General features: G+C 36.9%; 54 protein-coding genes and 1 other annotated feature (1 of these 55 running past the window's edge). Of the genes, 14 read left to right on the plus strand and 40 right to left on the minus strand.

Translation table 11 applies throughout. From position 1 onward, the window contains the following. Positions 1-55 precede the first annotated feature (55 nt). The 4 genes from accA to dnaE all read right to left on the minus strand — a co-directional run bounded on the left by accA (position 56) and on the right by dnaE (position 7,115). Positions 56-1,033, minus strand: a complete 978-nt coding sequence (gene accA / locus MOC86_RS20215; protein WP_268585807.1) for an acetyl-CoA carboxylase carboxyl transferase subunit alpha — start codon at positions 1,031-1,033, stop codon at positions 56-58. Continuing rightward, on the minus strand, positions 1,024-1,890 hold the full coding sequence (accD, locus tag MOC86_RS20220) for an acetyl-CoA carboxylase, carboxyltransferase subunit beta (protein WP_019391211.1): 867 nt from the start codon (positions 1,888-1,890) through the stop codon (positions 1,024-1,026). The genes accA and accD overlap by 10 nt, the downstream gene beginning before the upstream one ends. Before the next feature lie 602 nt (positions 1,891-2,492). Beyond that, on the minus strand, positions 2,493-3,722 hold the full coding sequence (locus MOC86_RS20225) for an NAD(P)-dependent malic enzyme (protein WP_268585808.1): 1,230 nt from the start codon (positions 3,720-3,722) through the stop codon (positions 2,493-2,495). Between the two features lie 123 nt (positions 3,723-3,845). Beyond that, positions 3,846-7,115, minus strand: coding sequence for a DNA polymerase III subunit alpha (gene dnaE, locus MOC86_RS20230; protein ID WP_268585810.1), 3,270 nt, complete (start codon positions 7,113-7,115; stop codon positions 3,846-3,848). A gap of 94 nt (positions 7,116-7,209) precedes the next feature. On the opposite strand from dnaE, the gene MOC86_RS20235 reads away from it, so the two are divergent. Further along, positions 7,210-7,545, plus strand: coding sequence for a YtrH family sporulation protein (locus MOC86_RS20235; RefSeq protein ID WP_061802207.1), 336 nt, complete (start codon positions 7,210-7,212; stop codon positions 7,543-7,545). Then, a complete protein-coding gene (ytrI, locus tag MOC86_RS20240; RefSeq protein ID WP_142673106.1) occupies positions 7,515-8,066 on the plus strand; it encodes a sporulation membrane protein YtrI in 552 nt (183 codons plus the stop codon). The genes MOC86_RS20235 and ytrI overlap by 31 nt, the downstream gene beginning before the upstream one ends. Before the next feature lie 48 nt (positions 8,067-8,114). On the opposite strand, the gene MOC86_RS20245 is transcribed toward ytrI, so the two are convergent. Then, positions 8,115-9,050, minus strand: a complete 936-nt coding sequence (locus MOC86_RS20245; RefSeq protein ID WP_268585812.1) for a DHH family phosphoesterase — start codon at positions 9,048-9,050, stop codon at positions 8,115-8,117. Between the two features lie 227 nt (positions 9,051-9,277). Between MOC86_RS20245 and MOC86_RS20250 the strand changes: the two genes are divergently transcribed. Beyond that, complete coding sequence (locus MOC86_RS20250; protein ID WP_268585813.1) at positions 9,278-9,568, plus strand: YtpI family protein; 291 nt, start codon at positions 9,278-9,280, stop codon at positions 9,566-9,568. Between the two features lie 44 nt (positions 9,569-9,612). Here MOC86_RS20250 and MOC86_RS20255 read toward each other — a convergent pair whose 3' ends face one another. From MOC86_RS20255 to MOC86_RS20285, 7 genes are all read right to left on the minus strand, one after another. Continuing rightward, positions 9,613-10,929, minus strand: a complete 1,317-nt coding sequence (locus tag MOC86_RS20255) for a DRTGG domain-containing protein (protein ID WP_268585814.1) — start codon at positions 10,927-10,929, stop codon at positions 9,613-9,615. A gap of 197 nt (positions 10,930-11,126) precedes the next feature. After that, positions 11,127-11,363, minus strand: coding sequence for a hypothetical protein (locus tag MOC86_RS20260; RefSeq protein ID WP_268585815.1), 237 nt, complete (start codon positions 11,361-11,363; stop codon positions 11,127-11,129). Positions 11,364-11,423: 60 nt separating this feature from the next. Then, positions 11,424-11,573 carry a hypothetical protein gene (locus tag MOC86_RS20265; RefSeq protein WP_019391201.1) on the minus strand — a complete coding sequence of 50 codons (150 nt, stop codon included), beginning with the start codon at positions 11,571-11,573 and terminating at the stop codon, positions 11,424-11,426. A 99-nt stretch (positions 11,574-11,672) separates the two neighbouring features. Continuing rightward, positions 11,673-13,049, minus strand: coding sequence for an argininosuccinate lyase (gene argH / locus MOC86_RS20270; RefSeq protein ID WP_268585817.1), 1,377 nt, complete (start codon positions 13,047-13,049; stop codon positions 11,673-11,675). Next, entirely contained in the window at positions 13,046-14,254 is a 1,209-nt protein-coding gene (locus MOC86_RS20275) for an argininosuccinate synthase (protein ID WP_019391199.1), read from the minus strand. The genes argH and MOC86_RS20275 overlap by 4 nt, the downstream gene beginning before the upstream one ends. Positions 14,255-14,741: 487 nt before the next feature. Continuing rightward, positions 14,742-15,245 (minus strand): MogA/MoaB family molybdenum cofactor biosynthesis protein, encoded by a 504-nt coding sequence (locus MOC86_RS20280; RefSeq protein WP_243517212.1) that lies wholly within the window; start codon positions 15,243-15,245, stop codon positions 14,742-14,744. Continuing rightward, a complete protein-coding gene (locus MOC86_RS20285; RefSeq protein ID WP_268585818.1) occupies positions 15,235-16,086 on the minus strand; it encodes an EcsC family protein in 852 nt (283 codons plus the stop codon). Before MOC86_RS20285 ends, MOC86_RS20280 begins: the two co-directional genes overlap by 11 nt. 135 nt (positions 16,087-16,221) lie before the next feature. On the opposite strand from MOC86_RS20285, the gene MOC86_RS20290 reads away from it, so the two are divergent. Then, the gene (locus MOC86_RS20290; protein ID WP_268585819.1) at positions 16,222-16,959 is read left to right on the plus strand and encodes a Cof-type HAD-IIB family hydrolase; all 738 of its coding nucleotides are present in this window, start codon (positions 16,222-16,224) and stop codon (positions 16,957-16,959) included. A gap of 32 nt (positions 16,960-16,991) precedes the next feature. On the opposite strand, the gene namA is transcribed toward MOC86_RS20290, so the two are convergent. From namA to MOC86_RS20320, 6 genes are all read right to left on the minus strand, one after another. Further along, the gene (gene namA / locus MOC86_RS20295; RefSeq protein ID WP_268585820.1) at positions 16,992-18,005 is read right to left on the minus strand and encodes an NADPH dehydrogenase NamA; all 1,014 of its coding nucleotides are present in this window, start codon (positions 18,003-18,005) and stop codon (positions 16,992-16,994) included. 143 nt (positions 18,006-18,148) lie between these two features. Further along, positions 18,149-19,339, minus strand: a complete 1,191-nt coding sequence (locus MOC86_RS20300) for an acetate kinase (protein WP_019391194.1) — start codon at positions 19,337-19,339, stop codon at positions 18,149-18,151. Between the two features lie 306 nt (positions 19,340-19,645). Beyond that, positions 19,646-20,632: a class I SAM-dependent methyltransferase gene (locus MOC86_RS20305; RefSeq protein WP_268585821.1), complete on the minus strand. Its 987-nt coding sequence runs from the start codon at positions 20,630-20,632 to the stop codon at positions 19,646-19,648. Positions 20,633-20,745: 113 nt separating this feature from the next. Then, on the minus strand, positions 20,746-21,246 hold the full coding sequence (tpx, locus tag MOC86_RS20310) for a thiol peroxidase (RefSeq protein ID WP_111922039.1): 501 nt from the start codon (positions 21,244-21,246) through the stop codon (positions 20,746-20,748). Positions 21,247-21,347: 101 nt separating this feature from the next. Then, positions 21,348-21,824, minus strand: a complete 477-nt coding sequence (gene ytfJ / locus MOC86_RS20315) for a GerW family sporulation protein (protein WP_019391191.1) — start codon at positions 21,822-21,824, stop codon at positions 21,348-21,350. Further along, a complete protein-coding gene (locus MOC86_RS20320) occupies positions 21,821-22,504 on the minus strand; it encodes a DUF2953 domain-containing protein (protein WP_268585822.1) in 684 nt (227 codons plus the stop codon). The genes ytfJ and MOC86_RS20320 overlap by 4 nt, the downstream gene beginning before the upstream one ends. 203 nt (positions 22,505-22,707) lie before the next feature. Here MOC86_RS20320 and MOC86_RS20325 point away from each other — a divergent pair, with 203 nt between their 5' ends. Further along, positions 22,708-23,511 carry an NAD kinase gene (locus MOC86_RS20325; RefSeq protein ID WP_019391189.1) on the plus strand — a complete coding sequence of 268 codons (804 nt, stop codon included), beginning with the start codon at positions 22,708-22,710 and terminating at the stop codon, positions 23,509-23,511. Between the two features lie 88 nt (positions 23,512-23,599). Here MOC86_RS20325 and MOC86_RS20330 read toward each other — a convergent pair whose 3' ends face one another. The 4 genes from MOC86_RS20330 to ezrA form a co-directional block, all read right to left on the minus strand. After that, a complete protein-coding gene (locus MOC86_RS20330) occupies positions 23,600-25,213 on the minus strand; it encodes an amidohydrolase (RefSeq protein ID WP_268585823.1) in 1,614 nt (537 codons plus the stop codon). Positions 25,214-25,314: 101 nt separating this feature from the next. Next, positions 25,315-26,520, minus strand: coding sequence for a tRNA uracil 4-sulfurtransferase ThiI (thiI, locus tag MOC86_RS20335; protein ID WP_268585824.1), 1,206 nt, complete (start codon positions 26,518-26,520; stop codon positions 25,315-25,317). A 3-nt stretch (positions 26,521-26,523) separates the two neighbouring features. Beyond that, entirely contained in the window at positions 26,524-27,657 is a 1,134-nt protein-coding gene (locus tag MOC86_RS20340; RefSeq protein ID WP_268585825.1) for a cysteine desulfurase family protein, read from the minus strand. Between the two features lie 132 nt (positions 27,658-27,789). Beyond that, on the minus strand, positions 27,790-29,490 hold the full coding sequence (gene ezrA / locus MOC86_RS20345) for a septation ring formation regulator EzrA (protein ID WP_268585826.1): 1,701 nt from the start codon (positions 29,488-29,490) through the stop codon (positions 27,790-27,792). 231 nt (positions 29,491-29,721) lie between these two features. On the opposite strand from ezrA, the gene hisJ reads away from it, so the two are divergent. Beyond that, positions 29,722-30,516, plus strand: coding sequence for a histidinol-phosphatase HisJ (hisJ, locus tag MOC86_RS20350; RefSeq protein WP_268585827.1), 795 nt, complete (start codon positions 29,722-29,724; stop codon positions 30,514-30,516). A gap of 3 nt (positions 30,517-30,519) precedes the next feature. Here hisJ and refZ read toward each other — a convergent pair whose 3' ends face one another. After that, positions 30,520-31,161 carry a forespore capture DNA-binding protein RefZ gene (refZ, locus tag MOC86_RS20355; protein ID WP_185183392.1) on the minus strand — a complete coding sequence of 214 codons (642 nt, stop codon included), beginning with the start codon at positions 31,159-31,161 and terminating at the stop codon, positions 30,520-30,522. Positions 31,162-31,441: 280 nt separating this feature from the next. Between refZ and MOC86_RS20360 the strand changes: the two genes are divergently transcribed. Next, a complete protein-coding gene (locus tag MOC86_RS20360; protein WP_268585828.1) occupies positions 31,442-31,927 on the plus strand; it encodes a GAF domain-containing protein in 486 nt (161 codons plus the stop codon). Between the two features lie 48 nt (positions 31,928-31,975). Here the strand turns inward: MOC86_RS20360 and MOC86_RS20365 are convergent, their stop codons facing one another. After that, on the minus strand, positions 31,976-33,796 hold the full coding sequence (locus MOC86_RS20365) for a sensor domain-containing diguanylate cyclase (RefSeq protein WP_268585829.1): 1,821 nt from the start codon (positions 33,794-33,796) through the stop codon (positions 31,976-31,978). A 398-nt stretch (positions 33,797-34,194) separates the two neighbouring features. Here MOC86_RS20365 and rpsD point away from each other — a divergent pair, with 398 nt between their 5' ends. Beyond that, positions 34,195-34,797, plus strand: coding sequence for a 30S ribosomal protein S4 (gene rpsD, locus MOC86_RS20370; RefSeq protein ID WP_019391177.1), 603 nt, complete (start codon positions 34,195-34,197; stop codon positions 34,795-34,797). A gap of 87 nt (positions 34,798-34,884) precedes the next feature. Here the strand turns inward: rpsD and tyrS are convergent, their stop codons facing one another. After that, positions 34,885-36,147, minus strand: coding sequence for a tyrosine--tRNA ligase (gene tyrS, locus MOC86_RS20375; protein ID WP_268585830.1), 1,263 nt, complete (start codon positions 36,145-36,147; stop codon positions 34,885-34,887). Between the two features lie 50 nt (positions 36,148-36,197). After that, positions 36,198-36,432, minus strand: a binding site (T-box leader). Between the two features lie 168 nt (positions 36,433-36,600). Here tyrS and MOC86_RS20380 point away from each other — a divergent pair. Continuing rightward, positions 36,601-38,676, plus strand: coding sequence for a transglycosylase domain-containing protein (locus tag MOC86_RS20380; RefSeq protein WP_268585831.1), 2,076 nt, complete (start codon positions 36,601-36,603; stop codon positions 38,674-38,676). A 38-nt stretch (positions 38,677-38,714) separates the two neighbouring features. Here MOC86_RS20380 and acsA read toward each other — a convergent pair whose 3' ends face one another. After that, positions 38,715-40,433, minus strand: a complete 1,719-nt coding sequence (gene acsA / locus MOC86_RS20385; protein ID WP_268585832.1) for an acetate--CoA ligase — start codon at positions 40,431-40,433, stop codon at positions 38,715-38,717. A gap of 172 nt (positions 40,434-40,605) precedes the next feature. On the opposite strand from acsA, the gene MOC86_RS20390 reads away from it, so the two are divergent. The 3 genes from MOC86_RS20390 to MOC86_RS20400 are packed head-to-tail and all read left to right on the plus strand — an operon-like array spanning position 40,606 to position 43,080. Next, positions 40,606-41,238 carry a GNAT family N-acetyltransferase gene (locus MOC86_RS20390; RefSeq protein ID WP_268585833.1) on the plus strand — a complete coding sequence of 211 codons (633 nt, stop codon included), beginning with the start codon at positions 40,606-40,608 and terminating at the stop codon, positions 41,236-41,238. A gap of 22 nt (positions 41,239-41,260) precedes the next feature. Further along, positions 41,261-41,908 carry a CBS and ACT domain-containing protein gene (locus tag MOC86_RS20395; RefSeq protein WP_268585834.1) on the plus strand — a complete coding sequence of 216 codons (648 nt, stop codon included), beginning with the start codon at positions 41,261-41,263 and terminating at the stop codon, positions 41,906-41,908. Next, positions 41,905-43,080, plus strand: coding sequence for an acetoin utilization protein AcuC (locus MOC86_RS20400; protein ID WP_268585835.1), 1,176 nt, complete (start codon positions 41,905-41,907; stop codon positions 43,078-43,080). Before MOC86_RS20395 ends, MOC86_RS20400 begins: the two co-directional genes overlap by 4 nt. Before the next feature lie 40 nt (positions 43,081-43,120). On the opposite strand, the gene MOC86_RS20405 is transcribed toward MOC86_RS20400, so the two are convergent. From MOC86_RS20405 to MOC86_RS20430, 6 genes are all read right to left on the minus strand, one after another. Next, positions 43,121-43,822 (minus strand): OmpA family protein, encoded by a 702-nt coding sequence (locus MOC86_RS20405; RefSeq protein WP_268585836.1) that lies wholly within the window; start codon positions 43,820-43,822, stop codon positions 43,121-43,123. Next, on the minus strand, positions 43,812-44,639 hold the full coding sequence (locus MOC86_RS20410; protein WP_268585837.1) for a MotA/TolQ/ExbB proton channel family protein: 828 nt from the start codon (positions 44,637-44,639) through the stop codon (positions 43,812-43,814). The genes MOC86_RS20405 and MOC86_RS20410 overlap by 11 nt, the downstream gene beginning before the upstream one ends. A 107-nt stretch (positions 44,640-44,746) precedes the next feature. Beyond that, entirely contained in the window at positions 44,747-45,745 is a 999-nt protein-coding gene (ccpA, locus tag MOC86_RS20415; protein ID WP_243517116.1) for a catabolite control protein A, read from the minus strand. Between the two features lie 237 nt (positions 45,746-45,982). After that, positions 45,983-46,303 (minus strand): bacillithiol system redox-active protein YtxJ, encoded by a 321-nt coding sequence (ytxJ, locus tag MOC86_RS20420; RefSeq protein WP_268585838.1) that lies wholly within the window; start codon positions 46,301-46,303, stop codon positions 45,983-45,985. A 66-nt stretch (positions 46,304-46,369) separates the two neighbouring features. Then, a complete protein-coding gene (locus MOC86_RS20425) occupies positions 46,370-46,786 on the minus strand; it encodes a YtxH domain-containing protein (protein ID WP_268585839.1) in 417 nt (138 codons plus the stop codon). 25 nt (positions 46,787-46,811) lie between these two features. Continuing rightward, positions 46,812-47,291 (minus strand): DUF948 domain-containing protein, encoded by a 480-nt coding sequence (locus MOC86_RS20430; protein ID WP_019391165.1) that lies wholly within the window; start codon positions 47,289-47,291, stop codon positions 46,812-46,814. 249 nt (positions 47,292-47,540) lie between these two features. On the opposite strand from MOC86_RS20430, the gene MOC86_RS20435 reads away from it, so the two are divergent. Beyond that, on the plus strand, positions 47,541-48,656 hold the full coding sequence (locus tag MOC86_RS20435) for an aminopeptidase (protein ID WP_040056934.1): 1,116 nt from the start codon (positions 47,541-47,543) through the stop codon (positions 48,654-48,656). Positions 48,657-48,682: 26 nt separating this feature from the next. On the opposite strand, the gene murC is transcribed toward MOC86_RS20435, so the two are convergent. The 7 genes from murC to MOC86_RS20470 all read right to left on the minus strand — a co-directional run bounded on the left by murC (position 48,683) and on the right by MOC86_RS20470 (position 57,068). Then, positions 48,683-49,981 carry a UDP-N-acetylmuramate--L-alanine ligase gene (gene murC / locus MOC86_RS20440; RefSeq protein WP_243517104.1) on the minus strand — a complete coding sequence of 433 codons (1,299 nt, stop codon included), beginning with the start codon at positions 49,979-49,981 and terminating at the stop codon, positions 48,683-48,685. A gap of 530 nt (positions 49,982-50,511) precedes the next feature. Further along, the gene (locus MOC86_RS20445) at positions 50,512-53,310 is read right to left on the minus strand and encodes a DNA translocase FtsK (protein WP_268585841.1); all 2,799 of its coding nucleotides are present in this window, start codon (positions 53,308-53,310) and stop codon (positions 50,512-50,514) included. 270 nt (positions 53,311-53,580) lie between these two features. Beyond that, positions 53,581-54,186: a YtpR family tRNA-binding protein gene (gene ytpR / locus MOC86_RS20450; RefSeq protein ID WP_268585842.1), complete on the minus strand. Its 606-nt coding sequence runs from the start codon at positions 54,184-54,186 to the stop codon at positions 53,581-53,583. Then, on the minus strand, positions 54,183-54,992 hold the full coding sequence (locus MOC86_RS20455) for a DUF1444 domain-containing protein (RefSeq protein WP_026009469.1): 810 nt from the start codon (positions 54,990-54,992) through the stop codon (positions 54,183-54,185). The genes ytpR and MOC86_RS20455 overlap by 4 nt, the downstream gene beginning before the upstream one ends. Positions 54,993-55,011: 19 nt before the next feature. Beyond that, positions 55,012-55,335 carry a thioredoxin family protein gene (locus MOC86_RS20460; protein ID WP_268585843.1) on the minus strand — a complete coding sequence of 108 codons (324 nt, stop codon included), beginning with the start codon at positions 55,333-55,335 and terminating at the stop codon, positions 55,012-55,014. Positions 55,336-55,429: 94 nt separating this feature from the next. Further along, positions 55,430-55,936, minus strand: a complete 507-nt coding sequence (locus MOC86_RS20465; RefSeq protein WP_268585844.1) for a DUF84 family protein — start codon at positions 55,934-55,936, stop codon at positions 55,430-55,432. A 64-nt stretch (positions 55,937-56,000) separates the two neighbouring features. Beyond that, positions 56,001-57,068 carry a M42 family metallopeptidase gene (locus MOC86_RS20470; protein ID WP_268585845.1) on the minus strand — a complete coding sequence of 356 codons (1,068 nt, stop codon included), beginning with the start codon at positions 57,066-57,068 and terminating at the stop codon, positions 56,001-56,003. 161 nt (positions 57,069-57,229) lie between these two features. Here MOC86_RS20470 and MOC86_RS20475 point away from each other — a divergent pair, with 161 nt between their 5' ends. Next, entirely contained in the window at positions 57,230-57,538 is a 309-nt protein-coding gene (locus MOC86_RS20475; protein ID WP_019391156.1) for a hypothetical protein, read from the plus strand. Here MOC86_RS20475 and MOC86_RS20480 read toward each other — a convergent pair. Then, positions 57,535-57,671, minus strand: the 3' portion of a protein-coding gene (locus MOC86_RS20480; protein WP_268585847.1) for a YtnP family quorum-quenching lactonase. The gene runs 709 nt beyond the window's last position; 137 of the gene's 846 nt are visible here — the last part of the coding sequence; its start codon lies off the right edge, out of view; the stop codon is at positions 57,535-57,537. The genes MOC86_RS20475 and MOC86_RS20480 overlap by 4 nt on opposite strands.

Consider the following 57,671-nt stretch of genomic DNA (forward strand, 5'->3'; position numbering starts at 1 on the left):
TGGACTTTGTCTACAAGCTGAGATGCCTTTAAAAAAGGCATCTTTTTTCTGGTATCTATTTTGTAACTTTTTGTTTTTGTTCTTCTAGGAATTCGCCAATTTCGCGATATTTCTCATAGCGCTGGTTAACAAGCTCTGCTTTTGAAAGTTTTCTTAAAGATAAAAGAGATGATTTAATTGTCGCGTCAATAAACTGTGCCTGTTTCACAACATCTCGATGAGCTCCGCCGCGAATTTCTTCAATTACATCATCAATAACCCCTAATTCTTTCAAATCTGGAGCCGTGATTCTCATTGTTTCAGCTGCTTTTTTAGCAAGCGTCGAATCTTTCCAAAGAAGCGCTGCTGCTCCCTCTGGAGAAATGACAGAATAAGTGGAATTCTCAAGCATATGAAGATGATTGCTAAGACCTAATCCAATAGCACCACCACTCCCACCTTCTCCAATAACAACAGAGATAATCGGAACCGTAAATCCAGCCATTTCCATTAAGTTTTTGGCAATTGCTTCACTTTGTCCACGTTCTTCAGCTGCTTTTCCTGGATAAGCTCCTTTTGTATCGACAAAAGTAATAATCGGACGGTTAAACTTCTCAGCTTGCTTCATAAGACGAAGAGCTTTTCTATATCCTTCAGGATGTGGCATTCCGAAGTTACGACGAAGATTTTCTTTCGTGTCTTTTCCACGCTGATGGCCGATAACTGTAACAGGAAGACCATGGAATTTAGCGATACCACCAATAATAGCTTCATCTTCACCAAAAAGACGATCGCCATGACACTCAAAAAAGTTCGTAAACAACTGCTCAATATAGTCTAATGTTGTAGGACGTTCAGCATGTCTAGCAATCTGCACACGGTCCCATGGAGCGAGATGGTCATAAATTTCATGTTCCACACGTTTCAAGCGTTCTTCAAGCTTGCTTACTTCTCCAGATAAGTCAACGTCAGAGCTCTTAGCAAAGTTTTTAAGCTCTTGAATTTTATTACGAAGCTCCACGACAGGGCGTTCGAATTCAAGCTCTACTGCCATTCTTCTCCACCTCCTGACTTATGCATATCAAGAATATTTCCAAGCGTTTCTTTCATATCATGCCTTTTAATGACAGCATCAAGCTGACCATGTTTTAATAAAAATTCAGCTGTTTGAAAGTCCTCTGGAAGTTCTTCACGAATCGTTTGTTCAATAATTCGACGTCCAGCAAATCCAATAAGTGCACCAGGCTCAGCAAAATTGTAGTCACCAAGCGAAGCAAAACTTGCAGAAACTCCTCCTGTTGTTGGATGCGTCATTACTGAAATAAACAGCTCTCCTGCTTCACCAAGACGGTTTAAAGCAACGCTTGTTTTAGCCATCTGCATAAGGCTTAATACACCCTCTTGCATACGAGCACCGCCAGAAGCTGTGAAAATCAAAAACGGCACGCGTTTTTCTACTGCTTTTTCTACCGCGCGCGTAATTTTTTCGCCAACTACAGATCCCATACTTCCCATTCTAAAATGAGAATCCATTACCGCTATAACAACAGCTACACCATTGATCGTTCCTTCACCCGTTACAATTGCTTCATTCATTCCTGTTTTCTGTTGATCTTGTTGGATTTTTTCAAGGTAAGACGGAAAGTCTAACGGATTTGCAGACGTCATACCTTTGTCATATTCAACAAAACTTTCTTCATCAAGTAAACTTGAAATACGTTCATATCCTGTCATTTGATGATGATATCCACAGTTTAAACAAACTTTTAAATTCTTTTTCAATTCTTTTGTATACATGATTTTTTTACATTTCTTACACTTTGTCATAATTCCTTCTGGTACTTCTTGTCTTATATGTTCTGAAGGAATTGAAGCATATTTTTTCTTTTTAACAAACCAGTCTCTTAACAAAGTTTGCCCTCCCTTACATTTCATTAGTGTCATTGGAGTGAAAAGGCAAGCGTAAAATGCCTAAGAAGATCACACTTGTACATATCTGCTTACGTTCAAGGTGCTTGTATTTTAGAATTAGAATAGCGGAACTTTCTAAAAGATGCTGTCAGTTTGTGACGCATGTCCTTCGACATTTTCACTTAAAATAAGCATTTATACAGTGCGAACGAAAGGTAAAAAGTGCTTCACCCATTCTATTATACAGGACTAAAGGATGAGGAGCTCCCTACTAGACGAACAAATGATAAGTTATTCCATAATAAGAATAATATAGTTATTATTACATACTTAAAAATGTTGACACATCTGCTCGAATAATAAGTCATGTTTGCTTAAAAAGCAAGGAGATTTTTGTAAAAGTTGCTTTTTCATCGCTCGAAAAGCTTTCTTTTCAAACTTCTTGTAAGCACTTAAAACGCGAGGAAAAAATCCGGAAAATCGAGTTTAAAGACCAGAAGTATGCGTTTCTTACGATGCCTCATTTTTCTTTCATTGGAAGAGCGCCTTTTTTAATAGGCGCTCTTTCAATGAATATAAAAATAGAAAGCAGGAAAACAATTTTACTCAATGATTGTTAACTTACGCGTTTTCTCCGCTACTTCTTCTGGATTTACTTCAATACGAGCTACTCCTGTTTCCATAGCTGCTTTTGCAACAGCAGCTGCCACAGCCGGAGCTACTTCTGGGTTAAATGGAGCTGGGATTACATAATCTGCATTTAACTCTTCTTCAGAAATTAAATCAGCAATAGCCTCAACAGCTGCCATTTTCATTTTTTCATTAATATGTGTAGCACGCACATCAAGTGCACCACGGAAAATCCCTGGGAATGCAAGCACGTTGTTAACTTGGTTCGGGAAGTCTGAACGTCCTGTTCCAATAACTCTGGCACCTGCTTCTTTTGCATCTTCAGGCATGATTTCTGGCGTTGGGTTTGCCATTGCAAAAATGATTGGATCTGTATTCATTGTTCGTACCATTTCTTTTGTAAGTGCTCCTTCAACAGAAACACCAATGAATACGTCTGCTTCACGAATTACGTCAGCTAAATCTCCTTCAACTCTGTCACGGTTTGTATATGAAGCAACTTCTTTCTTCACATCGTTCATACCATATGAACGACCTTCAAAAATTGCGCCTTTCGAATCACACATCACAATATCACGCACACCATAACGGTATAAAAGTTTGATAATAGCAATTCCAGCTGCACCTGCTCCATTTGCTACAACTTTGATTTCAGACATTGATTTACCAACAAGTTTTAATGCATTCAGAAGACCTGCTACTGTTACAATTGCTGTTCCATGTTGATCATCATGAAACACAGGAATGTTTGTTTCTTTTTTCAAACGTTCTTCAATCTCAAAGCAGTTAGGTGCTGCAATATCTTCTAAATTTACGCCGCCGAATGTTGGCTCAAGCAGTTTTACAGTTTCAACAATTTTATCTACATCCGTTGTATTTAAGCAAATTGGAAACGCATCCACTCCAGCGAAACTTTTGAACAATACAGCTTTTCCTTCCATAACTGGTAAAGATGCTTCTGGGCCAATATTCCCAAGTCCAAGTACCGCTGTTCCATCTGAAACTACTGCTACCATGTTGCCCTTCATTGTGTATTCATATACCTTATTAACATCATCATAGATGGCTTTACAAGGCTCTGCTACTCCTGGTGAATAAGCAAGACTTAAGTCTTTCGCATTTTTTACGGGAATTTTTGCTTTTGATTCTAATTTACCCTGATTCATACGGTGAATATGTAAAGCTTCCTCTTTCAATGACATAAAACTCTCTCCTTTGTCCAAAAACTACTCAATTGTATAGAATAGTTAATAAATTTGAAGTTTTCTAATGTAAGACATTAACTCTTTTACAATATACCAAATGGGGACAGAATGTAAAGCATATTACTCACGAAGAATCACGTTTCCATCCCCTAGTATTTTCTTTAAATATTGCAAGCATTCATTACTTGGATTCACATTAAAAGAAGGTGCTAAACGAATGGTTTTATCTTCAGCAGCATAGTAAATCATGACTGCTGTATCGCCTTTAAATCGCTTAAAAGTCTCTTCTAACTCTATGAAAACTTCTTCTTGCTTTTGCTGTGAATCTACTCTTAAATAGAGCGCTTTTAAGAAGCTTTGTTTCATATCTTCAAGTGAAATAACCTCATTAATAAGCAGCTGAAACTTATGGTTTCGTTCCTCTATTTTCCCAACTATTAATATTTTACCATCAATACTTAATTTTTCTTGAAACTTTCTAAATGCATTTGGAAATACAATTCCTTCTATTTCTCCTGTTTCATCCTGCAAGTTCAGAAAAGCCATTCTCTCTCCTCGTTTCGTAAGGATTTCTCGTCGTTCTGTTACAAGAGCTCCTACTTTTACGTTTCCTCTTTTTTGCTGTCCTAAAGTGAAAAGAGGGTGTGCCCCTTCTTTTTGAAGAAAGGGTCTATAAGAAGACAAAGGATGACTAGATAAGTAAAGTCCAAGTGCTTGCTTTTCGTAACCAAGCTTTTCTTCCTCTGTTAAAGGCTCTGCTTTTGCATACTTTGGTTCAAACCCAAAATCCTCCATAAGACTTGCATGTTCGAAAGCAACGTCAATGGATTTGATCAATGTTGCTCTATCTTCCCTAAACTCATCAAATCCTCCCGCATAAATAAGAGAAATAAGAGCATTCCGCCCAACAGCTTGTTCTGAAATGCGCATGCAAAAATCAAATAAGCTAGCGAACCTTTTCTCTTTTCTTTTTTCAATAATTTCGCGAAGAGCTGTTTGCCCAATATATTTGATTGGCGCTAAACTGTAGCGAATAGCACTTTCTCCTTCCACAGTAAATGGGTAAATACTTTTATTAATAGAAGGAGGCAGAATTTCAAGGCCTTTTAATTTTGCTTCATGAACATATTGTTTAACTCTTTCCTCATTTCCAATTGCGCTCGTTAGCAAAGCAGCTGTAAAGTGAGCTTTGTAGTGCGCTTTAAAGTAAGCAAGATAATAGGCTATAAGGCTATATGCAACAGCATGACTTCTATTAAACCCATAATTTGCAAACTGCACAATTAACCCATAGAGATTTGAAGCAACTTCTGTGCTATACCCTTTTTGCAAACATCCTTTGATAAAGTGCTGACGTTCTTCTTCAAGTACACTTCGGTTCTTTTTGCTTACTGCTCGTCTTAACAAGTCAGCTTCACCAAGCGTAAAACCTGCCAATCGTGAGGCAATTTGCATAATTTGCTCTTGATAAACGATAACTCCATATGTTTTCTCTAAAATTGGTTTTAAATCTTCATGGAAATAGTGAATTTCTTCTTTTCCATGTTTCCTTTTTATATAATGAGGAATCTGCTCCATTGGTCCTGGCCGATATAAAGCATTAACAGCGACTAAATCTTCAAACTCACTTGGCTTTAACGTTTTTAATACCTCTGTAATACCTGACGATTCAAATTGAAAGATTCCCGCTGTATCTCCATTGCTTAGTAGACGAAAAGCTTCTGAATCATTTAAAGGAATGGTTTGAAGCGTTAGGGTTCTGTTGAACTTTTGAACAGATTTCAAGATTCTTTCTAAGATCGTTAAGTTCCTCAGTCCAAGAAAATCAATTTTCAATAGTCCTGCAGCAGCTGTTTCATTCATGGCGTATTGTGTTAAAGGTACGTCTCCGTGCCCTTCCTGTAGCGGTACGTAATGTGTTAATGGCTGTTCGCTAATTACAATGCCTGCTGCATGAATTGAAGAGTGACGAGGCAAGCCTTCAACTAGAAGAGCTACTGAAAATACGGTCTGCAAAAGAGCGGAAGATTGAAGAATGGAGCGAAACTCTTCTGATGTGTTGTACACTTCTTTTAATGTTACTCCTTGCTTAGCAGGAATAAGTTTTGACAACTTGTTCATTTCCGCTCCGTCTACTCCAAATACTTTTGCAATATCACGCAAAGCTGCTTTTGCTGCTAATGTTCCGAACGTAATGATTTGGGCAACATGCTCTTTTCCATATCTTTTCATCACGTACTGGATCACTTCATCACGGCGATGATCCGGAAAATCAATATCAATATCAGGCATGCTTATTCGCTCTGGATTTAAAAAGCGTTCAAATAATAAATCATATTGAATAGGATCAACAGTTGTAATATCAAGAGCATAAGCAACAAGTGATCCTGCAGCAGATCCCCTTCCAGGACCTGTTATAATTCCTTTTTGATGAGCAAAATGCATAAAATCTGCAACTATTAAAAAGTAATCGCTAAAGCTCATTTTCTCAATGATATGAAGCTCATACTGAAGGCGACGTTGATAATGTGTATCTTCAGAAAGCCCCTTTTGCTCCATCCCTCTCTCACAAAGCTTTTTTAAAAGAACATGAGCACTTTTTCCTTCTTCTACAGGATATTTTGGTAGAAAAGAAGAACCAAGACTCAACGAGACGCTGCAGTTGTTTGCAATGTGTACGGTTTCTTCTAATAGAGAGGGAAAGTGCGCAAAAACTTCTTTCATTTCTTCTTCTTTTTTTAAATAACGTTCCTGTTCATAGATTTCAATTTCTTCTCTTTTAACACCTTTTCTTACCGCTTCTAAACATTGATAAGCAAGCTGATGCTCTTTTTCTAAATAACGAACATCGTTCGTACCTACCGCTTTCATTCCACAAGAGCGAAACATATTTATCGTTTCCTCTGAAACGTCTTTCTCTGTTACAGCTATGTAGAAATTGTGGCGGAATAGTGAGGAGAATGGTAATAGCACGTTTTTTACGTGTTCTTCATTAAAGAACATCCCTTGAAGTTGGGAATAAGGGAACAGCGCAAACAGATGCTCACTGTACGCTGTCAACGTTTCAAGCGATACTCCTTCTTTCTCATTGATTTGAACAGCTGTCGCAAGTTTTAAGAGATGTTGATATCCCTGATTATTTCTAGCAAGCAAAATAAGATCATAGATGTTTTCTTCCACTTGTACTGTAAGTGTTATTCCTAGAATTGGCTTAATACCTTCTTTTTTGCATTCTTTATAAAAAGGAAGAATAGCGTGCATGACATTGTGGTCTGTTAAAGCAATTGCCTTTTGGCCATCTTCCTTTGCTTTTTGAACAAGTTCTTTTATTTTCACTGTACTCTGAAGCAAAGTATATCCACTTTTTACTTGCAAGTGAACAAATGACATTGCATTTCACCTTCCTTTGTAACATAACGTTTTCTTTTCCTCTTTCATACATGCCTCCTTCACACATATACATATAGAAAAGGAGGAGAAAGAGATGAAAGATACATTTGTAACCCTTTTTATTACGAGTTATTTTATTGCACTTGGTGTTATTATTGGCGGCTCTTTTATCGGCTCTTTTGGTGCCTTTTTAATGGGCAAGCCCCCTTTAACATATATGAACACTCTTTCCGACAACTTAAAAATCTGGGCCCTTATTGCGGCTATTGGCGGAACTTTTGACACTTTTTTCAGCATTGAAAAAGGCTTTTTTCAAGGCGCAACAAAAGAAGCGTTCAAACAGATTCTTTATATTCTTTCTGCTCTAGGCGGTGCTCAAACAGGTGCACTTCTTATCAAATGGCTTATCCAGGACTATCTCTCATCATGAGAATTCCACCGTTACATGAACGTCCTTCTTTTCGCTTTCTACTTGTCGGAGCATTTTTCGGGGCATTAATTAGCTGGGGCGTGTTTCTGTTTATGTACGGAACACTGCAAGAAAGACAAACCATTACTATTATTAAACAAAAAAGAGAAATTGAACAACTTCAAGATCAACTGTCAATTTGGCAAAATGAACACGAAAGTGAGAAACCTGATGAAGAAAAACCACAAACAAAAGAGCTCGTTATCCAAAATTTAGATGTTAAAATTATAAATAGCGATAACTTTAAACTTGGATACTATTCTACCTTTTTTATCGAAGAAGCTGTTAAAAAAGAATTAAACAACTTAATTTCTCAGCCTGTTGAAGAAGTTTATGAATCAAAAGAGCTTATAAAAAGAGTCATCGAAAACAGACAATATGAAATCGATAAAAAAATATACAAGATTGAAGTTCGCGAAATCCTTTTCCATCGGACTTTATCTGTTCAACTTAAAGTCACAGATGTAAAATCATCTCTTTAAAAACTATGGAAAAGGTGATTTCCATTCAAAAGGAAACCACCTCTTTCTCTACTCTTGACATACTTTTCGTAAATCATTTAAGACGGACTGAACGTCACTCCACTGATAAATAGAAGCTCCTGAAGCAAGCGGATGACCACCGCCGTTATAATTACGGGCAACACCGTTAATAACCGGTCCCTTTGAACGCAAGCGAACTCGGATTAGACTTTCTTCTTCAACAAAGAAAACCCATGCTTTTACTCCATCAATGTTTCCAAGAAGGCCGACAAGCTGAGATGCTTCTGATGGAGTTGCATTGTATTCTTGTAAAATATCCTTTGTAATTGTAATATAAGCAATTCCTTCTTCTTCAAATGTGAAATTGTTTAACACATAGCCTTGAAGACGTGCGACATTAAGCTTTGTTTTATACATGCCTTGATAAAGATCCGTGAATGAAAAATCAGCTTGAACAAGCTCACTTGCATATTGAAGCGTTCTTTGCGTTGTATTTGGAAAAAGGAAACGACCTGTATCCCCTACAATCCCTGCGTAAATAAGGCGTGCAGCTTCCTTTGTCATTGTAAGTCCGCTGTCTTTTAGCTCTATGTATAGTTCATAAATCATCTCACTTGTTGAACTTGCTGACGTTTCAACCCACAGTAAATCTCCATAAGGGTCTTCATTTGGATGATGATCGATTTTAATGATAAACTTACCGTTTTTATAGCGCTGATCAGATACACGCGCTTCATTTGCGGTATCACACACGATTACAAGAGCCTCGTGATAAATAGCATCATCAATCTCGTCCATTTTATAAAGAAACTCTAAAGAAGGATCACTAGCTCCTGTTACATAGATGTTTTTAGTTGGAAAAGAGGCCTTTAAAATTTCCGCTAATCCACACTGCGAACCATATGCATCAGGGTCTGGACGTACGTGTCGATGAATAATGATGGTCTCATATTTCATAATTTCCTGCAAGATTCTTTCTTTCATTTTCTCTCTCCTTGAAATATCTAAAATTAGACATTTAGAATTTATAGCTATGCTTTCGCTAAACGGTGCACTTTATTTACTATATTGTGATCTATTTATATTACCTATTAAATCATACAATGGCTCTGTTTTAAATAAATGTCATCCGAGCTGTAGAAAAATTCCTTTTTACAAGCTAAAATAAAAGAAAATGAAGCATCACCACTATTAAAAGATGGAGGAATTGTATGCCTATTTTTGTAGTATTGATTATTTTTTCGCTCGTTTTTTATCTTTTCTACAAAACAAAGTACATTCGTTCAAAAGCTCCAATGGAAAAACAGTGGCTCTCTGCTAAATGTAGCATTGCTCTTGGTCTCTTCGTTTTTCTGTTCGGAATAAACCTCTTTTTCATCCATAATTCTGTTGTTTACACTATTGTAGCAGTTGTTTTCGTTTTACTAGGCGGAGCAAGCGTAATTGCCGCTTTCAAAGCTTACAAATACTATCTTCCAAAAACGATTGAAGAACGTAAATAAAATTCTATAATAAAAAACGCAAAGCAGAGTTGCTTTGCGTCTTTTTATGTTCGATCAAGTACTTGAGCCATCATAAGTGCTTTACCAACTAGCACTCCTTCACTATATGCTTCAACATCTACTTTTCCGAACTTACGACCAATTTCAAGTATTTTTGGGCGAATTTCAAGCGTACTGTCAATTTGGACAGGTTTGATAAAATATAAAGTTACATTTTCAATAACGAGATCGCCTTTTTTATAGACACGAAGAGCTCTGTTTGTTGCTTCTGTCAATATAGTCATAAAAACCCCATTTGAAATAGTTCCCATATAGTTTGTCATTTGTGGGGTTACTTCACAACGATAATAGAAGTTATCTTTTGCCTCTGACACGTCTTGAAACTGACTTGTCACAATATCATCAATCGTCTCCCCAACTTGTGGCTGCTTTTGAATCATTTGAAGAGCTTTTAATACATCTTGCCTGCTAATAATTCCTTGAAGTATATTATATTCATCCACAACAGGTAATATTTCAATTCCTTCCCATACCATCATATGAGCTGAGGAAGCAACAGACGTCTTTTGGTGGACAGTAATTGGATTTTTCGTCATCACTTTTTCAATAATCGTATCTCTGCTATAGTCAATAATGTCTTTTGAAGTCACAATTCCTTTTACATGTAAATCATCATCTACAACTGGAAAACGAGTATGTTTTGTATGATGATTATACTCATACCATTTTGATATAGGATCACTTATGTTTAGAATAGTGGCATTCTCAGCAGATGTTAAAATATCTTCGACAAGGACAATTTCTTTTTTGATAAGGTGATCATAAATAGCTCTATTGATCATAGCTGCTACTGTAAACGTATCATAGCTTGTTGAAATAACAGGTAAAGCAAGCTCGTCCGCTAACTTTTTAACATGATCTTCAGTGTCAAATCCTCCTGTTATCAAAACTGCGGCTCCTGCTTCTAATGCTAGCTCATGAGCATCTGTTCGATTTCCAACAATAAGCAAATTATCTGCTCCTGTGTAACGCATCATTGCTTCAAGTTTCATTGCTCCAATAACAAACTTATTGAGTGTTTTATGAAGCCCTTCCATGCCGCCTAACACTTGCCCATCTACGATATTAACAACTTCTTCATACGTCAACTTTTCAATATTTTCTTTTTGTTTTCGTTCAATTCTAATCGTTCCAACTCTTTCAATTGTCGAAACATACCCTTTATTTTCAGCATCTTTGATGGCACGGTAAGCCGTCCCTTCACTTACTCCAAGGTCTTTTGCAATCTGTCGAACAGAGATCTTTTCGCCAATCGGTAAATGATCGATATGCTGCAAAATTTGTTGATGCTTTGTCGCCACGATTCTTCACCCTTTAAAATTACTTAGTTTATTTGTTAATCGCCACTGTTATCTATCTTTCTCTACAGCGTCATTTATTTTGTATACTCTACTTCATTAAACCATTTTTTTACGATGATGTAACTACTCTTTATCTTACTTTTCGTTTTTCATAATAAAAAGCCTTTCTTTTTACGAAAGGCTTTCCATCTCTTTCTCTACTGATACATTCTTCTTTTCAAAGGGGCTTTTGCTGTTTTCACTTTTAGTCTTTTCTCTCCTTTAGGGGCGGATAAGAAAGCTAAGAAATTACCGCTTAAGACAAGAAGGGCAAAAAGAATCCATACTAGTGAGAAAAGACCAAATGTTCCCCCATAAAAAGGCTGTAGATATGGCATTGCATAATAAAGCAAAAGGCTTGTTAGCAAAACATATAAAAGATATTTCTGTTTCATATGGACCTCCTAACTATTCCTTTTGCTTTATTTATATGCAGAACTTGTCTTAATCAGACGTTATCCTTCACCTTGATTTTCACTGTATCCTGTATCAAAATGACCATTTTCATACGCTTCCATAATATGCTGGGTTGTCATTTGCTCTCCTTCTTCATCGTAAAAAAACATTTCATCATAAGACTTGTTTACTGACTTTGGATCTTTCATCTATTATCACTCCTCAAATTATCTTTATTCTCCGTTATTTTCTACTTATTTTTTAACATTATTCCCAAAAAAAGAAGACACCTAATTGGTGTCTTCTTTTTATAACGATATGTGCTGCTTTGCCTTTTCAATTGCAAGGCTCACTTGCGCAAAGCCTGTGCCTCCTTGGCTATTACGACGCTTAACAGCATTATAAGGATCAATTACATCATAAATGTCATTTTCGAAAAGATCTGATGCTTCTCTATACTGCTCTAATGTAAGATCTTGAAGATAAATGCCTTGATTAATGCATGTTAAAACAAGTTTTCCTACAACTTCATGCGCTTCTCTAAATGGCATTCCTTTTGATGCTAGATAATCGGCTAGCTCTGTCGCATTTGAGAAATCTTGTGAAGTTGCTTTCGTCATATTCTCTGTTTTGACAGTCATCGTATCAATCATGCCGCTGAAAATTGTCAACGAACCTTCAAGTGTTGTTACCGTATCAAACATTCCTTCTTTATCTTCTTGCAAATCTTTGTTATAAGCAAGAGGAGTTCCTTTTAGAATTGTTAAAAGACTGAATAAATTTCCATATACACGGCCTGTTTTCCCTCTGATTAATTCCGCCATATCTGGATTTTTCTTCTGTGGCATAATGCTACTTCCTGTTGCATATGTGTCATCCATTTCAATAAATTGAAACTCTTGGCTTGACCATAAAATCAACTCTTCACAGAATCGAGAAAGATGGGTCATAACAAGCGAACTATTGCTTAAAAATTCAATAATAAAGTCTCGATCGCTAACGGCATCCATACTGTTTTCATAGATACCTGAAAAGCCTAATAGCTCTGCTGAGTAGTTACGATCAATAGGAAAAGTTGTGCCTGCAAGCGCTCCTGCCCCAAGGGGTGAAAGATCAATACGTTTTAATGATTCTGTAAAACGCTCAACATCTCGTTGCAACATCCAGAAATAAGCCATTAAATGGTGAGCAAATGAAACAGGCTGAGCACGTTGCAGGTGCGTATATCCTGGGAAAACAGTCTCAATATGTGCCTCAGCTTTATTTATAAGAACTGTTTGTAGTTTCTTTAATAAGCCAATAATCTCTGTAACGTGCTTTTTTAAATAAAGATGCATATCTGTTGCAACTTGGTCATTACGGCTTCTCCCTGTATGAAGTTTTCCTCCTACAGGCCCAATTTCATCAATAAGAAGTTTCTCTAAATTCAAATGAATATCTTCATACTGAGCAGAGAAAGAAAGTTCGTTACTTTTTGCTTTCTCCGCTAATTTGTTTAGTCCAGCCGTGATTTGGTCTTTCTCATCTTCTGTGAGAATGTTGCATTTTGCAAGCATTGCAACATGAGCAAGACTTCCTTGAATATCTTCTTCTACAAGTGCTTTATCGAATGTAATAGATGCTCCGAATTCGTCAATCCATTGCTCAGGACGTTTTGTAAAACGTCCTCCCCACAATTTGGTCATGAGTTCACCTTCTCCTTATTGTTCACCATGCTATTTACTTTTGTTGGTAAGCCCCAAAGGTTGATAAATCCAACAGCAGCATCATGGTTAAATTCATCTTCTTTTGTATATGTTGCAAGCTTCTCATCGTATAGAGAATTTGGCGATTTTCTTCCTTCAACAACAGCATGACCTTTGAATAGTTTCACGCGTGCTGTACCGTTTACTGTTTTTTGTGTTTCTTTTAGGAAACCTAGTAGTGCTTTTGTAAGCGGTGAGAACCAAAGACCTTCATAAATCACTTCTGTTAGTTTCTTTTCAATCACTGGTTTGAAATGAGCTACTTCTTTTACAAGTGTTAAGTCTTCAAGCTCTTTATGTGCTTTAATAAGCGTCATAGCACCTGGGCACTCATATACTTCACGAGATTTAATTCCAACAAGGCGGTTTTCAACATGATCGATACGTCCCACACCATGTTTCCCAGCAATGTTGTTTAATTTTAAGATAAGTTCAGACAGTGGAAGATTCTCTCCATCTAACGAAACAGGAACCCCTTGAACAAACTCGATTTCTACAACATCCGCAACATCTGGTGTTGCTTCAACTGGAGTTGTAAGATCATATGCTTCTTCAGGTGGTGCTGCCCATGGATCTTCTAAAACACCGCACTCATTGCTTCTTCCCCATAAGTTTTGGTCAATTGAGAAAGGGCTATCCAGATTAATCGGAATTGGAATATTTTTCTCTTTTGCATATTCAATCTCTTCTTCACGAGACCATTTCCAGTCACGAACAGGAGCTAATACTTCAAGATTTGGATTTAAAGCATTAATTGATACTTCGAAACGCACTTGGTCATTTCCTTTTCCCGTACAACCGTGCGCTACAGCTACTGCATTTTCTTTTTCAGCTACTTCCACAAGTTTCGCAGCGATTAACGGACGAGAAAGCGCTGAAACAAGTGGATATTTTCCTTCATAAAGAGTGTGCGCTTGAAGAGCTGCTAATGCATAAACATTCGCAAATTCTTCTTTTGCATCAATAACATGTGAAGAAATTGCGCCAACAGAAAGTGCTTTTGATTGAACGAAATCTAGATCTTTTCCTTCCCCGACGTCTAAACAACATGCTACAACGTCATAACCCTTCTCTTGCAACCATTTAATTGCGACTGATGTATCTAATCCACCTGAGTATGCTAACACGACTTTTTCTTTTGCCATTTCTAAAATCCTCCTCTTAATATCCTTGCATTTATATATAAGTATATTTTTATCGATTTGTTTTTTTATTCATCTTTGTTAATAATAATGTATCACCTATCTCTCTGACTTTCAATACTTATTCATAAAAAAGTATAAATATTAGTGTATATTTCTTATTTTTTTTATTTTCTCTTTCTATTTACTTTTTATTTAAACCCGCTAACATAAGGTTTTTAGCCCTTTCATCTTCTTTTGCTTTCAATGTTCACCTTTTTCTCTTTTTCTATCTTTTTGCAAGAAACAATGAATAATCACTACATATTCAGCAAATACACATATTCCAAAAAAACAGGAACAAGTACTAACATAGCGGGCGAGAAGCAACAGTTTTTATACCTTATGAAAAGAAGGAAGAATTGTTGAATAAAGGGAGAAGCCTAAATTTTTTATAGGTATGTTATAAAATAAAAAGAAGCTGAAAAACTCTCAGCTTCTTTTAAAAAAGTTATTTAATATGTTTTATAACGTGAGCAAGTTCAGGGATAATAAGTTTATCCATTGCAAGTTTAACAGCTCCTGAAGAGCCTGGAAGAGAGAAAAGAGCTGTGTTCTGCACCACTCCGGCTGCAGCCCTACTTAATAGTGCTGCAGATCCGATATCTTCTTGATAACTTAACATACGGAAAAGTTCACCAAAGCCAACGATTTCCTTTTCAAAAAGAGGTGTGACAGTCTCAATTGTTACATCTCTTTTAGCAAGTCCTGTTCCTCCGTTTGTAATAACTGCTTCAATACGTTCATCATTAATTAACCTTTGAACAGCTTCTAAAATCACGTCTTTTTCATCTTTTACAATCACGTGCTCAACAACTTTAAAATTCTTTTCTCCTAGTTTCTCTTTTATGAGTGCTCCACTTTTGTCTGTTTCTTTTGTTCTTGTATCACTAATTGTAATAACTCCACAAGCAACAACCGTTGGTGCTTCCCTTTTGTGTTCTTCAACGCTCATTTTGCTTTCCTCCCTTCTCTTCCATTAAGAAGCGATATTGATAGAAGCGTTTTGCAAAATCCGTTACTTCAGCTGTGAATTTGTAGTTGAAACTGCCTGAAAGAAGCATTGCAAAGAGAGAACGCTTCTTTGAAGAGTGACGTCTTGTTGATAAAATAAGCATTGTTTTAATAATTTGTTGTAATAGATGAGCACTTAATGCATTATGTAATACTTTTTCGCTTTGCTCATTATAATAGGCCGTTTCAAACGTCTCAATCTCTTCTTTCAGTTGCTCCCAAGCAGCGAAACGATACTCTTTTGGCACAATAGCTGCATGAAATATTTTTAGAATAAGAATCATTTCAAATGGGTCTTCACAATCATATCCATAGCTTAGTGCTGTTAAATGGATAGATTGAAAGTTCAATGTGATGAGAAGAGGAATATCTGTGCCAACAAATAAAACATTTCCTGTTCCAGAAGCTGCTCCTTGAACAAACGAATAAAGCCGCTGCTTTTTCAGCTGCTCATCAGCGAGGTATGACAACTGATCAATATTTAGCATCTTAAGATCTTGAATTTCCTCTATGCGTTCGTCTAGCAATGAAGCGGTTTTTAGAAGACGTTTACGCTCGCTTTTTTGTATGTAAGATCGATCAATAAAACCTTGAAGGTGAAAAAGCCCATTGTCTAGAAACTCCATGTACTTGTAATATTTATCTTCAGGAAGGGAGTCAAAAAAGTTTTGCAGCAACTGCTTGTTCTCTCTCTCAGCTGATGTTAAACTCCACTTTTCAAGCTCCTGTTCCCATTGCAAGATTTCTTCAAGCATAATTCTTTCTCGGCTTGTACGTTTCATTCTTACACCTCCGTTATTGTTAAAGATTATTTTAACACAAGGGGATATAAGAAACATTAGGCGGTTACAGTTATCATTCCTTTATATTAAAATGAAAGAGACGGAACGTAAAAAGAAGGAGGCTATTTTTTTCCTATGAAAAATTCAATAAAACTTATCGCACTCGATATGGATGGTACATTGTTAGATAATGAACAAAATGTATCTTCTCAAAACAAAGAGGCTATTAAGCTTGCTAAGCAAAAAGGAATTCCAACTGTATTGAGTACAGGACGCTCACTTCTCACATGTCGTGAATATGCAGAATCGTTGGAGCTTTCCTCCTTCCTTGTTACTTCAAATGGAAGTGAAATATGGGATTCTGCTTTTAAGCTTGTTGACCGCAATCTTATTGAGCATGCTCATATCGAAAAACTATGGGAACTCAAACAAAAGTATAATATTCACTTTTGGGCCTCCACAACAGAACGATTATGGAGAGAAGAATTTCCTGATAAAATTGTGGAACATGAGTGGTTAAAGTTTGGATTTGATATTCCAGATGATAGCATCAGAGAAGCTGTTTTAGGAGAACTTCAAGAAAGCAAACAGCTTGAAATCACAAATTCAAGCCCAACAAATATTGAAATTAATGCTGTTGGAATTAATAAAGCAAAAGCATTGATGAAAGTTTGTGAACGATTAAATATTACAATGGATAACGTCATTGCAATGGGAGACAGCTTAAATGATATCGCTATGATTGAAGAAGCAGGTGTGGGAGTTGCAATGGGAAATGCCCAAGAAGTTGTTAAAGAAAAAGCAGATTGGATTACTTCTCCCAATATTGAGAATGGAGTTGCAAAAGCTATCCATCACTGGGTTTTATCCTAAATAAAAATCCCCTTCTATGAGGGGATTTTTATTTACCAGCCGTATTCGTATTGAACAGGAGCTTCAATTTCTTCACGAAGTTCTTTTGCAGCTGTTCTTGGCCAATATGGATCGCGAAGCAATTCACGGGCTAAGAATACTAGGTCTGCACGATTGTTACGTAAAATCTCTTCCGCTTGGAAACCGTTTGTAATAAGACCAACGGCTCCTGTATCAATATTTGCCTCATTTTTAATTTGATCTGCAAATTGAACTTGATAACCAGGATATGCTGTAATTGGCGCTGGGGCTACGGCACCTGAACTTACATCAATAAGATCTACACCTTGTTCTTTCATCCATTTCGCAAATGGAACATAGTCGTCAGCTTTTAAGCCTTCGTCAAGATAGTCAAATGCAGAAACGCGAACAAATAGTGGTCCATTCCATTCTTCTTTCACAGCTTCAATCACTTCTTTTAAGAAACGATAGCGATTTTGGGCTGATCCACCATACTCATCTTCGCGTTTATTACTAATTGGAGAAAGAAATTCATTAATTAGATAACCATGTGCACCGTGAATTTCAATAATATCGAATCCAGCTGCTTTTGCCCTACGCGCACCTTCTTTAAAGTTTTGGACCTTATTTTGAATATCTTCCTTTGTCATTTCTTTCGGTGTTTTGTAGCTCTCATCAAAAGCAATAGCAGAAGGAGCCAAAATTTCTTCTTCAAGCTCCGCTTTACGACCTGCGTGTGCAAGCTGAATGGCTACTTTTGCACCGTGCTCTTTACTTAAAGAAACGATATTTTTTAATCCATCAATATGTTCATCGCTCCAAATCCCCAGATCACGAGAAGAAATACGTCCTTCTGATGAGACAGCTGTTGCTTCAACCATAATAAGACCAACTTGACCAACAGCACGAGTTGTATAGTGTGTTAAGTGCCAGTTTTTCACTTTTCCACTTTCATCACTTGAATACATGCACATAGGAGACATAACAATTCTATTTTTGATTGTAACGCCTTTCACTGTATAAGGAGAAAATAACTTTGTTTTCATATCTTTCGCCTCCCGAAATTTTTAAATTGAAACAGAGATATTGTATCATCTCCCCTTCTACACTTCACTTAAGATGCTCAAAATAAATCTTCTTTATAAAAAAAAAGCCTCTTTCCCATAAGGAAAAGAGGCTTTCTCTTTTATTACATGTTTGCTAAACGAGTTACGTCGCGAGCAATCATTACTTCTTCGTTTGTTGGAATAACAATAACTTTTACTGGAGAGTGTGGATAGCTTACAAAAGCTTCGTCCCCACGTACATTGTTAAGATCTTTGTCCCAATATACGCCCATGAATTCAAGGCCTTTTAGGATACGCTCACGGATTTCTACGCTGTTTTCACCGATACCAGCAGTGAAGACGATTGCATCAACACCAGACATGCGAGCAGCATATGAGCCAATATATTTATGGATACGGCTTGAGAATACTTCAAGAGCTAACTCTGCACGTTCGTTACCTTCTTCGGCTTGTCCAAGTAGGTCACGAAGGTCACTTGAAATACCAGAAACACCAAGAAGTCCACTTTCTTTGTTCAATACTTGAAGAACTTCATCAGCTGTTTTCCCTGTTTTCTCCATAATGAAAGGAATTAAAGCTGGGTCAATGTTACCTGAACGTGTTCCCATCGCAACACCTGCAAGTGGTGTGAATCCCATTGAAGTATCAATTGATTTCCCGCCTTCAACAGCAGCAATACTTGCACCGTTTCCTAAGTGGCAAGTAATGATGCGAAGTTGCTCAATTGGACGACCAAGTAACTCTGCAGCACGTTGTGATACAAATTTATGTGAAGTACCATGGAAACCATATTTACGTACGCCATATTTCTCATAGTACTCATATGGTAAGCTATACAGATAAGATTGCTCTGGCATTGATTGATGGAATGCCGTATCAAATACAGCAACTGAAGGAATGTTTGGCATAATTTCTTTGAATGCTTTAATTCCTACAACGTTTGCTGGGTTATGAAGAGGAGCTAGTTCGCTTAACTCTTCAATTTGGGCTAATGTTTCATCAGTAATAAGAGCAGAATCGCTGAATATTTCTCCACCATGTACAACACGGTGACCAACGCCATTGATTTCATCATAAGAACTAATAACGTTTTCAGAAATTAATTTATCAAGCAAGATTTTCACTGCAACAGCGTGATCTGGGATATCTGTTATTTCTTCTTTCTTTTCTCCATTAACAACGATATTGAATACCGCGTTATCTAATCCAATACGTTCTACAAGGCCTTTTGTTAATACCGTCTCACTTGGCATTTCGAATAATTGAAATTTAAGTGATGAACTACCGGCATTAATTGCCAAAATTTTGGTCATACTCAAATACAGCTCCTTTTTTCATATAGACACGGACTAGGTAGCTTCTTGCGCCACCATGTTCTACAATTTTCTATGATATTCGACACAATTTCTATCCTATTCCATTTAATCACTAGTAGTACACAATTTCAATATAGTAAACGCTATTAGTAAATATTCATTTTTTTCTGACATCTAATATATTTTTTGTAACTTAAATAACCTTTTTGTAATTGTTTTCTTTTTTATTTGCATAAATCCTCAAGAATTTACTATATCAAAATAAAATAAGAATACGACAGGTTTCTATCGTATTCTTATTCTTCATTGCTTTGCAGTAAACCATTCATTAATTTGACTCATAATATCACTCATAGCTTCTTTATTTGAGAAAGAAGGCAGATCAACAAGCAAAGCCTGCGAAGGTGGGGCTGCAGTAGCTCCTTTTTTCTGGACAATGAAGATACTTTTAGCATGCTGTTCTTTTTTAAACATTGTAAGTGGAAGTTGAAGCAGTCCTTGAATAAACCCTTCCTCTTTAATGAAAGCATGTAGTTTTTTCGCTTCATCCCCTGAAAAAATATTATTCGGAACAAGAGCAATAAGGTAGCCTCCTTCTTTTAAATAGCGGAAGCTTTGCTCGATAAATAAATAATGAGCATATGAATGCCCTTCTTCTGCTCTCAAGCGATAAGTTGAAGCACCTTCATCGTTAGGATAATAACCAACTGGTAAGTCTACTGTGACAACGTCAACAGGATCAACAAAGAGAGGCTGTAAGCTATCTTGATTAAAAAATTCCATTTCATGATGCTGCAGGTTTGCATTAACATACGAAAGTTTTACAAGAAGCTCGTCAACATCACTTCCATACGCTCGTACTTTTTTACTATTTCCATTTAAAATAGCCGTAAGTAGATTCCCAGTTCCAACAGCAGGATCTAATATGGAAAACTCATCTTTTTTCTCCATCAATTTTTGAACGAAATAACCAACAAAGATGCTGACTGCATCAGGAGTCATTTCATGATTAGGCTGTGTTGCTTCTTTCATTCCTTTTAATACCGCGAGCTGAAAAGCTTTTCGAATACTCTCTTTAGATAGCTTTTCGATATCTACACGTTCATATTCTTTTTCAACACGCTTTTTTGTTACATCATCAACTTCTTCTTGAAGAATCGCTTTTTCGAATAAATTTTCACCTGTTTCACTAACAGCTTCTAAATACGTGCAGTTCAATTTATTTCGCAAAATGTTTGCTGTATCATCTATCACTTTAAAGAGCGTTTCCATCTCTTTGAGCTCAGTCATTTCTATCTCCTCCGAATCAAAAATCTCTTTTGATAACTTGACTATTTTAGCATATTTCCAAATTGAGACGCAAAAAAAGACCTCGAGAGTTTCGAGGCCTTTTTATAAGAAAATTACTTTGCTGCTTTTGCCGCTTCGATAGCTGCTTCATAGTTTGGATGTTCTGTTACCTCTTCAAGGTATTCTGCATATGTTACGTTGTCCTCTGAATCAACTACGAATACAGAACGCGATAAAAGACGAAGTTCTTTAATCGTAACGCCAAATGCTTCGCCGAAGGAAAGATCACGATGATCTGATAAAGTTTGAACGTTTTCAATACCATTTGCACCGCACCAGCGAGCTTGAGCAAATGGAAGGTCAACGCTAACCGTTAGCACTTTCACATTTTCAAGTGAAGCTGCTTCTTCATTAAAACGACGTGTTTGTGCATCACAAACGCCTGTGTCAATTGAAGGCACAACGCTAATGATACGAACAGAACCTTTTGAATCATCTAAAGTAACTTCTGATAAGTCGTTTGCTAATACAGTAAAGTTTGGAGCTTTTTGTCCTACTTCTACTTTTTTCCCTAGAAGCGTTACTTCATTTCCTTTAAATGTTGTCATGATAATTTCCTCCTATATAAAAAGAATATGTACATGTAAATGTTAGCCTGTTTATGTACATATTGCAACGATTTCGTTCTATTACTTTTCACAAGGAGAAACATTGATTATGCTTCAGGATCAATTCCTTTTGCATGACTGTCAGAAGAAGAGCCATTTTTCTTTCCATCTTCCTTCTTTTTAAAGAGTCCTTGTATTTTTTCTACTGCTTGTGGTGCTGTTTCTAACAATCGCTCGTAAAGATGCGTACTTTCATCAAGATGCAGCATTTTCACACCTGAGGAGTTGACAATCAGAAAAGCAATTGGCGTAATAGATACTCCCCCACCGCTTCCTCCTCCAAAAGGACTTCGCTCTTTTTTAGACGGAGTATGAGCTGACTGGCTGCCTCCTTCTCTCTTTCCTCCATCTGTAGAAAAATCACTTCCTCCTGCCGCAAAACCAAAACCAACTTTAGATACGGTTAAAATTACGCTTCCGTCAGGTGTTTCAACAGGATCTCCTACAATTGTATTAACATCAATCATTTCTTTTAAGTTTTCCATTGCTGTAGACATTAAACCTTCAATAGGGTGTTCACTCATGAGGAAACCTCCTTGTGATCGTTTTTAATTTTTTCTTTTTTACGTATTATGCTACGTCGATGTGAAAGCATAGCTATTCCCGTTAATATAGCATGACCGTTTTGGACTGAAACCATACATTGGAAGGACGTATATGAAGCTCGCTTATTAAATATGGGTGTAACAGCTAGTTTTGGTTCAGGATAAACATTCATATATTCCACAAGTAGACCTACAATGCTTCCCTTAATCCCCCAGCATGCTCCACTTAGAACACCCGTTATTGCTGCATCTCTCACACCAATTTCCGTTTCCCACTCAATATTGCGAACGTGCACCTTTCTCAAAAATCTTCGAACAATTTCATGAAAAGAAACGATATCTTGAATGATCTCTTGTACCCGATGAAAAGCTTCAGTGACATTTTCGACCGAAATACTTTCTTGTTTCACCCCTTTTTTATTATTGTTAATAGCTTCTGTTTGCTTGATTTTCAACTTAGTTTCACCATCGTCTTCATTTAATGTTGCTTCAGGAATTTCATATGTATAGCGAATAAGCCCGAAGAGTGCTTTGCATTTTATCTGATAAAAGTCATCTTTATGCTGATGGCGAAGATGAACCTCTATTGTTATGTTAGTAAACCAAACTAAAATAAAAAATGCGATAAGAACAAGGAGTATAATGAATACAACATTCACCTTCTACCACCTCCAAATATTCATTATTTCCCATTTACCCCACTCTAAACCCAGTTAATATTAACAAATTAGCTCCCTATGCCATAATCAAAAACTATAAAATTAATGGAATGTGAAATAATTATTTTAATTTTCTAACACTTGATGATATGATAGAAGGTAGAAAGCGGTTACTCTATTATCATCATATGGGAGGTTAAATCATGACAGCACATCGTAATAATATCTATTTATTCTACAAAAAAAATGAAAAAATCCTTGCAAACCTAAGCAGCTTACACGAGCTAGCCGAACAAAATGGATTTAATATTGTCAGCACAATGAAAGAGGCAAACATCATTGCAGCCCTTGGAGGAGACGGAACATTCCTACAAGCTGTCCGTAAATCAGGGTTTAGAGATGACTGTTTATATGCTGGTGTAACGCTTGATGAACAGCCTAGCTTTTACTGTGACTTCAACATCGATGAAAAAGAAAAAATGGTTGAAGCTATGACAAATGCTGACATCGAAGTACGCCGCTTTCCTATTATAGAAGTAAAGGTGGATCAGAATCCTCCTTTTTATTGCTTAAATGAATGTACAATTCGCTCCTCTGTAATTAAGACTTTAACAGCGGATGTATATATTAATGACCTACATTTTGAAACGTTCCGAGGAGATGGTATTGTCATTGCAACGCCAACTGGAAGTACAGCATACAACAAATCAATCAATGGTGCTGTTGTAGATCCATTAATGGACTGCATGCAAATTAGTGAAATTGCTTCTCTTAATAATAATACGTACAGAACGCTTGGCTCTTCTTTTATTTTAAGTGAGCAAAACTCTCTTACATTAAGACTTGGAAGCTACCAAAACTTAAATCCAATTGTAGGCGTTGACAATGAAGCATTGAATATTCAACAGCTTGAAAAAATCGAAGTAAAGCTTCACCATCAAAAAATTAAAACTGTAAAATTAAAAGATAATTCGTTCTGGCGCCGTGTACAGCGCACATTTTTATAAAAAACAAAAAGGCTTGGACAATGAATGTCCAAGCTTTTTTAATGTCTACAGCATATAATTTCACATTCTATAAAATCACGCGCTAAATTTAAAATTCACTGTTCTCTTTATTTTTCTCAAACATAATTGTTTCATCAACGACTGTCATACTTACTCCAACGTTTGGAATAGCGTCTTCTTCAATCTTAAATAAATCTTGTTCTAACACCGTAAAATCTGCTAAATATCCTTCCGCAATCTTTCCTCTATCTCTCTCTCGACAAACAGCTTGAGCACTTCCTTCGGTAAAAAGCTTTATTGCTTCATATACGGAAAGCTTTTCAGAAGGAATATACTCTATATTTGAAGATGGTCCTCTTTTGGTAGTAACAGCAGCGTGAATACCTAAAAGCGGATTTACGGGCTCGATTGGTGCATCTGAGCCTCCTGCACACATAATTCCTTCTTGTAATAATGTTTTCCAAGGATAAAGATATGAAAACGTATTTTTCCCAATTTTATCAAGAATCCAAGGAAAATCGCTTGCAACAAAACGAGGTTGAACATCGAGTACAACGGGAATTTCTTTCGTTCGTTGAATCAAATCATCTCTTAAAATTTGAGCATGAATAATACGATCTCGCTGTCCCTTTTTTGGTGGATAAACTTCTAAACTTTCTAGAACATACTCATAAGCAAGATCTCCAATTGCATGAACTGCTACATTCATCCCATGACTTCTTGCTGCTTTTACAAGCCCTTGTAGCTCTTCCCGTGTATGAATAGCAACACCATTTGTTGACGGATCATCCTTATATGGAACGCTTAAAAGAGCAGATCTGCTGCCAAGTGATCCATCTGAGAAAATCTTCATAGCATCAAGTTCAACGAAAGAAGATTGTTTCTTATTCTTTGCCATATATTGAATCATATCTCCTACAACTTCATGATGAACAAGCAAGTTTAAACGAAACTTGTATCCGCTTTGTTCTGTTGCATAGAGAAATGCCTCATACGTTTCTTTAAAACCTGTGTAATAGTTTAAATCCTCTGTATGTCCTCCAGTTAGACCAACCTTTAAGCAATCTTCAATCCCCATCTGCAAGGCCTTTTGCACATATGCTTTAGAAACAGGAGGCATATATGCTGTAACCAAATCTTGAGCTCTATCAAGAAGCATTCCTGTTGGCTCTTTTCTACTATTTTTCACAATAACTCCACCAGGAGGATTTGAAGTATGTTTATTAATACTTGCTAGCTTTAGTGAATAACTATTCGCGAGACTTGCATGATGACAAATTCTTCTTGCAATGAGCGGATGTCCTTTGCTTACATTATCAAGTTCCTCTGCTGTTGGAATGCTTTTATCATCCCATTCATTTTCATTCCATGCTTCTCCAATAAGCCATTCCCCTTCTTCAAGTTCTTCTGCTTTTCTTTCTAAGAGGTGAAGCATTTCTTCCTTTGATTTCGCTTGTGATAAGTCCAGACGCATTAACCGTTCTCCATGTCCTATAAGGTGCATATGACTATCAACAAATCCTGGATACATGACAGACCCTTGTAAATTTATGACTTCTTCAATAGCATGTTTGTATTCTTGGTGAAGCTTTTCTTTTTCTCCAACAGCTTTTATAATTCCGTTTTCAGTAAAAACTGCTTCAACTGTCTCTCCTTGGTTTTTCATCGTATAAATTATGCCGTTACACCAAAGCTTTCCCATTACCATAACCCCTTTTAACATCATAATTGTTGTACTATGTATCGTATCACACAGAAATAAGCTCAACAAAAAAAGAGCAGAAATTCTGCTCTTTTTCTTGTCTAAAATAATGATTCTTCAATGTTGTTAGAACTATCATTTGGCTGAATAAGAATGGTCTCTGTTTCATTCACAGCTTTTTCAATTAGTTCATCAAAATCTACGAACTCCTCATAGCGTTGCACCTTCTCAAGCTTTGGACGAGTTTTAGGCGCTACTGGTGTAAAGATTGTACAGCAATCCTCATAAGGACGAATCGAAATATCGTACGTATTGATTTTTTTAGATACTGAGATGATTTCAGTTTTATCTGTAGCAATAAGTGGACGTAAAACAGGTGTTGATGTAACATCATTAATCGCAACCATGCTATCAAGCGTTTGGCTTGCTACTTGTCCAAGACTTTCTCCTGTTACAATAGCTAGACCACCGTTTTGTTCTCTAATTTTATCCGCAATTTTTAACATCATACGACGTGTTGATGTCATTGTATAGTTTTCTGGAACCTGCTTATGAACAAGCTGCTGAATCTCTGTGAATGGAACAATATGAAGCTTAATACTTCCTCCATATTTTGTTAACTCTTTTGTTAAGTCTACTACTTTTTCCTTTGCACGTTCACTTGTAAAAGGAGGACTGAAAAAGTGAACAGCTTCAATTTCAACGCCGCGCTTCATTGTTAGATAACCAGCAACAGGGCTATCAAGTCCACCTGAAAGCATTAAAGCTGCTTTTCCGCTCGTACCAACAGGAAGACCACCAAGTCCTTCATAATCCCCACTCATAATATACGTTGCTTCATTACGCACTTCAACTTTTACATTCACATCTGGATTGCGAACATCAACAGTTAGATTTTTTGTATTGCGAAGCAAATGGGCACCAATTGTTTGATTTAATCCATTTGTATCATACGGAAAATCTTTGAAAGAACGGCGGGAAGAGACTTTAAATGTCACACCCTCTTTATCATATTCTTTCAATGCCTCAAGAGCAGCTTCTTTAATTTTCTCTATATCATTCTCTACTTTTTGAGCTAAGCTAAAGCTTTGAATCCCAAAAACTTTTCGTAAACGTTCAATGATTAATTTCTCATCTTCATCATGAAGTTGAATGTACATGCGATCTCGAGTTTGAACAATTTCTATCCCGGGAACATCATAAAGAACACTCTTAATATTTTTGCGTAATCGGCTTACAAACTTTTTACGGTTTTGGCCTTTTGTTGAAATTTCTCCATATCGAATTAGAATATGATCATATTTCATAGATTACCTCACTACCTTTTTTAAATGTGAAATGGTTTTATATAACGCTTGTGCTGCTTTTTTGCCGTCTCCCGGATTATTACAATAAGAAAAACTAAAGCGAATAGCCTGACTAGCTTGTTCAGGTGATTTCCCCATCGCAAGAAGAGTTTTGCTCGGTTGGGCTGTTTTAGAAGAACAAGCAGATGTTGTAGATGCATATACATTTTCATTCTCTAAGCTATGAATGACAACTTCTGCTTTCATCCCTGGAATTGTCACATTCACAATATGCGGAGCAGCTCCGTCTTTCGGCGTATTAATCATAAAGTCTGGGTAAGAAGAAAGTTCTTTTCTAAACTCTTCACTCATTTTTCGTAAAGTCTCTTGGTTGTGTTCAAATGTCATCCGCAAAGCTTTAGCCATAGCTACAATGCTTCCTACATTTTCAGTTCCCGCTCGATGACCGTGTTCTTGAGCTCCGCCTGAAAGAAGGGCTGAAAGAGAGATACCCTCTCTTATATATAAAATACCTGCACCTTTTACACCATGAAATTTATGAGCGGAAAATGTGCAAAGATCAATATAACCTAATTTTAAATTGATAGGGACCTTGCCTATCCCTTGAACAGAATCAACGTGAAAAAGAATTTTAGGATACTTTTGCAAAGCAAGACCAATTTCTTCTACAGGCTGCACTGTACCAACTTCGTTATTAACATGCATAACAGATACAAGGATTGTTTCAGGTGTAATAGCATCTAAAATAGCGTTAACAGACACTCTTCCTTCACTATCTACAGGAACATAGGTTATGTTAAATCCCATATCTTCCAACTGTTGCAGTGAACTATGAACAGAGTCATGCTCAACAGTCGTTGTAATAATATGATTACCTCGATTTCCAAAAGTAAAAGCGGTTCCTTTTAAAGCAAAGTTGTTTCCTTCTGTTCCTCCAGAAGTAAAAACAATTTCTTTCGCTTTTACACCTAACAAATCACCAATTTGGCTTCTTGCATGTGTTAATAATTTTTCAGCTTCTCCGCCTAGCTTATGAAGAGAAGAAGGATTTGCAAAATAGTCTTTCGCAACCTTTGCATAAGCGTCAATAACTTCGTCATAAGGCTTTGTTGTTGCACTATTGTCTGCATAAATCATCTTCAGTTCCCTCCCTACTTTTTATAATAACTATGATTAATTTCTTTTTTTACAAACTTTTTTTATCATACCATACGAATAAAGTTTTGCAATAAAGCTGATTGAAAACACAAAGAAAAAAGCCGCTACATTTTATCGTAGCGACTCGTCTTCTTTTAACGAATTTTCAATGGATGAAACAGAACCTGGTTCAACGCTCTCAAGCGCTGAAGACGCTTCTTGATAGGCTCTCTTATATTCGTATTGTCTAAAAGCCTGTTCTGCTTGTAGTAAACTTTCAGCAACTTCTGGATGACGGCTTCTGTAGCGGTTTCCATACTGAATCATTCGTTCTACAAGTGCTGCCTCAAAAATCAATTCTTCTGTTTCGCGGAAGGAAAGCTGAACTTCTTCAACAGCTTGTTCGAGCAGCTCATTTACAGCTACTGTATCGAGCGGCTTTTCTTCTAGTTTTGTGCTAACTTCTTGGATCTTCCCATAAGCGCGTTGAATATCTTCTCGATAAGATTCTGGAATTCCAGGTACATTGCTTTTTTCCACAATACGACGAGCTTCAAAAAGCTGCTTGCGCAAGTCTGCAATTTTCTCTTTAGCTGCTAGCTCGTCTTTTCTTAAATCTTGAAGCATTTCAATATATGCTTGCTGAATACCTTCGACTTTATTCAGCTGTGTTAACACTTCTTCAAGTTCCTCAAAAATCACGCTATAAGCAATATTTTGTTGCTCTGCTTTATTGACAATGTTGTAATAAAGATTTGTTAATCGCTTTAGCTCTCGATCAATCTTTTGATAAAGCTCAAGCTCCTCTGGTGTTAAATGGTAGCTTTTTTGAACAAGAAGCGCTTCTTCTTTCACTTCATGATTTCTTGCCTGAAGAGCTTTAATCATAACCGAAATTCGATCAATGTCCTGATTCATTTGCTGAAATGCACGCGCTTCTTTTTCAAGCATATCGTAAATGCCGTCAATCTTAGCGTTAATTGCCGCAACACTCGCTTCTGCTTCTTCAATATTTAATGCTTCAATCTCTCCAATAATAGCTTTATCTGCTCTGCTTAGTTCCTCTAATGACTCTTCAATTTGAAGATGCTCAAGAATGTACCCTTCTTCAATCATCCCAATATAGCCTTCTCTTAATTCCTCAAGCTGTGTTGGTATCGTTGTTTGAAGCTCTGTAAAAAGAGCCGGGATCTTTTCAAGATTGTTTGTCATTACTGCTAACCGTTCTTCAATGCTCATTAATATGGCACTTGCTTGCAAGTAGTTGCCATTCTCTGTTTCTTCGTTAAATTTCACAAACTGTTTCTGAATTTTTTCAAGCTTCGCTGTAAGAGGTTCTTCTGCTTTTCCATATGAATAACGATGTGCAAGCAATCGTTTCTTAGTTTCCCTGAAAAGTTCTTCCATTTCTACAATGGTTTTCTTATTATTTTCCTCACTACCGAGTAAGTTTTGAAGCTCTTCTAAAATTGTATCAATATCTTGTTTAATGTTAGCAAGCTCTTCATCTAAAGAAGCAATACGCGCTTTTGCTTTTCGAAATTTGTACTTATCAGCAAGTTCTTCAATTTCATAAAACGCATCGTCCATTTTGGGCAGGCGTATAGCAACAATGTTGTCCCATTTTTCACGCCAGCTTTCAAATAATTCTTCTGTTTCTCCTGTCATTTTAAGTTGTTTCACTTTTGCAATTTCATCTGCTACAGGTTCGCTCATCAATGTCGCCTTTATAGAATCCAATCGATCAACTTCTCGATAAACTTTTTTTCGAAGGAAGAAACCGTACAAAATAAATCCTATAATAAGGAGAATGATTATAATCGCGAGCTCCATCTTTATTCCCCCTCACAATGCCGTCCGACTGTTCAATTTTCTTATGTAAATATGTAATGAATGATGTTTTTGTCAATACTTTTATGATACCATGTTCATAACATTTTTTGAGGAAATTTTTAAATTTTTTTAATAAATCCTTGGAAATAAACAATATTCCTCATACTTTTCTACATTCTAGCATTTTTTTATCGAAAACGCTTATATTTTGCTGTTAAGGAGAGAGACATTATGAAGAAAGACGGTCACATTCATACTCCATTTTGTCCCCATGGTTCAAGTGATGAATTAAGGAGTTATGTTTATAAAGCAGTTGCACAAGGATTTGAAGAAATTTCTTTTACAGAGCATGCTCCTCTTCCTCCTTCTTTCAAGGATCCTACTCCATTGAAAGATAGTGCTATGAAAGTGAGCGAAATGGAACTCTATATTGAGCAAATTGAGAAAGTGAAAAAAGAGTTTCAAAAAGAAGTAAAGATTAATGTTGGATTAGAGGTTGACTATATTAACGAATATGAAGAAGAGATTAGGCACTTTCTTAATACATACGGTCCTTATCTTGACGACAGCTTATTGTCTGTTCATTTCCTTAATAAAGAGGGTTCTTTTTACTGCTTGGACTACAGTGCGGAAGAATTTGAATATATCATTACAAAGTTTGGCTCTGTTAAAGAAGTATACAAAGCTTACTTTAAAGCCGTCGCTTCATCAGTTAAAGCAGATTTAGGTTCTTACAAACCGAAACGAATAGGTCATATAACGCTTGTTCATAAATTTCAAAAAAAGTTTCCATGTGAAGTCTCTTTTCAAAATGAAGTCTTGCATATTCTAAATGAAGTGAAGAACCGAAATTTAGAACTCGATTATAATGCAGCTGGATTTCACAAACCACTTTGTCAAGAAGCATACCCTTCTAAAGAAGTTGTTGTACTTGCTCAACAAAAAAACATCCCTCTTGTTTATGGGTCAGATGCCCATTGTGCGAAGGATGTTGGTCAAAGCTACACAAAACTTTTTGAAAGATAAACGTTATTTTACAACAAGCTGCAGCGGAGTGCATGGCAAGCATATATGCTCGTTAATCCACTGCTGTAGCTCACTCGTATATTTAGTAACAAAATACTCCTCATGTGTGAGGACATGAAGCACTTCCGCTGCATACTGCTGATGCAAATAAGGCATTGTCATCATGCCCTTAAGCTGCATAATTGTAAAAGAAACACTCACATGTCGAAATTCTTTTCTTTTCATACCAAGCTCTAGGAGCATTTTTAAATAATATTTCTCTTTCGTTAAATAGGTTGACATAATCTCCCGAACAAACGTTGTATCTACGGAAAGTTCCCGGTAAATGACCCGGGCAACTTCTCTATGTTCGTGCTGATATTTCATTACATGAAAAAGCATTTGACCGAAGCATTCTCGCACAGGCCGATTTTGAAATGATCGCCATACTTTATCCATTTCTTTAATATATCCTTCAAAGAACTTGGTAACAATATACTCAAGGAGTCCCTCTTTCCCATCAAAGTAGTAAGAGATATTTGCTACATTCACACCTGCCTTTTTCGCAATCTCGCGAACAGAAGTCCCGTTAAATCCTTTAATTTGAAACAAGGAAACAGCTGCATCCAACACTCTTTCTTTTGTTTCTACTTTTTCCTTCAACATTGTCACCCTCTCAATATAAAGTGTTTGCAAATTACAAACGAATGTGCAACAATACTTTGAACGATACAAAAGGAATTTATAATAAGGGCTATTGTGACAGAAGCAGACATAAGGGCTACTAGTAACATCAAACACGAGCAGAATATCTAATTTTTTGACTTTATTATAGATGATTCGTTTTATGAACCTTCTTTCCTCCTCTTTTTACTCGACAAAGTTTGAAGGTTCTATAAATACAAAATCGAAATTTGATTTTTTTATAGTTGAAAGGGGTTTTTCCATGTTTCATGTCGAAAATTATAGTGGACAAAAAGAGAAAGACTTTGAGCTTGTTATTAAACAACTTCAAGCTCTAACAGCTGATGAACCAAACACTATTGCTAATTTGGCGAATGCTTCATCACTTCTAAATCAATTTTTAGAAGAAATCAACTGGGTTGGTTTTTATCTTATAGATGAAGCTAAAAATCAACTTGTTCTTGGACCTTTCCAAGGGCTTCCTGCATGCGTTCGAATTCCATTTGGAAGAGGAGTTTGCGGTACTGCTGCTGCTGAACAAAAAACTCTTCGTGTTAAAGATGTACACGAGTTTCCAGGCCACATTGCTTGTGACAGTGCTTCTCAATCTGAGATTGTTGTTCCAATTATCAAAGATGGAAAAACAATTGGAGTCTTAGATATTGATAGCCCTATTAAAAACCGTTTTGATGAACAAGATGAAAAATATCTAAATCAGTTTGTTGATGTATTAGTTCAAACGCTATAATAAGGAAGCTGCCAATAAACCACAAAAAGTGGTATCCTGGCAGCTTCTTTATTTTTCACAACTTTTCACAACCTGATTTTTCCCGTTATTTTTCGCTTGATAAAGAGCTTTATCAGCCTTAATAAATAACCGATGTGCTGACTTTTCACCCCTTTCCCACGATGAAACGCCGCATGAAACGGTTGTATGTGGAACAGTTTCCTTATGGACTTTTGCGACAAGGCGCTGTGCAATACTGACTGCGATATGTTGTGGAACATTTGGCAAATAAACAGCAAGCTCTTCACCTCCCCATCTAGCCCCAATATTTCCATCTCTCAAATTATTTTTAATAATTGAAGCCACTTGTATGAGGACTTGATCTCCTGTTTGATGACCATACGTATCATTCACTTGCTTAAAATTATCAATGTCCAACAAAAGAAGAGAACCAAGTTTGTCCTGTTCTATAGACTGCTGAATTTGCTTATCTAGATAACTTCGTGAATAAAGTTTTGTAAGGTGATCTGTTACAACTAAACTTTCCAACTCCTCTCTTAAAATAGAATTTGTAAAAGCAAGTGTTGAATGATGTACAAGGGATTGTAATACTCTATAGTGGTTAAATGTAAAGAAGTACGGCTTATCATGAACAATGAGGACAAGTCCGGACATTTTATTGTTGTGAATCATAGGAAGAGCAATAAGAGAACGATATGGAAACCTCTCGCTAAATAGTGTATATGTGTCATTGATAAATTTCGACTCTTTTTCTCTGTTAACTTTCTTATAAATTTTATCAATATAAGGCTTGTTTTCTGTTTGAAAAAATAATTCTGTACTACCTTCTAATATTTTATATTTATCATTTGTAATACAGAGAAGAAAACCAACACCTTTAGCATGAAAAAAAGTAATGATTTGCTCTGTCATATAATGAATCGTATCGTCTAACCGTAAACTTGAGTTGAGCTTATGTGAAGTCTCATTAATAAGTTTGACATCTTCAATCACCTGTTTCAACTGTTCATGGAGCTTGGCATTTTCTAAAGCTGCTCCTGTTGTATGAGCAAATTTTTCAATAAAACTCATTTCCTGCTCTGAGCAAATGACTCCATTTTCCCCAATCACCTCAAGAACTCCATACACTCCTTGCTTTCCTTGCAAAGGTGCATATAGAACAGACCTTTTTCCATCTTCCATCATTTCAATATGAATTCTTCCTGAAACGTATGCTTTCATTACTCCAGAACTCAACTTTTGGTCGTTATATTTCATTGTACGAATAGAGAGATCATGACTTACTTCACTATCATGTGAAAGAATAAGTGAACACTCTGCTTTCGGACAAATGGTATCAAGCGCCGTAATAACGTCCTTTAACACTTGATTAGGATCTAATGAAGAATAAAGCTTCATTGTTAAATCATAAAGGCTTGCATATCGGGCTCTTTCATATTCTTTTTCTATCTCTTTATCTACATATTCTAAAAACTGAGCACATGTTGTCCATAAAAGAGGAGAAAATTCAGGTGGCAAGGTATTTTCTCTGTATACAATTCCTAAATAAAATTCCTTCAAAGATAGAAAAGGAAATTGAAAAACAGCGATTTCCCTTCCGCTCTCTTGAAAAGAGAAAATCGTTTGATCGTCTGGTACTTTTTGAACATTTTTTACTATATTGTGTTCGTCATTCCACGCAACCTCTTCACTAGTCACTATATATTTATACCCTTCGTATACTAGAAACGCACCTTCTAATGTACAGGAATCAACAAGAATACGGAGGACCTCTTCATATAAAGAGGAAGGATTTTCTCTGGGCATTTTTTTCATCAGAATATCGAAAAAAGATTGTTTTAGACGGGTTATTATTTTTTCTATAGGCATATCAAACTCCTCAGTTTAAATAAACTTTTTATTGTAATTTAAGGTATGTACTCTAAATTATAGTATATATTATAATCAATATAGTTACATCTTCCCATTACTTTGTACCCTCAAAAGGTTATCTTCTAACCTTTCACTCTTTTTCTTCCTTTATTTGTTTTATACAGAAAAAGATTTGATTTTTTTCTGAGAAGATTATATAATACTCTCTGTGTGAAATATGAAAGGCAGTACTGGCAATCTTTATGGTGAATTCATTTTGTTCCTTAACAATAAGGTGTATCTTGTAACTCTTGGCTGCTGGAGCGAGGATGCATGAAAACAAAATGAACATGATAAAGGATTGTGGCTGTTTTTATTTCATGCGAAATAAAAACACACAAAAGGAGGAGTCAATTATGGCTCGCTATACAGGTCCAAGTTGGAAATTATCTCGTCGTTTAGGTGTTTCACTAAGCGGAACAGGTAAAGAATTAGAAAAACGTCCTTACGCTCCAGGTCCACACGGTCCAGGACAACGTAAAAAAATCTCTGAGTATGGTTTACAATTACAAGAGAAACAAAAATTACGTCATATGTACGGAGTTAACGAACGTCAATTCCGTAACTTATTCGTAAAAGCAGGTAAAATGGAAGGTATCCACGGTGAAAACTTCATGACACTTCTTGAAGCTCGTCTTGATAACATCGTATATCGTCTAGGTCTTGCACGCACTCGTCGTCAAGCTCGTCAATTAGTTAACCATGGTCATATTCTTGTTGATGGTTCTCGCGTTGACATCCCATCTTACCGTGTAACTCCAGGTCAAGTTGTTTCTGTACGTGAAAAATCACGTAACCTTTCTATCGTTAAAGAAGCAATCGAAGTAACAAACTTCGTACCTGATTATGTTACATTTGATGCTGAGAAATTAGAAGGTACTTTCACTCGCTTACCAGAGCGTTCTGAATTACCAGCTGAGATCAACGAAGCACTTATCGTAGAGTTCTACTCTCGTTAATAACAGAAAGCGATTGGACTGGTCCAATCGCTTTTTTATTTATATATGAAAAGAAGCTAAACAATAAATGTTTAGCTTCTTTTTTCATTATTTATACTCAATTACAAAGTACTTCTTCTTACCTCTACGAATAACCGTGAACTCGCCGTCAATACGGTCTTCCGCTGATAATGTTTTTTGTAAATCTTGCTCGCGTTCTCCATTAATATAAACTGCGCCATTTCCGATATCTTCACGTGCTTGACGTTTAGATGGAGAGATTTTTGCTGATACAAGAAGATCAATAAGACCGATCTCTTCGTCTTTTTTCACTTCAAACGTTGGAACATCTTTGAATCCTTGCTTAATCTCAGCACCTGTCAAAGCTTTAATATCCCCTTTAAACAATGCCTGTGAAATACGGATCGCTTGCTCTAAAGCTTTCTCATTATGAACAAGTTTTGTCATTTCTTCAGCTAGTGCTTTTTGAGCTGCGCGTTGCTCTGGCTCTTCTTTTGTTTTGCGATCAAGTTCTTCAATTTCCTCATGACTTAAGAAAGTAAAGTACTTAATGTACTTGATTACATCGCGATCATCTGTATTAATCCAGAATTGGTAGAACTCATATGGCGACGTTTTTTCTGAGTCTAACCAAACTGCGCCACCTTCTGTTTTCCCAAACTTTGTTCCATCAGATTTTGTTACAAGTGGGACAGTTAAACCATATGCTTTTGCATTTTCTTCTGATTTGCGAATTAATTCTAATCCAGATGTAATATTTCCCCACTGATCGCTTCCACCAATTTGCAAACGACACCCTTCATTTTGATATAAACGAAGGAAATCAAGTGATTGTAGAATCATATACGTGAATTCAGTAAATGAAATACCTGTTTCAATACGAGATTGTACAGTGTCTTTAGCAAGCATGTAATTTAAGCCAAAGTTTTTTCCGATATCGCGCAAGAATGATACAACATCCATATTGCCAACCCAGTCATAGTTGTTTGTCATTTTTGCTGCGTTATCGCCTTCTTTAAACTCTAAAAAGCGAGAAAGCTGTTCTTTAATACGCTCAACCCATAGATCCACAACTTCTTTTTCATTTAAAGTTCGTTCTGCTTTCTTACCACTTGGATCTCCAATAAGACCTGTTGCTCCACCAACAAGAGGAAGTGGACGGTGTCCTGCTTCTTGGAATCTCTTTAACATAAGGATAGGAAGTAAATGACCGATATGCAAACTGTCTGCTGTTGGATCAAATCCACAGTAAAGCGTTACACTTTCTTCAGCTAACAGCTTTGTTAGTCCTTCCTCATCTGTCATTTGATTAATAAGACCACGGTATTGTAAATCTTCGATAAGATTCATTTTATTCGCTCCTTTTTTCTTTTCAAATAAAAAACGCCCCTTCTATTGCTAGAAGGGACGAGGTTTGATCGCGGTACCACCCTTGTTAAAACAATCCACTAAAGATTGTTTTCACTCAGTTACTTTAACGGTATACACCGTCTTTTGCTAATAAATGATTACCTCATTGTTCACAAAAGATGCTCTAGGAGGTAATTCACAAAACAACTTTGTACTGATTTCCACCATCCATCAGCTCTCTAAAACAGGGAGAAGTTTGTTACTAATTCCTTTCATAGCAGTCCATATATTCACATATCATTGATTATGAACGATTTTATCTTAAATTGCAAGAACTGGTCCTAAAAACAGGTATCAAATATTATGGAAAATATACTACATTATAGACAAAATACTACATTTTTCGTAAAAATAACTATGCTATAATAAACAGAAGTAAGGGGGAAATCATATATGTGGGAAAAGTGGAAAACAAAACTAAAGGAGCTATTAGCTAGCCTTAAAGATGGACAATCATCCACTTATATAAAAAGAGGAAAGTTAGCCTCTCTCGTTATTTATAATATTGTTATTATTGGCTTCGTTTTTTTACTTATAATCGGTTCATTTGCCTTTGGAGCAGGCTCTGGCTATTTCGCTTCCCTCATTAAAGACGAGTCACCTCCTTCTAAAAAGGAGATGAGTGACGCTTTAACGAATTATAGCGAAACAAGCGAAATTTACTTTGCTAGCAATGTACCTCTAGGAAAGCTACGATCAAATCTTGAACGTGTTGAAGTGAAGTTAGAGAACGTTTCTCCTCACCTCGTTAACGCCCTCATTTCAACAGAAGATGAGTATTTCTATAAACATGACGGAGTGGTTCCAAAAGCTGTTCTTCGAGCTCTTTATCAAGATGTTTCAAATTCTGCTACGAGAACAGGCGGAAGTACATTAACACAGCAGCTTATTAAAAATCAGATGTTAACAAATGAAGTTTCCTTTACAAGGAAAGCAAATGAGATTCTTCTTGCCCTCCGTGTTGAAAACTACTTCTCTAAAGAGGAAATTTTAGAAGCTTACCTAAACGTTGCTTACTTTGGAAGAAACTCAGCAGGAAACAATATTGCAGGTGTTCAAACAGCTGCTCAAGGACTGTTTGGACGAGATGCCAAAGATCTGACACTTGAACAAGCAGCCTTTATTGCTGGCCTTCCTCAAAGTCCATCCCGCTATACACCATTTACACAAGCTGGACAATTAAAGGAAGATCTTTCTCCAGGAATAGAACGAATGAAAACCGTGCTCTTCCGCATGAAACGAGCTGGGTACATTAACAAACAGGAGTATGAACAAGCGATAAACTACGATATTACAAAAGACTTTAAAACTTCTTCTCCTTCTGTTGTGGAAAAGTATCCTTGGTTGAATTTTGAAGTGGAAAAGCGAGTGCGTAAAATTTTAGCAGAGCAGCTTGCAAATAAAGCAGGTGTTAGTACAGAAAAGCTTTATGGTGACAAAGCTCTTCTTCAACAATATACCGAGCAAGCAGATCTTAATATGAGACAAAACGGCTATCGCATCCATACGACAGTTCATAAAGACATCTATGATGCAATGGAAAACGTAACAAAAAATTTCAATGGCTTTAATAACTACGTGAAAGTCAATACTGGTAGTGTGATGATTGATAATAAAACAGGAGCTATTATTAGTTTTGTTGGGGGCCGAGATTATCAAAGTTCTCAGTATAACTATGCAACAAGCGTAGAAAAGGCTAATGGCTCAACAATGAAACCACTTCTTGTATATGCGCCTGCTATCCAAGAAGGGCTAATTTCATCTAACTCAATGATTAACAATAGTGCGTTTACATGGGGAAACTGGTCACCGAAAAATGCAGGAAAAAACTATACAGCTCCAGTAACGGTACGAAAAGCACTTACATACTCTTACAACATTCCAGCTGCGAGAGTATATAAGATGAACAAAGGAAACAATCCAGTCTCTTACCTAGAAAAAATGGGCTTTACTTCTCTCCAAAAAGAGGATTACGTGAATGCTTCCCTTGCATTAGGAGCCATGCGAACAGGCGTTACAGTGGAAGAAAACGTCAACGCCTTTACTACCTTTGCTAACAAGGGACAGTTCAAAGACGCTTACCTTATCGAAAAAATTGAAACTCGCGATGGCAAAGTTGTATATCAACATGAGACAAAACCAACAACCGTGTTCTCTACTAATACTTCTAACCAAATGATTAGTATGATGAGAGATGTTGTACAAAAAGGAACCGCTGCAAGAGTACGAAACTACTTACAGTTTAATTCAGATCTTGCTGGAAAAACGGGAACAACGCAAAATGAAAATGATTTATGGTTTGTTGCATCAAATCCAAATGTAACGTTTGGAACATGGATGGGACGATTAAATAGTCCGCAAAGTTCAGCAAAACCAGGAGATCACTTACGACTGTGGGCTCAGTATATGAATGCAGCGTATCGAGTGGAACCTAGTCTTATAGCTCCATCCGAACGTTTTCAGCCTTAATAAAAAAGAGAGACTGCCAAGTGCAGTCTCTCTTTTCTTTAATCTTCCATTGAGGAAAGATCTCCAGCAGGCAAATCAAGCTCCCACGCTTTCAACACGCGGCGCATAATTTTTCCACTTCTTGTTTTCGGTAGCTTTTCTCTAAATTCAATCTCTCGTGGTGCAGCATGTGCTGCAAGGCCTTTCTTCACAAACTGACGAATATTCTCGATAAGTTCATCAGAAGGCTCATATCCATCTCTTAAAGCAATAAATGCTTTAATAACTTCCCCACGCACAGGATCTGGCTTGCCGATAACGCCTGCCTCTGCAACAGCCTCATGTTCTACAAGTTTGCTTTCCACTTCAAATGGACCTACCCGTTCACCGGATGTCATAATAACATCATCGACTCTTCCTTGGAACCAAAAATATCCGTCTTCATCCATATAAGCCGAATCACCTGAAACATACCAATCACCAGGCATAAAATACGTTTCATACTTTTCAGGATTATTCCAAATTGATCTCATCATGGAAGGCCAACCTTTTGCAATAGCCAGGTTCCCCATTCGGTTTGGAGGAAGTTCCTGGCCTCTATCATCTACAATCGCTGCTTTAATTCCTGGAATTGGTTTCCCCATTGATCCTGGACGAATTTCCATTGCTGGGTAATTACAGATCACTTGGCCTCCTGTTTCTGTCATCCACCATGTATCATGAATGCGGATATTAAACACTTTCATTCCCCATCTAATAACTTCAGGATTTAGAGGCTCTCCAACACTCACAATATGGCGAAGATTACTTAAATCATACTTCTTCATGAGCTCATCCCCTGCTCCCATTAACATCCTAAACGCTGTGGGAGCACTATACCAAACAGTTACTCCATAATCAGCCAATGCTTTATACCAGTTATCAGGACTAAAACGGCCCCCAACAATTACACTTGTTGCTCCAGCAAGCCAAGGCCCAAAAATACCGTAAGACGTACCTGTTACCCATCCTGGATCCGCTGTGCACCAGTAAATATCGTCTTCTTGTAAATCAAGCACCCATTTTGCTGTCTGATAATGCTGTACCATAGCATTGTGTACATGCAAAACACCTTTTGGTTTTCCAGTCGATCCTGACGTATAGTGAAGAATAAGTCCGTCTTCACGTTCCACCCAAACAGGCTCAAATGTTGAACTTGCTTCACTAAAATGTTTATTAAAATCAAGGTAAACATCATCTTCCTCAACATCTTCTCCTACAATAAGAACACTTTTTAAAGCAGGAAGATCACTGACGGGAACTCTTTCTAAAAGCTCCTTCGTTGTGATAAGTACTTTCGCTTCACTATCTTCTAAGCGATCTTTTACAGCCCCCTCCATAAATGCTTCAAAAAGCGGCCCTACAATTGCACCTACTTTAATAGCACCTAGCACTGCAAAGTACAGTTCAGGCGATCGAGGCATAAAGATGAACACCCTATCCCCTTTTTCTACATCTGTTGTCTTTTTGATAACATTGGCAGCTTTGTTAGACAAAGCACTCATTTCTCTAAAAGTATATTTCTCTTTTCTTTCTCCGTTTTCATAAAAGAGCGCTACTTTATTTTTCCTGAAAGAGTTTGCATGCCTGTCAATTGCTTCATAGGCCATATTTAGTTCCCCACTCTCATACCACGAAAATTGCTCTTCAACGTTTTTCCAGTTAAAATTGCTGTAAACATCATCATAATTTTGTAAGTTATAATTCCCCTTAATCACCGGAAGCGCTTCCATCCCCATATCAAACTCCTCCTTATGTAGCAATTTACAAAATCTATTATAATATAAAATGGAATATTTCTCAATTTTTAAAATATTTATATATTTTACCCTTTAGCCTATTGAAAACGCTTTATAAGATAATTTTTCATGTATACTATATAAGAAAAGATTTTCGAGGTGGTGAATACATTTGAGGCATATAAAAACGTACCACTCCAAAGAAATAAAAACAAAGCAAGGTCCAATTATTGTAGAAGGCCCTATCCAAACAAATAGATTAAAAGAGCTTCATTTTCATGAAGGATTAACGGCCTTTAGACCTTCTGATCAACAGAAAGAAGCATTGCTTGAAATTTCAGAGCTTGAAGAAGGGCGCATTATTATTGCCCGTTATAAGGATACTGTTGTAGGCTATGTCACATTTCTATATCCTGATCCACTTGAGCGGTGGTCTGAAGGAAATTTAGAGAACTTGATTGAGCTTGGTGCTATTGAAGTTGCTCCTCCTTTTAGAGAGATATCTATTGGGAAAAATCTTTTAGAAGTTTCAATGAGGGATAAGATGATGGAAAACTATATTATTATTACAACCGAATACTATTGGCATTGGGATTTAAAAGGCACTGGGTTAAATGTTTGGGAGTATCGAAAAGCAATGGAAAAAATGATGGAAACAGGAGGACTTACTTGGGTAGCCACAGATGATCCTGAAATTTGCTCTCATCCTGCTAACTGCTTAATGGCTCGGTTCGGTAAGAAAGTAAATCATGAATCTGTGCAGAAGTTTGATCAACTTCGTTTTCAAAATCGCTTTATGTACTAACTTACAAAAGGAGCTGTGAAGGATGATTGTTGAAGAGGTTATGAGTAGAAATCTAATTACTCTTCTACCAACAGATAAAATTAAACAAGCTGTTGTTCTCATGAATAAATATCATGTTCGTCATATTCCTGTTGTGGATAAAGAATATAAGCTTCTTGGTATTGTTTCAGATCGTGATATAAAAGATGCTGCTCCTTCAATTTTTGCACAAAATCACAAATTTGAAGAATTCGAGAATCCTGTTCATGAGATTATGACGAAAAATGTGATTGTAGCATATCCGCTTGACTTTGTTGAAGAAATCTCATTCATCTTTTATGAGAACAAAATTAGCTGCCTTCCTATTATTCACAAAGGCAAACTTGTTGGAATTGTAACCAAAACTGATATATTGAATACTCTTGTTCAATTAACAGGTGCACACCAACCAGGTTCTCAAATTGAAGTAAAGGTTCCAAATGTAGCAGGTAAACTTAGTGAAGTCACAAAGCTATTAAGTGACCATCATCTAAATATTTTAAGCGTTCTCGTTTATCCTTATAAGCAAGATGATACATACCGTACAATTGTTCTGCGCATTGAAACGCTAAACCCGACAAAAGCAATCTATGCCCTAGTTGAACACGGTTATGAAGTGTTACGACCTCATATAACGGATGTGATACGATGAAACATGACGCTTTATTTGTTTATTCTCCTGATTTCCTAACATATAAATTTAATGCTCATCATCCTTTTAATCAACTCCGAGTCGAGATAACGTACGATTTATTAAAAGCATTAGGCGCCTTAAGCGATCAACAAGTTATAAAACCTCGTCAAGCTTCTGTAGAAGAGCTTAAGCTTATCCACCATGACGCTTACATTCAGGCTGTTCAGAAAGCTGGTCAAGGACTTCTATCAAAAGATGAAGGGCTAAACTTTGGACTTGGTACAGAAGATACACCTATTTTCCCTAACATGCACGAAGCAAGTGCTTATCTTGTAGGGGGCACGCTTACTGCGGTTGATCTTGTGATGTCTGGGAGCACTCGTCATGCATTCAGCGTAGGAGGAGGGCTTCACCATGGTTTTTGTGGAAAGGCATCTGGTTTTTGCATTTATAACGATAGTGCTGTAGCCATTAAATATTTACAGCAGAAATACAATGCACGGGTTCTTTATATTGATACTGATGCACATCATGGAGATGGTGTTCAAGTTGCCTTCTATGATGATCCCCAAATTTGCACGTTTTCAATTCATGAAACAGGTCGCTATCTCTTTCCTGGCACAGGAACAATTAATGAAAGAGGCTATGGAAATGGATACGGCTATTCTTTTAATTTACCTCTTGATGCCTATACAGAAGATGAATCATTTTTATACACATACGAAACAGCAGTAAGGGAAATTGCAGAATTTTTCAAACCGGACGTCATTTTAACGCAAAATGGCGCAGATGCTCACTATCATGATCCATTGACACATCTTTATACTACTATGGAAACCTACAAACATATTCCTAAAATAGCTCATGAACTAGCTCATAAATATTGTAATGGACGCTGGATTGCTGTTGGAGGTGGAGGATATGATATTTGGCGCGTAGTTCCTAGAGCATGGTCATTAATTTGGCTTGAAATGACGGGGTTCACTCTTAAAGAAGATCTCTTGCCAAAGAACTGGGTTGATAAATGGTCTAAAAGAGCGCAGCATCCACTCTGTACAACGTGGAGTGATCCTCCTAATTTATATAAAAAGGTGCCCCGCAAAAAAGAAATTGAAGAAAAAAATAGCCGTACGCTTCAAAATCTGCTTTTTCCAATCCGTGGAACAGAAAGAAATAAAAATGTCACATGAACTAAAAAAATCCGCTTCAAAAAAGCGGATTTTTACTGTATTAGTCATTAAGATCTGAGATTACAATTTCTACACGGCGGTTCTTCTTCATCTCTTCTTCTTGATTACTTATCTTAAGTGGCTTTGTATCTCCATATCCAATTGCCACAAACCTGCTTGAGTTGATGTTATAGGTTTCCGACAAGTATTGAATAACACTGCTTGCTCGGGCAGTAGAAAGCTCCCAATTTGAAGGATAATAACTGTTTCGAATAGGCCTCTTATCTGTATGACCTTCAACACGAATAACATTTGGCAGCTCTTTAATAATTTCACCTATCTTATTTAAAAACGGCCGAGATTCAGGAACGAGCCTTGCTTCCCCTGTTGGAAAAAGGATTTGTTCTTGTAAAACAAGTACAACTCCTCGTGAATCTTTTTTAGCTGCGATTTTATCATCTAAGTTGTTTTTCTTCAACTTTCCTTTAATATAAGCCAAAAGTTCATCGGAGTTCATCTTTGACTGTGCTTCTCCTTGACTTTCTTTATTATGTACATCTTTTGTTTTCTCACTAGCTAATGTCTTATCCATTGAGCCAACAAGCTTCTGAAACTTGCCGCTATTAATATGAGACATGGAGAATAAAAGAACAAAAAAAACGAGAATAAGCGTAATCAAGTCTGCGAATGTGACAAGCCATTTTACATTTCCTCCATCTTCACGACGCTTTGGGCGACGAAGACGATGTTTTCTAGATCTCAATTTCTTTAACTCCTTGTACACCTTTTTCCAACTTATTCTTCTTACGATTTAAACGTTCTTCTGTTGATAAAAAGGCAGATAGCCTCTCTTCTACCATACCTGGATTTTGACCTGTTTGAACTCCAATAACGCCTTCAATTATACATTGTCTTAGGAAGATCTCTTGCTCTGTTTGTAACGAAAGTTTTGCTGCAAGGGGCTGAAACACTAAATTAGCAAGCAATGAGCCATATAATGTTGTTAAAAGAGCTACTGCCATATTTGGCCCGAGTAAAGAAGGATCATCCATATTTTTCAGCATTAATACAAGACCAATAAGAGTACCGATCATTCCCCACGCTGGTGCATATTCAGCAGCTTTCTCAAAAATACTTCGACCTTTGCGATGACGTTCCTCTAGCGCATCAACTTCTAGATTTAATATTTCCTCAATCGTATCTGTCTCTACTCCATCAACAGCTAAAAGAATCCCTTTCTTCAGAAAGCGATCTTCTACATCTCCCATCTCTGCTTCAAGAGATAAAAGCCCTTCTTTTCTTGCTTTATTAGCAAAAGCAACAAAAAGATCCACATATGGTTCAGGCTCAAAAGTTTGAGTGCGAAATGCCTGCTTAGCAATGGTTCCTACTTTTTTAAGCTCGTTTATACGAAAACTAACAAAAAGTCCTGCTAAAACTCCTCCTAACACAATAAAGAAGGAAGGGATATTTAAAAGGGAAAAGAAGTTCTCAATCCCTCCACTTGTAATAACTCCAAAAATAATAATGGCACAACCAACAACTAATCCTAGCGGTGTAAGAATATCATATTTCTTCATTACGTTTCTCCATTTTCTTTTACCCCGAGCTTTTTAGAAAGTTAGCTTCTCACTCATGAAAGCTCATCAGCAGCAAACTTAGAAGTCTGCTGCTGATGAGCTTTTATTTATTTTGTAGAATTGCGATATTCAATTCGATGTGGAAGTTGAACAATGTTGCTGTCAACTTGCTCTTTGTTCATTAATTTTGTTAATAGTCGCATTGCAACAGCTCCAATATCATACATTGGTTGTACAACAGTTGATAGCTGCGGGCGCACCATTGTCGCTAATCTTGTATTATCAAATCCAAGCACTTCAATGTCTTCTGGAATTGAAATGCCTTCATCTTGCGCTCCGTGAATAACTCCAAGAGCCATTTCATCTGTTCCAACAAAGATAGCTGTTGGACGATCTTCTAATTTCAAAAGTTGCTGAACAGCTTCAATTCCTGAATCGTATGTGTAGTCTCCTTCAGCAACATAATCTTCGTTATAAGAAATATTTGCTTCTTTTAAAGCTCTCTTATAACCTTCATTTTTCTTTAGACTATTGATTGGTTCTTCTTCAGGGCCTGAAACATAGCCAATCTTGCGATGACCCTTCTCGATTAAAGCGTTTACTGCATCATAAGCAGCTTGTTCATAATCAATATTTACAGATGGAATTTCTTCTGATTGTTCAACAGATGCAGCAAGCACAACTGGAACTGGAGATTTTTTCAGTTCTTCAACATGCTCTTCCTGTACATTTCCACTCATAAAAATAATGCCATCCACTTGTTTGCCAAGCATTGTATTTAAAAGATGGAGCTCTTTATCTTTGTTTTGATCTGAGTTGCTCAAAATAATATTATATTTATACATTGTTGCGATATCTTCAATACCACGTGCAAGCTCTGCGTGGAAAATGCTTGAGATATCAGGGATAATAACCCCTACTGTCGTTGTTTTCTTACTAGCAAGGCCTCTTGCTACAGCATTTGGGCGATACCCAAGTCTTTCAATTGTTTCTAATACTTTTTTTCTTGTTGATGGTTTAACATTTGGGTTTCCATTTACTACACGTGATACGGTTGCCATTGAAACATTTGCTTCTCTTGCAACATCATATATTGTAATATTCATGTTTTAACACTCCTTATATCAACGCTTTTCGCTTAGCTTATCCACATTTTTCACATAATAGTGATTAAATTTCGGATTCATTGTCTGTAAATAATATACGATACTATTTACATAATGACAAATGCTTATTGGTCTCTCATGTATATTTTTCACAAAAAGTTTACTAAATCGCATAAAAAAGGCTCAGCAACACGCCGAGCCTTTGGTATTACTCTTACATATTCCTCCAAAAGAATGCTATTCGTGTAAGTAACCACTTAGTTTCTCGTACGTAATGTCAAAATGAGAGGTATTCCACTCTACGTTGCCTTGCTTAAAATAAAGAACTTGAGGTGATTCATGTTTTACATTGTATTGTTCTGCCACATAATTTGAGAGAGGGCGTGCTTCTTGCACATATAAATAATAGCAGGGAAAATTTTCTTCTTTAGAAAACTTCTCATATTGTTCAAAAGCATTTTGACTAATAGGACACGTCGTACTATGTTTTAATAAAAATAACGTATTATTTTCTTCTAGTGCTTGATTTAATTGGTCTTCTGAAAAAATTTTATCCACGCTTACGACTCCTTTAGCTTGTAAAAATTAAAACGTTGCTAATAAAATTAGCAACGCTTTATTTCATTAATGCTGACTTGAAGGTGTTTCTCCCTTGTATTCAGGACTTTTTACTTCTTCATCTAGCTTTTCTAATTGATCTTCTACTTCACTTTCAAGAACTTGAAGACTTGCCTTTGAGATTTCGTCATCCTCTTTGTTACGGAAGCTTTTCACTTTATCCATCACATTAGATGACTGCTTTGAGAAATTTTGAGAAAAGTCTGCTGTTTTTCCTTTTGCTGATTCAGCAAATCCTTGACCTTTTTCAACAGCTACGTTTTTAAATTCCTCTGTTTTAAGGCGAACATATGCAGCTTGTTCGTTTAAATCTGTGCGAAGTTCTTTACCAGATTTCGGTGCTAATAGAAGTGCTGTAGCTGCGCCAATCACTCCGCCAATAACAGTCCCAACGATAAATTCTTTCCCGTTTCGATCGCCCATAATTGAATCTCCTCCTTTTTAAATCCTACATATACATACGTGAACGTTTCGGAACGTTCTCTTCTTCAATTTGTGGTGATTGCTTTTGTTGTTGATTTCTTTTTCCTTTTACTTTGTTCCAAATATCCATTGCGACGTTACTCCATTGAACAACTTGAGCAATTTTATCCTTATTTGCTTCAGTTTGTTCTGTGACCGTTGTAGACACTCGCGAAATAGATGTGTTTAATCCTTGGATAGAGTTTCCTACTTGTCTAACAGAGTCTACTACACTGTTTAGTGACTCTGATTTTTTTTGAATGTCAACTGCTAGTGCATTTGTTTTATGAAGCAGCTCTGTTGTTTCAACGGTAATACCCTTCATTTGCGTTTCCACACCTGTTAACGTTGTAGACACAGAGTCTAACGTAGTTTGAACAGATCGCAAAGTTTTAGAGAGTGAAATAACGAGGAAAAGAAATGCAACAGCAATAACTGCAACGCTTAAGTACAAGATGATAATCATGAACAGTAACCTCCTACTCTTTGATACGATTCACTACCCTTTTTCACCTAGAAACAAACATATTATTCACTGTGGACAGGAATCTCGGAAAAAGGAAGTAGGTCTCTTTATGTACTTATACTATTTTATCATTCGACAGAAAGAAAACAAACTCCTCTCTTTTTTTATTCCCTTTTATTCATATTTTTATGAAATTTTCCTCTTCTAGGGTACAATAAGGACAGATATTTATTTCCAAGGAGGTTCCTCATGAAAGATCCAAGAATTCAACAACTAGCGAAAAACCTTATTCAATATTCTGTGAAGCTACAAAAAGGTGAAAAAATTCTCATTGAAAACTTCGGTTTACAAAAAGAACTTGTTACAGCACTTGTAAAGGAAGCTTATGAAGCTGGTGGTCTTCCATTTGTAAGCTTAAAAGACCATACAGTAGATAGAAGTCTCTTAATGGGGGCTTCTGAAGAACAGTACGAGCTTATCGCTCAGTTTGAAGCGAACGTTATGAAAGAGATGGATGCTTATATTGGGCTTCGCGCAGGGGACAATATTTTTGAGCAATCAGATGTACCTGCTGAAAAAATGAAAATCCAAGGCGATACAGTAGGCAAGAAAGTTCATCGTGAAATTCGTGTACCGAAAACAAAATGGGTTGTTTTACGCTATCCTACAGAATCAATGGCTCAGCTTTCAAAAATGAGTAAGGAAGCTTTTGAGGATTTTTATTTCAATGTTTGTAATCTTGACTATGGCAAAATGAATAAAGCAATGGATGCTCTTGTAGAACTTATGAATAAAACAGATAAAGTTCAGCTTATTGGAAAAGATACAAACTTAACATTCTCTATTAAAGACATCCCTGCTGTGAAATGTGCAGGTGAAATGAATATTCCTGATGGAGAAGTTTTTACAGCTCCTGTTCGTGATTCTGTGAACGGAGTTATCACTTACAACACACCATCTCCATACCAAGGATTCACATTTGAAAATGTAAAATTAACGTTTGAAAATGGAAAAATTGTTGATGCAACAGCAAATGATACTGAACGTATCAATCATATTTTTGATACTGATGAAGGAGCTCGTTTTGTTGGGGAGTTTGCAATTGGGGTAAACCCATACATTCAACATCCAATGCAAGACATCTTGTTTGATGAAAAAATTGACGGTAGCTTCCACTTCACTCCTGGAGAATGTTATGAAGAAGCCTATAACGGCAACCATTCTAACATTCATTGGGATATGGTAATGATCCAACGCCCTGAATATGGTGGAGGAGAGATTTACTTTGACGATGTTCTGATCCGCAAAGACGGTCGCTTCGTCATTAAAGAGTTAGAAGCTCTAAATCCAGAAAACCTAAAATAAAAAAGGTTCCCATTAGGGAACCTTTTTTATACGAGCGTTTTTTGGTATAATTCTTCGAACTTTTGAATGTCTCCTGCTCCCATGAAAATTAAGACACCTTTTTCATGTTTGCTAAGCTTTTCAATACTTTCTTCGCTAATAAGCTCTGCACCTTCAATTTTAGAACGTAAGTCTTCAATTGATAAGTTTCCTTGTTTTTCACGAGCAGAACCAAAAATATCGCAAAGATAAACTTTGTCAGCACTTTGAAGAGATTCTGCGAACTCCCCTAAAAACGTTTGTGTACGTGTAAACGTATGTGGCTGGAATACAGCAATAACTTCACGATCAGGGTATTTTTGACGAGCTGCACTAATTGTTGCTTGAATTTCAGTTGGATGATGTGCATAGTCATCAATAATTACTTGAGAACCTAACACTTTTTCACTGAAGCGACGCTTTACTCCTTCATAAGATTTAAAACGCTCTTGAATGATTTCAGAATCAATTTGCTCGTAGTGACAAAGAGCAATAACAGAAAGAGCATTCAAAATGTTATGGTCTCCATAACCTGGAATATAGAATGTTGCATAAAATGTATTGCGTACGAACACATCAAATGTTGTTCCTTCTGTTGTTTTCTCTACGTTGCGAGCTTGAAAGTCGTTTCCTTCTCGGAACCCGTAGTAGAGAACAGGTACTTTAGCTTGGATTTTTTGCAGATGTTCATCATCCCCACAAGCGATAATTCCTTTTTGCACTTGAAGAGCCATCTCTTGAAACGCACTAAATACATCATCTACGTTAGCAAAATAGTCAGGGTGATCAAAGTCAATGTTTGTCATAATTGCATAATCAGGATGGTAAGAAAGGAAATGACGACGATATTCACATGCTTCAAATGCAAAGTATTGGCTATCTGCCGTTCCCTTTCCTGTTCCGTCACCAATTAAATATGACGTAGGACGCGCACCTTGAATAACATGAGAAAGCATGCCTGTTGTAGACGTTTTCCCATGTGCTCCTGTAACAGCAACGCTTGTATACTGTTTCATAAAATCTCCTAAAAAACGGTGGTAGCGAATGACTTCTAAACCTTGCTCTTTCGCTGCTTCAATTTCTTCATGCGTATCTGGAAATGCGTTGCCCGCAATAATCGTTAATCCTTCGTGGATATTATCTTTGGAAAATGGATGAATTGGTATGTTCCGATCTTCTAACGCTTTTTGAGTAAAAATCTTTTTCTCAATATCAGAGCCTTGTACTTGAAAGTCCATATCATGTAAAATCTGCGCTAGTGCACTCATGCCAGTTCCTTTAATTCCAACAAAATGGTAAACAGTCATAGAAAAGAACCTCCAAAATACGTCTATCTGTAAGACAGTATATGACGTTTATCTTAATTTGGTTATAAATACTTGTAATCTTACTTCTGTTGCTTGCATAAAATTAAATTTTCAATCGTAAATCTTGAGCTTTTGACAGTAGAAAGAGGCTTTGCCTCAGGGTGCTAACGAGCTTAAAAAAGAATAAAGAACGTACTTTATGTACAGCTTTTCACTGTAACAGTTCATCATTATACCATTTCTTTAGATAATAAACCATTACGATTGAGGATAAGTTTCTGTATTTTTTTCCTTTTTTTCCATATTTAGCTTTCCCTTTTTTCTACTTCTCTCATTCATAAAACTAGCTTTTTTCTTTTAGCTTCTGTACTTCTTCATCTTTGACATGCTATTTGGCGTGAAGTAAGAGCACTTTCTAGAGCGAAATGTGCTCTTTAGCTGTAAAATAATGCTGTCTTTTCATATAGTAAAACATTTTTTGCCTCTCGACAACGTTAAGTTTTATTCTTCACATATATGCCATTTTTTTATTAAAATGTACTTGTTCCTTGAAGCTCCATAAGTTCATCCTCGCTCATTAATACATCACGAGGCTTACTGCCTCTTGATCCTGAAATAACGCCTTGTTCTTCCATCATATCAATAAGACGTGCTGCACGGTTATATCCTACTCGAAAGCGACGCTGAACGCTTGATGTTGAGGCCCCACCTTGATTGATTACAAACTCACAAGCATCATAAAAAAGCTCGTCTTCATCGCTTGCAAAGCTATCATGCTTTTGAAGAAGCTGCTCTTGGTTAAATAAATAGTTCGGCTTCATTTGGTCTCTTACATGCTGAACAACTTCATCAATTTCCTCATCTGACACAAAGTTCCCTTGGATCCGCACTGATTTTGACGAGCCATTTGCAAGCAGAAGCAGATCTCCTTTTCCGAGTAGCTTCTCAGCTCCTGCTGTATCAATGATTGTTCTTGAATCTACTTGTGAAGATACAGAAAAGGCAATACGCGTCGGAACGTTTGCTTTGATCAGGCCTGTAATCACGTCTACAGATGGACGTTGTGTAGCAAGAAGCAGATGGATACCACATGCCCGAGCTTTTTGTGCGATTCGACAGATTGCCTCTTCGACTTCCCCTGGAGATACCATCATAAGATCAGCAAGCTCATCAATGATAATAACAAGGTAAGGAAGCTCCTGCCCTTTTTCTCCTTTTTTCTCAACAAGCTCATTATACTTTTTAATATCACGTACTCCTGTATGAGCAAAGAGTTCATATCTTCTTTCCATTTCCTCCACAGCCCACTTCAAAGCAGAAGTAGCAGCTTTTGCATCTGTAATAACTGGGCTTACAAGATGAGGAATATGATTATATGGCGCAAGTTCTACCATTTTGGGATCAATAAGCATCAATTTCACTTCATGTGGAGCTGCTTTATAAAGAAGACTGACAATAATTGTATTAATACACACACTTTTCCCTGAACCCGTTGCTCCTGCAATAAGACCATGCGGCATTTTGTTTAAGTCCATCACAATAGGCTCACCTGAAATATCTAGACCTAAAGCAACAGAAAGCGGTGACGCGCTTTGTTGAAATTCGTTACTTTCTAGAATTTCTTTTAAAAGAACAGGTTTGCTATTTCGGTTTGGAAGCTCAATACCAATTGCATTCTTGCCTGGAATAGGGGCTTCCATTCGAATATCTTGAGCCGCCATACTTAACTTAATGTCATCAGTTAAGTTTGTTACTTTGCTTACTTTTACACCTGGTTCTGGCTGTACCTCAAAGCGAGTTACTGTTGGTCCTTGCGTAACATTTACAACGCTTGCCCGAACATTAAAGTTAAAAAGAGTTGTGTTCAAGAGCTCGCTTTGACTTTGCATCCACTCTTCATCATCCCCTTCCGTTCTTGGAGGGTCTGCCAAAAGAGCTAGCTCAGGAAACTGATAATGTTCTCTATTAATCTTTTCTTCTAATTCTCTATCCCTGTTACTATCACGTTCATTCATATCTTCGTTAGTTGGAAGAATCGTCTCTTTTTCTACTTTTTTTTTTAATTCCTGTCGATCTTTTTTAAGCATCATAACATTGAAAGGAACATGCCGTTTTCGTTTCTCTTCCCTGTCATCAGGTGACACTTTTCTTTGCTCACGGACTTCCTCAACAGGAGCTTCAGTCTGCTTCTCTTCAATAGGCTCGGGTTCTTTTATCTCGTATTCTTCCATTCTTTCATCTTCTACTGAAGCTGAGCTTATGTCCTCTTTTCTCTCTTCTTCTATCTCTTGAATAGGAGACAAAGAGACAGAATTCCGTTTTGGTTGTTCATCTTCGATTTCATGCTTAAAAGAGTGAGCAGGAGCTTCCTCTTCTTCGTATAAATAAGGCTCTTCTGTAGCTGACACTTCTTCTTTTGCTTCATTCGTATACATAGAAGGTACTTCTTCAAGCTGCTCCGTCTCTTCGTAAGAAGCAACCTTCTCCTTTTGAAGTGGCTCACTTTCATTCATCATATAAATCTCTTCTTCTTGCGTCGGTGGTGAATGCTCTTCAAAAGTAGGGAAAGCACGATAAGCTGATTCATCTTTCTTCTCTATTTCACGTCGTTCTCTAATTGGCGCAGATGAAGGAAGCTCAAATTCAATAATGTCGTCATAAACTTCCTCAGGTTCCTCCTTTTTATCTGGACGCTGATTAAATCCATAAATAGGAGAAGGTATTTCAGTTGGGCGAAACGGTCTTGTTCTTAATTTTTCTTCTTCTACCTTTGGTTTTAGGTGATCAGAAGACATTCTTTCACTACTTTCTTGCTGCTCTCTCCATTGTTTTGGCGTTCTTCTTCTCTCTTTGGGCGAGAGAGAGCTTTCTCCATTAGAAACAGGATGTTCTTCATACTCTTCCTTCCAACGCGCTGATGGACGGATCTCATGATTTCTTCTCCTATTAGATGGTCTACTAGATGGCCGTTTTGGTTGTTCTTCTTCTCTGTGACGATGAGCTGCGTTTTCTTCTTCTTTCCAACGCGCTGACGGACGCACTTCACGCTCCTCTTCTCGCTCTTGTCGAGGCTGTCTAACGTCTGCATTATCATCAATAAGAGGGAAACGAAACTTTCCTTTTGGATATTGATAAGCGACTCGCGTTTCCAAATCAGACTGCGGTGTTTTCACTCCGTTTGGCCCACTCGGTTTTACGATTGGATGTTTTGGTTGCTTTTTAGGACTTTGCTGCTGTTTCTTTTTCTCTTCTTGAGCAGGCTCTTCTACAATAATCTCTTTCACTTCATATCCTAATAAGTAATCCACAAATTTTCGGATAAAACCCATTTTCATCACTCCAACGTTTTACTTTATCTATTCAAATTTCGGCTTAAATTTTTCACAAAGGATTTCTTTTTATTTTCACATACATTTTACCACGTTTTTAAGATTTTCTATCCTCTTCTTCATATTTTTACAAATAAAGACCACTAGTGTATACACTAGTGGTCTGTAATTTTATCAAATATAAAAAAGAGCTTTCAACGATTTTTAAACATTTGTAATGTCTGAAAGAAAAATGTAGTATTTGTCTCTAGACTCTCTTCTATTTGTTATTTATTTGTCAAAAAAAGGTTTTCCAATTTCTGCATTATCTTCTAGAACAAGAATTCCTTTTTCCTTCGGTGCATTTGGAAGTGCTAATTCTTTTGCTGAACAAATCATTCCAGAAGAAGCAATGCCGCGAAGCTCTGCATCTTTAATTTCCATTCCACTTGGCATAACAGCTCCAACTTTTGCTACAACAACCTTTTGACCTTGATCAACGTTCGGCGCTCCACACACAATTTGAAGTGTTTCATTTCCTACGTTTACTTGACATACATTTAATTTATCTGCATCTGGGTGCTTTTCTTTTGATTCTACATATCCAACAACAAACTTTGGTGATAAATCAACGTCTACTTTTTTAAAACCGCTTTTTTCAATTGTTTCATTGATTTTCTCTGCTAACTCTTCTGTTAGATCAACTAAGCCGTTTGCTGACACTGTAAAATATGTAGAAGCATTAAAAATATTGTATCCTGCTGTTTCGTTTGTTTTATTGTGATATACGCGTGCTACATCACCATTGCGCTCAACAGCTCGGTCTTGAAGCTCAAGTTCATTTATTTTTACGATGAGTGTATCACCGATTCCTTCTCGATTGTAAAATGCGTTCATGATTTTTTACCGTCCTTTTTTCTATTTTTAGCTAAAATGAAAATTGGCTCTAATCCACCGTTCTCATAAAGGAAAGAGAGTGCTGTAATTGGCACATGACCATCAGCAAAAAAGCTCATTGTAATCTGTGCAAGCACATCATAACCTGTATCGTTTTTAATATCGGCAATAATTAAAACATCTTGATGTGGAACAGCCACTGCCATTGTACCATGAATTTCGGCTGAGAATTTCTTTAAAATTGACTCGTTTAAAATGCGACTAGCATCATAACCGTCTTTGTTGTTAACAAAATAGAATGTATTTCCTGCTACGGTATCTTCTCGATATGAAAGCGGCAACGAACGAAGGTTGAAACGAGCCATCTCACGAACTTTCAGTAAATCCCATCCTTCTTTTTTCAAAAGGCGTTCATCAATAAGACGATACGTCGTTCCAAGGTCAAGAGCATAGTAAATACGTGTCTCTGCCGTATGGTCATCATATAAAAGCTTTGTACCATCGTTCGCTTCTGTTGGAAAAGAGGTTGAGCGAATAACAGGATAAACATTCCGTTCTTTGCCTGTTAATTCTTGTTCTTGTGACATTACTTTCAATGCCTCTTCTATATAGTAAACCATCTCATCAATGGCTTTTTCTTTCCTTATTTCCCATTTGGCAATAAGCCCTGGTAAAGAGACTGTTGTTCCCTTTTTTGTCTCTTTATCTTCAATGCGCAACGTGTCTTTTTCACGATCAAAAGAAAATGTCCAATGATCATTTTTCAATCGTTCTTTTAAAAGATCACGCATTTTCAAGCTTGTCATTTTCAACTGCTCTCACTCCTTAAGAATTAGAGGGTAGATCTTCGATAAACTGCTCAATTTCTTCTTGTGTTTTTCTATCTTTGCTTACAAATCGACCAATCTCTTCTCCATTACTGAATGCAACAAAGCTTGGAATACCAAAGATATTAAGTTCTTGACATAACTCAATAAAGTCATCACGATCTACATAGAAGAATTTATATTGATTATATTTCTCCATAACTTCTGGTAAAATGGGCTCAATTACACGACAGTCCGGACACCAGTCTGCTGAAAACATGAAAATAACATCTTCTTTCCCAGCTAATTCTCTATATTGTTCAATTGTTGATAATTTTTCCATTTACTTTTCCTCCTAGATTATACAGTAAAATATAATATCTTTTTGATGTTAACAAATGAAGAGATTCACCGCAATGAAAGTATACTAACAACATTTATCGGCAACTTTTTAATTGCTTATACTGCCCAACAAGAGCTTTCACAATATCTGTAAAAACTTGCTCTCTTGAAATATATCCTCCTGTTAAAATGCCAATAGCTCCTTCATTTTGTCTAACGTTCTCTTTTTTGGCATATTCATCAATGATTTCGCCAAGCTCTCGACCACTTTTTAAAGGGGCAACAAATTCCTCTGGAAGCGGAATACGCAATCCTCCCGCTACAATAGGCTCACAGTCTGAAGCAAGAAGTGCTCCCCAGTTGCATAAAAGCAACCCTCTATCCGTCTCAACAACGCCCCCTTCTAACCCTATTCCGATGGCGACATTTGCTTCAATCTTCGCGTTTCGGGCTCTGTTAATAGCTCCTTCAACGGTTTCCTCATCTGAAAATGGTTGAGCGGAGACTTCGCTTGATACGGATAAAGCTTTAATTTCTGTTGTCGTAAAGACAGCTTGTACAGCTCTTACTTTTGCAGGATTTGTCGTACCGAGCGCAATCATATTCTCTTCTCCTTTCATAAAAAAGTTCGGTAGCGTAGCATACGCTTGACCGAACCTTTGTCTATTAACCTTGTTCTAAAATCGTGTTTAACGTTGTTTGATCTGAAGATTTTACAAGCTTGATAAGCAGTTCTTTTGCTGCCGCATAGTCATCAATATGAACCATTGATGCACTTGTATGAACATAGCGTGAACAGATTCCAATTACTGTTGAAGGAACACCCTTATTTGATAAATGAACACGTCCAGCATCTGTCCCACCTTGTGATACAAAATATTGATATGGAATATTGTTTGTTTCTGCTGTATCAAGCACGAATTCTCTTACTCCTCGATGTGTGACCATCGTCCGGTCTAGAATACGGAGGAGCACTCCTTTTCCAAGTTGTCCGAACGCATTCTTGTCTCCAGAGGTATCATTTGCAGGACTTGCATCAAGAGCATAAAAGAGATCTGGATTAATCATATTTGCTGCAGATTGAGCTCCTCTTAAGCCAACTTCTTCCTGCACTGTTGCACCTGAATAAAGCGTATTTGGGAGCTTTTCGTCTTTAAGCTCTTTTAATAACTCAATTGCTAAGCCACAGCCATATCTATTGTCCCATGCTTTAGCTAAGATCTTTTTTTCATTTTTCATCGGTGTGAATGGACAGATAGGTACAATCTGATCTCCTTGCTTAATACCCATTTCTTTTACTTCTTCTTTGCTATCTGCTCCAACATCAATAAGCATATTTTTAATGGCCATTGGGCGGTTGCGCTGACTCTCATCGAGAAGATGTGGCGGAATAGACGCAATAACGCCTACTACAGGCCCATTTTTTGTTATAACTTCTACGCGTTGGGCAAGCAGTACTTGACTCCACCAGCCCCCAAGAGGTTGAAAGCGAAGCATCCCTTTATCTGTTACAGATGTAACCATAAACCCTACTTCATCCATGTGACCTGCAACCATTACTTTTGGACCGTTGCCATTTCGAACTCCAAATGTACTGCCAAGACGATCTTGAATAATTTCATCAGAATATTTTGTAAGCTCTTCTTTCATAAATGCGCGAACAGCATGTTCATTGCCTGACGCTCCAGGTAATTCTGTTAATGTTTTAAATAATGCTAAAGTTTCTTGATTCATCATCATGCCCCTTTAGATATGTATAGTTATTTCTTTATTTTATCGAAAACAATCATGAATTGCTACTGCAGAACGAATTCGCCCCTTTTTACTTAACAAACCACCTTTTGTTCTGTATACTTTCTTATAATGAAAGCTGTTACAGAAATGGAGTGGAAGAAATGAATTGGAAAAGCTTAGCTATTGGACTTGCTGCAGGTGCAGCTGGAACTTATCTCCTTCAAAGAACGTGTGAACAAAAGATGGATGCTGAAAAAGCTCTTGAAACTGTAAAACGCGTTTTCAAACAAAATGGAACAGTTAGCGGTTCTTGGATTGAAACAACTAAAAAAACGTTTCACAAAGATGAGTTATTTTTTGAAGGATATCAAGGCGGTATTACAAGAAGTAAAAATGGGCTACAAGAACACTATGAGTTTTTTGTTGATAGTGTGACAGGCTCACTTATCGAATTCAAGAAAATTGGCTAGTCTCTTTGGATTTTTACTGAATCAACAATCACACCTTTATCGTTCCATTTTAAGGCACGATAATAATAGTCATGATAAAAAGTTAGCCAAGCCTTTTCATCAATGGCTTTTTTTAACCAACGCTCTTTTTGTA

Origin of the sequence: Priestia endophytica (assembly GCF_026790145.1) — a bacterium.
Taxonomy (GTDB): Bacteria; Bacillota; Bacilli; order Bacillales; family Bacillaceae_H; genus Bacillus_I; species Bacillus_I endophytica_A.

Coding starts and splice junctions, on each gene's coding strand:
- accA (WP_268585807.1), bottom strand. CDS start 1,033: ATGGCAGTAGAGCTTGAATTCGAACGCCCTGTCGTGGAGCTTCGTAAT.
- MOC86_RS20225 (WP_268585808.1), bottom strand. CDS start 3,722: ATGTCATTGAAAGAGGAAGCTTTACATATTCACCGTATGAATCAGGGT.
- dnaE (WP_268585810.1), bottom strand. CDS start 7,115: ATGTCATTTGTTCACTTGCAAGTAAAAAGTGGATATACTTTGCTTCAG.
- MOC86_RS20235 (WP_061802207.1), top strand. CDS start 7,210: ATGAAAGATACATTTGTAACCCTTTTTATTACGAGTTATTTTATTGCA.
- ytrI (WP_142673106.1), top strand. CDS start 7,515: ATGGCTTATCCAGGACTATCTCTCATCATGAGAATTCCACCGTTACAT.
- MOC86_RS20245 (WP_268585812.1), bottom strand. CDS start 9,050: ATGAAAGAAAGAATCTTGCAGGAAATTATGAAATATGAGACCATCATT.
- MOC86_RS20250 (WP_268585813.1), top strand. CDS start 9,278: ATGCCTATTTTTGTAGTATTGATTATTTTTTCGCTCGTTTTTTATCTT.
- MOC86_RS20260 (WP_268585815.1), bottom strand. CDS start 11,363: ATGAAACAGAAATATCTTTTATATGTTTTGCTAACAAGCCTTTTGCTT.
- MOC86_RS20265 (WP_019391201.1), bottom strand. CDS start 11,573: ATGAAAGATCCAAAGTCAGTAAACAAGTCTTATGATGAAATGTTTTTT.
- argH (WP_268585817.1), bottom strand. CDS start 13,049: ATGACCAAATTGTGGGGAGGACGTTTTACAAAACGTCCTGAGCAATGG.
- MOC86_RS20275 (WP_019391199.1), bottom strand. CDS start 14,254: ATGGCAAAAGAAAAAGTCGTGTTAGCATACTCAGGTGGATTAGATACA.
- MOC86_RS20280 (WP_243517212.1), bottom strand. CDS start 15,245: ATGAGCGTTGAAGAACACAAAAGGGAAGCACCAACGGTTGTTGCTTGT.
- MOC86_RS20285 (WP_268585818.1), bottom strand. CDS start 16,086: ATGAAACGTACAAGCCGAGAAAGAATTATGCTTGAAGAAATCTTGCAA.
- MOC86_RS20290 (WP_268585819.1), top strand. CDS start 16,222: ATGAAAAATTCAATAAAACTTATCGCACTCGATATGGATGGTACATTG.
- namA (WP_268585820.1), bottom strand. CDS start 18,005: ATGAAAACAAAGTTATTTTCTCCTTATACAGTGAAAGGCGTTACAATC.
- MOC86_RS20300 (WP_019391194.1), bottom strand. CDS start 19,339: ATGACCAAAATTTTGGCAATTAATGCCGGTAGTTCATCACTTAAATTT.
- MOC86_RS20305 (WP_268585821.1), bottom strand. CDS start 20,632: ATGACTGAGCTCAAAGAGATGGAAACGCTCTTTAAAGTGATAGATGAT.
- ytfJ (WP_019391191.1), bottom strand. CDS start 21,824: ATGAGTGAACACCCTATTGAAGGTTTAATGTCTACAGCAATGGAAAAC.
- MOC86_RS20325 (WP_019391189.1), top strand. CDS start 22,708: ATGACAGCACATCGTAATAATATCTATTTATTCTACAAAAAAAATGAA.
- MOC86_RS20330 (WP_268585823.1), bottom strand. CDS start 25,213: ATGGGAAAGCTTTGGTGTAACGGCATAATTTATACGATGAAAAACCAA.
- thiI (WP_268585824.1), bottom strand. CDS start 26,520: ATGAAATATGATCATATTCTAATTCGATATGGAGAAATTTCAACAAAA.
- MOC86_RS20340 (WP_268585825.1), bottom strand. CDS start 27,657: ATGATTTATGCAGACAATAGTGCAACAACAAAGCCTTATGACGAAGTT.
- ezrA (WP_268585826.1), bottom strand. CDS start 29,490: ATGGAGCTCGCGATTATAATCATTCTCCTTATTATAGGATTTATTTTG.
- hisJ (WP_268585827.1), top strand. CDS start 29,722: ATGAAGAAAGACGGTCACATTCATACTCCATTTTGTCCCCATGGTTCA.
- refZ (WP_185183392.1), bottom strand. CDS start 31,161: ATGTTGAAGGAAAAAGTAGAAACAAAAGAAAGAGTGTTGGATGCAGCT.
- MOC86_RS20360 (WP_268585828.1), top strand. CDS start 31,442: ATGTTTCATGTCGAAAATTATAGTGGACAAAAAGAGAAAGACTTTGAG.
- MOC86_RS20365 (WP_268585829.1), bottom strand. CDS start 33,796: ATGCCTATAGAAAAAATAATAACCCGTCTAAAACAATCTTTTTTCGAT.
- rpsD (WP_019391177.1), top strand. CDS start 34,195: ATGGCTCGCTATACAGGTCCAAGTTGGAAATTATCTCGTCGTTTAGGT.
- tyrS (WP_268585830.1), bottom strand. CDS start 36,147: ATGAATCTTATCGAAGATTTACAATACCGTGGTCTTATTAATCAAATG.
- MOC86_RS20380 (WP_268585831.1), top strand. CDS start 36,601: ATGTGGGAAAAGTGGAAAACAAAACTAAAGGAGCTATTAGCTAGCCTT.
- acsA (WP_268585832.1), bottom strand. CDS start 40,433: ATGGGGATGGAAGCGCTTCCGGTGATTAAGGGGAATTATAACTTACAA.
- MOC86_RS20395 (WP_268585834.1), top strand. CDS start 41,261: ATGATTGTTGAAGAGGTTATGAGTAGAAATCTAATTACTCTTCTACCA.
- MOC86_RS20400 (WP_268585835.1), top strand. CDS start 41,905: ATGAAACATGACGCTTTATTTGTTTATTCTCCTGATTTCCTAACATAT.
- MOC86_RS20410 (WP_268585837.1), bottom strand. CDS start 44,639: ATGAAGAAATATGATATTCTTACACCGCTAGGATTAGTTGTTGGTTGT.
- ccpA (WP_243517116.1), bottom strand. CDS start 45,745: ATGAATATTACAATATATGATGTTGCAAGAGAAGCAAATGTTTCAATG.
- MOC86_RS20425 (WP_268585839.1), bottom strand. CDS start 46,786: ATGGGCGATCGAAACGGGAAAGAATTTATCGTTGGGACTGTTATTGGC.
- MOC86_RS20430 (WP_019391165.1), bottom strand. CDS start 47,291: ATGATTATCATCTTGTACTTAAGCGTTGCAGTTATTGCTGTTGCATTT.
- MOC86_RS20435 (WP_040056934.1), top strand. CDS start 47,541: ATGAAAGATCCAAGAATTCAACAACTAGCGAAAAACCTTATTCAATAT.
- murC (WP_243517104.1), bottom strand. CDS start 49,981: ATGACTGTTTACCATTTTGTTGGAATTAAAGGAACTGGCATGAGTGCA.
- MOC86_RS20445 (WP_268585841.1), bottom strand. CDS start 53,310: ATGGGTTTTATCCGAAAATTTGTGGATTACTTATTAGGATATGAAGTG.
- ytpR (WP_268585842.1), bottom strand. CDS start 54,186: ATGAACGCATTTTACAATCGAGAAGGAATCGGTGATACACTCATCGTA.
- MOC86_RS20455 (WP_026009469.1), bottom strand. CDS start 54,992: ATGACAAGCTTGAAAATGCGTGATCTTTTAAAAGAACGATTGAAAAAT.
- MOC86_RS20460 (WP_268585843.1), bottom strand. CDS start 55,335: ATGGAAAAATTATCAACAATTGAACAATATAGAGAATTAGCTGGGAAA.
- MOC86_RS20465 (WP_268585844.1), bottom strand. CDS start 55,936: ATGATTGCGCTCGGTACGACAAATCCTGCAAAAGTAAGAGCTGTACAA.
- MOC86_RS20470 (WP_268585845.1), bottom strand. CDS start 57,068: ATGAATCAAGAAACTTTAGCATTATTTAAAACATTAACAGAATTACCT.
- MOC86_RS20475 (WP_019391156.1), top strand. CDS start 57,230: ATGAATTGGAAAAGCTTAGCTATTGGACTTGCTGCAGGTGCAGCTGGA.